This window comes from Actinomadura sp. NTSP31, from assembly GCF_041951385.1.
Taxonomy (GTDB): domain Bacteria; phylum Actinomycetota; class Actinomycetes; order Streptosporangiales; family Streptosporangiaceae; genus Spirillospora; species Spirillospora napierensis.
This window is the reverse complement of record NZ_JBGNUT010000003.1, coordinates 396506-442815: the sequence shown is the minus strand read 5'-3', so window position 1 is coordinate 442815 and position 46310 is coordinate 396506. Positions and strand designations below refer to the sequence as shown.

At 73.1% G+C, this 46310-nt stretch carries 43 protein-coding genes and 1 pseudogene (1 of these 44 cut by a window edge); 12 read left to right on the top strand and 32 right to left on the bottom strand.

Features of this window, described 5'->3' with window-relative positions:
• The first annotated feature begins 233 nt into the window (after positions 1-233).
• Positions 234-485, top strand: coding sequence for a DUF2630 family protein (locus ACA514_RS07230; protein WP_375040226.1), 252 nt, complete (start codon positions 234-236; stop codon positions 483-485).
• Positions 482-1465: an LLM class flavin-dependent oxidoreductase gene (locus ACA514_RS07225; protein WP_375040225.1), complete on the top strand. Its 984-nt coding sequence runs from the start codon at positions 482-484 to the stop codon at positions 1463-1465. Before ACA514_RS07230 ends, ACA514_RS07225 begins: the two co-directional genes overlap by 4 nt.
• Positions 1466-1709: 244 nt before the next feature.
• Here ACA514_RS07225 and argS read toward each other — a convergent pair whose 3' ends face one another.
• From argS to plsX, 3 genes and pseudogenes are all read right to left on the bottom strand, one after another.
• Entirely contained in the window at positions 1710-3455 is a 1746-nt protein-coding gene (gene argS / locus ACA514_RS07220) for an arginine--tRNA ligase (protein ID WP_375040224.1), read from the bottom strand.
• A gap of 64 nt (positions 3456-3519) precedes the next feature.
• Positions 3520-5883, bottom strand: a complete 2364-nt coding sequence (locus ACA514_RS07215) for an HAD-IC family P-type ATPase (protein ID WP_375040223.1) — start codon at positions 5881-5883, stop codon at positions 3520-3522.
• Between the two features lie 202 nt (positions 5884-6085).
• Positions 6086-7162 (bottom strand): annotated as a pseudogene (gene plsX / locus ACA514_RS07210) (phosphate acyltransferase PlsX); the annotation flags it as partial.
• Positions 7163-7415: 253 nt separating this feature from the next.
• Here plsX and ACA514_RS07205 point away from each other — a divergent pair.
• The gene (locus tag ACA514_RS07205; protein WP_375040222.1) at positions 7416-7814 is read left to right on the top strand and encodes a hypothetical protein; all 399 of its coding nucleotides are present in this window, start codon (positions 7416-7418) and stop codon (positions 7812-7814) included.
• A 16-nt stretch (positions 7815-7830) separates the two neighbouring features.
• On the opposite strand, the gene ACA514_RS07200 is transcribed toward ACA514_RS07205, so the two are convergent.
• From ACA514_RS07200 to ACA514_RS07190, 3 genes are read right to left on the bottom strand one after another with little or no spacing between them, the layout of a single operon-like run.
• Complete coding sequence (locus tag ACA514_RS07200; protein WP_375040221.1) at positions 7831-8184, bottom strand: hypothetical protein; 354 nt, start codon at positions 8182-8184, stop codon at positions 7831-7833.
• Positions 8181-9086 carry an alpha/beta fold hydrolase gene (locus tag ACA514_RS07195; RefSeq protein ID WP_375040220.1) on the bottom strand — a complete coding sequence of 302 codons (906 nt, stop codon included), beginning with the start codon at positions 9084-9086 and terminating at the stop codon, positions 8181-8183. Before ACA514_RS07195 ends, ACA514_RS07200 begins: the two co-directional genes overlap by 4 nt.
• Positions 9083-9889 carry a DUF998 domain-containing protein gene (locus ACA514_RS07190; RefSeq protein ID WP_375040219.1) on the bottom strand — a complete coding sequence of 269 codons (807 nt, stop codon included), beginning with the start codon at positions 9887-9889 and terminating at the stop codon, positions 9083-9085. Before ACA514_RS07190 ends, ACA514_RS07195 begins: the two co-directional genes overlap by 4 nt.
• Before the next feature lie 354 nt (positions 9890-10243).
• Between ACA514_RS07190 and ACA514_RS07185 the strand changes: the two genes are divergently transcribed.
• Positions 10244-11560 (top strand): KamA family radical SAM protein, encoded by a 1317-nt coding sequence (locus ACA514_RS07185; protein ID WP_375040218.1) that lies wholly within the window; start codon positions 10244-10246, stop codon positions 11558-11560.
• Positions 11561-11678: 118 nt separating this feature from the next.
• Here the strand turns inward: ACA514_RS07185 and ACA514_RS07180 are convergent, their stop codons facing one another.
• Positions 11679-12896, bottom strand: a complete 1218-nt coding sequence (locus ACA514_RS07180) for an MFS transporter (protein WP_375040217.1) — start codon at positions 12894-12896, stop codon at positions 11679-11681.
• Between the two features lie 57 nt (positions 12897-12953).
• On the opposite strand from ACA514_RS07180, the gene ACA514_RS07175 reads away from it, so the two are divergent.
• Positions 12954-13928: an ArsR/SmtB family transcription factor gene (locus ACA514_RS07175; RefSeq protein ID WP_375040216.1), complete on the top strand. Its 975-nt coding sequence runs from the start codon at positions 12954-12956 to the stop codon at positions 13926-13928.
• 15 nt (positions 13929-13943) lie between these two features.
• On the opposite strand, the gene ACA514_RS07170 is transcribed toward ACA514_RS07175, so the two are convergent.
• Entirely contained in the window at positions 13944-15140 is a 1197-nt protein-coding gene (locus tag ACA514_RS07170) for an MFS transporter (protein WP_375040215.1), read from the bottom strand.
• Positions 15141-15198: 58 nt separating this feature from the next.
• On the opposite strand from ACA514_RS07170, the gene ACA514_RS07165 reads away from it, so the two are divergent.
• Positions 15199-16173, top strand: a complete 975-nt coding sequence (locus tag ACA514_RS07165; protein WP_375040214.1) for an ArsR/SmtB family transcription factor — start codon at positions 15199-15201, stop codon at positions 16171-16173.
• A gap of 34 nt (positions 16174-16207) precedes the next feature.
• On the opposite strand, the gene ACA514_RS07160 is transcribed toward ACA514_RS07165, so the two are convergent.
• The 7 genes from ACA514_RS07160 to ACA514_RS07130 form a co-directional block, all read right to left on the bottom strand.
• A complete protein-coding gene (locus ACA514_RS07160) occupies positions 16208-16729 on the bottom strand; it encodes a YbhB/YbcL family Raf kinase inhibitor-like protein (protein ID WP_375040213.1) in 522 nt (173 codons plus the stop codon).
• 54 nt (positions 16730-16783) lie between these two features.
• Positions 16784-17668 (bottom strand): carbohydrate ABC transporter permease, encoded by an 885-nt coding sequence (locus ACA514_RS07155; protein WP_375040212.1) that lies wholly within the window; start codon positions 17666-17668, stop codon positions 16784-16786.
• Complete coding sequence (locus tag ACA514_RS07150) at positions 17665-18594, bottom strand: carbohydrate ABC transporter permease (protein WP_375040211.1); 930 nt, start codon at positions 18592-18594, stop codon at positions 17665-17667. The genes ACA514_RS07155 and ACA514_RS07150 overlap by 4 nt, the downstream gene beginning before the upstream one ends.
• Positions 18591-19667 (bottom strand): ABC transporter ATP-binding protein, encoded by a 1077-nt coding sequence (locus ACA514_RS07145; protein ID WP_375040210.1) that lies wholly within the window; start codon positions 19665-19667, stop codon positions 18591-18593. The genes ACA514_RS07150 and ACA514_RS07145 overlap by 4 nt, the downstream gene beginning before the upstream one ends.
• Before the next feature lie 6 nt (positions 19668-19673).
• Positions 19674-21134, bottom strand: a complete 1461-nt coding sequence (locus tag ACA514_RS07140) for an ABC transporter substrate-binding protein (RefSeq protein WP_375040209.1) — start codon at positions 21132-21134, stop codon at positions 19674-19676.
• 131 nt (positions 21135-21265) lie between these two features.
• Positions 21266-22063, bottom strand: a complete 798-nt coding sequence (locus ACA514_RS07135) for an ABC transporter ATP-binding protein (RefSeq protein WP_375040208.1) — start codon at positions 22061-22063, stop codon at positions 21266-21268.
• Complete coding sequence (locus tag ACA514_RS07130) at positions 22056-22958, bottom strand: ABC transporter permease (protein WP_375040207.1); 903 nt, start codon at positions 22956-22958, stop codon at positions 22056-22058. The genes ACA514_RS07135 and ACA514_RS07130 overlap by 8 nt, the downstream gene beginning before the upstream one ends.
• A 209-nt stretch (positions 22959-23167) precedes the next feature.
• On the opposite strand from ACA514_RS07130, the gene ACA514_RS07125 reads away from it, so the two are divergent.
• Positions 23168-24736: a bifunctional phosphatase PAP2/diacylglycerol kinase family protein gene (locus ACA514_RS07125; RefSeq protein ID WP_375040206.1), complete on the top strand. Its 1569-nt coding sequence runs from the start codon at positions 23168-23170 to the stop codon at positions 24734-24736.
• 88 nt (positions 24737-24824) lie between these two features.
• On the opposite strand, the gene ACA514_RS07120 is transcribed toward ACA514_RS07125, so the two are convergent.
• Both ACA514_RS07120 and ACA514_RS07115 read right to left on the bottom strand, forming a co-directional pair.
• Complete coding sequence (locus tag ACA514_RS07120) at positions 24825-25994, bottom strand: cytochrome P450 (protein WP_375040205.1); 1170 nt, start codon at positions 25992-25994, stop codon at positions 24825-24827.
• The gene (locus ACA514_RS07115; protein ID WP_375040204.1) at positions 25991-26434 is read right to left on the bottom strand and encodes a 2,4'-dihydroxyacetophenone dioxygenase family protein; all 444 of its coding nucleotides are present in this window, start codon (positions 26432-26434) and stop codon (positions 25991-25993) included. The genes ACA514_RS07120 and ACA514_RS07115 overlap by 4 nt, the downstream gene beginning before the upstream one ends.
• Before the next feature lie 107 nt (positions 26435-26541).
• Between ACA514_RS07115 and ACA514_RS07110 the strand changes: the two genes are divergently transcribed.
• The 4 genes from ACA514_RS07110 (at position 26542) to ACA514_RS07095 (ending at position 29840) form a co-directional block, all read left to right on the top strand.
• A complete protein-coding gene (locus tag ACA514_RS07110; RefSeq protein ID WP_375040203.1) occupies positions 26542-26766 on the top strand; it encodes a DUF6158 family protein in 225 nt (74 codons plus the stop codon).
• A 224-nt stretch (positions 26767-26990) separates the two neighbouring features.
• Positions 26991-27869, top strand: a complete 879-nt coding sequence (locus ACA514_RS07105) for a VanW family protein (RefSeq protein ID WP_375040202.1) — start codon at positions 26991-26993, stop codon at positions 27867-27869.
• A 44-nt stretch (positions 27870-27913) separates the two neighbouring features.
• Positions 27914-28453 (top strand): YceI family protein, encoded by a 540-nt coding sequence (locus tag ACA514_RS07100; RefSeq protein WP_375040201.1) that lies wholly within the window; start codon positions 27914-27916, stop codon positions 28451-28453.
• 94 nt (positions 28454-28547) lie between these two features.
• A complete protein-coding gene (locus tag ACA514_RS07095; RefSeq protein WP_375040200.1) occupies positions 28548-29840 on the top strand; it encodes a serine hydrolase domain-containing protein in 1293 nt (430 codons plus the stop codon).
• Here ACA514_RS07095 and ACA514_RS07090 read toward each other — a convergent pair.
• From ACA514_RS07090 to ACA514_RS07055, 8 genes are all read right to left on the bottom strand, one after another.
• A complete protein-coding gene (locus ACA514_RS07090) occupies positions 29837-30610 on the bottom strand; it encodes a hypothetical protein (protein WP_375040199.1) in 774 nt (257 codons plus the stop codon). The two genes, ACA514_RS07095 and ACA514_RS07090, sit on opposite strands and share 4 nt — an antisense overlap.
• Positions 30607-31731, bottom strand: a complete 1125-nt coding sequence (locus ACA514_RS07085) for a glycosyltransferase family 4 protein (protein ID WP_375040198.1) — start codon at positions 31729-31731, stop codon at positions 30607-30609. The genes ACA514_RS07090 and ACA514_RS07085 overlap by 4 nt, the downstream gene beginning before the upstream one ends.
• Complete coding sequence (locus ACA514_RS07080; protein ID WP_375040197.1) at positions 31731-32087, bottom strand: hypothetical protein; 357 nt, start codon at positions 32085-32087, stop codon at positions 31731-31733. Before ACA514_RS07080 ends, ACA514_RS07085 begins: the two co-directional genes overlap by 1 nt.
• On the bottom strand, positions 32084-32812 hold the full coding sequence (locus ACA514_RS07075; protein ID WP_375040196.1) for a hypothetical protein: 729 nt from the start codon (positions 32810-32812) through the stop codon (positions 32084-32086). Before ACA514_RS07075 ends, ACA514_RS07080 begins: the two co-directional genes overlap by 4 nt.
• 13 nt (positions 32813-32825) lie before the next feature.
• Positions 32826-33989, bottom strand: coding sequence for a glycosyltransferase family 4 protein (locus ACA514_RS07070; RefSeq protein WP_375040195.1), 1164 nt, complete (start codon positions 33987-33989; stop codon positions 32826-32828).
• Positions 33986-34951: an NAD-dependent epimerase/dehydratase family protein gene (locus ACA514_RS07065; RefSeq protein ID WP_375040194.1), complete on the bottom strand. Its 966-nt coding sequence runs from the start codon at positions 34949-34951 to the stop codon at positions 33986-33988. Before ACA514_RS07065 ends, ACA514_RS07070 begins: the two co-directional genes overlap by 4 nt.
• A gap of 84 nt (positions 34952-35035) precedes the next feature.
• A complete protein-coding gene (locus tag ACA514_RS07060) occupies positions 35036-36679 on the bottom strand; it encodes an ABC-F family ATP-binding cassette domain-containing protein (protein WP_375040193.1) in 1644 nt (547 codons plus the stop codon).
• Positions 36680-36767: 88 nt separating this feature from the next.
• Positions 36768-38465 carry a proline--tRNA ligase gene (locus ACA514_RS07055; protein WP_375040192.1) on the bottom strand — a complete coding sequence of 566 codons (1698 nt, stop codon included), beginning with the start codon at positions 38463-38465 and terminating at the stop codon, positions 36768-36770.
• A gap of 59 nt (positions 38466-38524) precedes the next feature.
• Between ACA514_RS07055 and proS the strand changes: the two genes are divergently transcribed.
• Complete coding sequence (gene proS, locus ACA514_RS07050; RefSeq protein WP_375040191.1) at positions 38525-39973, top strand: proline--tRNA ligase; 1449 nt, start codon at positions 38525-38527, stop codon at positions 39971-39973.
• Between the two features lie 22 nt (positions 39974-39995).
• On the opposite strand, the gene ACA514_RS07045 is transcribed toward proS, so the two are convergent.
• From ACA514_RS07045 to ACA514_RS07015, 7 genes are all read right to left on the bottom strand, one after another.
• The gene (locus tag ACA514_RS07045; RefSeq protein ID WP_375040190.1) at positions 39996-40502 is read right to left on the bottom strand and encodes a DUF6328 family protein; all 507 of its coding nucleotides are present in this window, start codon (positions 40500-40502) and stop codon (positions 39996-39998) included.
• A 62-nt stretch (positions 40503-40564) separates the two neighbouring features.
• Positions 40565-42673, bottom strand: a complete 2109-nt coding sequence (locus ACA514_RS07040; protein ID WP_375040189.1) for a SpoIIE family protein phosphatase — start codon at positions 42671-42673, stop codon at positions 40565-40567.
• A gap of 131 nt (positions 42674-42804) precedes the next feature.
• Positions 42805-43698 carry an ANTAR domain-containing protein gene (locus tag ACA514_RS07035; protein WP_375040188.1) on the bottom strand — a complete coding sequence of 298 codons (894 nt, stop codon included), beginning with the start codon at positions 43696-43698 and terminating at the stop codon, positions 42805-42807.
• A 103-nt stretch (positions 43699-43801) separates the two neighbouring features.
• A complete protein-coding gene (locus ACA514_RS07030; RefSeq protein ID WP_344265329.1) occupies positions 43802-44227 on the bottom strand; it encodes a CBS domain-containing protein in 426 nt (141 codons plus the stop codon).
• Positions 44228-44409: 182 nt separating this feature from the next.
• Positions 44410-44790, bottom strand: coding sequence for an SSI family serine proteinase inhibitor (locus tag ACA514_RS07025; RefSeq protein ID WP_375040187.1), 381 nt, complete (start codon positions 44788-44790; stop codon positions 44410-44412).
• A 148-nt stretch (positions 44791-44938) separates the two neighbouring features.
• Positions 44939-45598, bottom strand: coding sequence for a sigma-70 family RNA polymerase sigma factor (locus ACA514_RS07020; protein WP_375040186.1), 660 nt, complete (start codon positions 45596-45598; stop codon positions 44939-44941).
• A gap of 498 nt (positions 45599-46096) precedes the next feature.
• Positions 46097-46310, bottom strand: partial view of a TetR/AcrR family transcriptional regulator gene (locus ACA514_RS07015; protein WP_375040185.1) — the 3' portion only. Its footprint extends 548 nt past the window's final position; only the last 214 of its 762 coding nucleotides appear in the window; its start codon lies off the right edge, out of view; it ends in the stop codon at positions 46097-46099.

The following is a 46310-nucleotide window of genomic DNA, read 5'->3' as shown; positions in this document are numbered from 1 at the left end:
AGCCCCGGGGGTCTGGGGGTCCGCCCCCAGAGGGAACACTGACCGCTGTCAGGGCGGTAGCCCCGGGGGTCTGGGGGTCCGCCCCCAGAGGGAACACTGACCGCTGTCAGGGCGGTAGCCCCGGGGGAGGGAGTACCGCTCCGCCCGGCGCCCGGCGCCATGCCCCGCCCGACCGGCGGGGCCGTACCGGGGCACGGGCGCGGGCGGAGCCGGCCGCGTCACGGGAGGGCCCATTGGACGAGAAGGACATTCTGGCGCGCATCGACGGCTTCGTCGGCGAGGAGCAGCGGCTGCGCGACCGCTACCAGCGCGGCGACCTGGACCGCGAGGAGGAGCACCGGCGGCTGGAGGAGCTGGAGGTGGCCCTGGACCAGTGCTGGGACCTGCTGCGGCGGCGCCGCGCCCGGATCGACGCGGGCGCGGACCCCGGCGACGCGGACGCGCACGTCCGCCCGCCGGACGAGGTCGAAGGCTACCTGCAGTGACGCTGCCTCCGACCCCGCCCACCGGGCGGCGGCCCCGGGGGCCCGGGGGCCCGCCCGGGGAGGCCGCGCGGTCCCGGCGGCCGCTGCGGTTCGGCCTGGCGCTGGCGCCCGACGCGTCCGCCCCGCTGGTCCGCACCGCGCAGGACGCGGACCGGTACGGCCTCGACCTGCTCGGCGTCCGCGACCGCCCGTACCTGCGCGACACCGCCGACGCGCTCACGCTGATGGCGACCGCGCTGGCCGTCACGTCCCGGATCCGGGTGCTGCCCGCCGTGGCGTGCCTGCCGCTGCGGCCGCCCGCCCTGCTGGCCAAGGCGCTCGCCACGATGGACGTCCTGAGCGGCGGACGCGTCGAGCTCGGCCTCGGCGCGGGCACGTCCTGGGACGGCGTCGAGGCCTACGGCGGCGCGCGGCTCGGCACCGCCGCCGCGCGCCGCGCCCTGGAGGAGGCGGTGCAGATCATCCGGCTGCACTGGAGCGACCAGAACGGGCTGCGCTTCCAGGGCGAGCACCACCGGTTCGCCGCCGCGCAGGCGGGCCCGGCGCCCGCCCACCAGATCGCGGTCTGGCTCGGCGTGACCGGGCCGCGCGCCCTCGACCTCGCGGGCCGCGTCGCCGACGGCTGGATCGCGCCGTCCTCGCTCGTCCCGCCCAAGCGGCTCGCCGACGGGCAGCGCCGCCTGGACGACGCCGCCGCCCGCGCCGGCCGCGCCCCGTCCGAGCTGCGCCGCGTCTACCTGCTCGAAGGGTCCGTCGACGGGCGCGACTCGCGGGGCTTCCTGCACGGCCCGCCGCAGCAGTGGGTCTACGAGCTGACCGAGCTGGCCGTGGGCCACGGCGTCGACACGTTCCTGTTCGCCGGGGACCCGGAGCAGCTCCCGGTCTTCGCGCTGGAGGTCGTCCCCGCCGTCCGCGAGGCGGTGGCCCGCGAACGCAGGAACCTCACCCCACCCTTCCGAGCCCCGACCCCAACAGGCTGAGCCTGCTCCCGTAACCCGTAACCCGTGACCCGTGGCCCGAACCTCAGCCCCGGTCACGGGCAGGCACGCGGAGCGAGCGCAGCGAGCGGAGCGGGCCTGCCCGCCGACCGACAGGCTGTTTCGCGCGGAGCGCTAGCGGAGCGGGAAACGGCCTGTCGGTCGTTGACGGGGGTTCCAGGGGGTCGCCCCCCTGGGCAACACAGTGACGGGGGTTCCAGGGGGTCGTCCCCCTGGGCGAACACGGCTACATGCGCTCCGGGGTCGGGACGCCGAGGAGGGCGAGGCCGGTGGTGAGGGTGCGGAGGGTGGCGGCGCAGAGCGCGAGGCGCGACGCCTTGGTCTCCTCGTCCGGCGCCTTCAGGACCGGGCAGTTCTCGTAGAAGGTCGTGTAGGCGTCGGCGACCGAGTAGACGTAGGTCGCCAGCTTGTGCGGCTCGGCGGTGTCGCCGGCCTGCTCCAGCGCGGCGCCGAAGCCGAGCAGCTGCAGCGCCAGCGCGCGCTCGGCCGGGTCGGTGAGCGTGATCGGGCCGGTCGCCTCGTCCGGGGACAGGCCGCCCTTGCGGAAGATCGACCGGATTCGGGCCGCCGCGTACTGCAGGTACGGGCCGGTCTTGCCGTTGAAGGAGATCATCCGGTCGAAGTCGAAGACGTACTCGCTGTCGCGCGCCACCGACAGGTCGGCGTACTTGATCGCGCCGATGCCGACGTCCTGGACGATCGCGGCGCGGGTGGCGTCGTCGAACGGCTCGTCGTGCTGGATGTCGTCGAACACCACGCCGGCGCGCTCGACGGCCTCGTCGAGCAGCTCGGCGAGCTTGACGGTGCCGCCCGCGCGGGTCCGCAGGATCTTGCCGTCGGTGCCGAGGACGTTGCCGATCTGCGCGTGCTCGGCCTGGACGCCCTCGGTCAGCCAGCCGGCCGTCCGGGCGACGGCGAACACCATCTGGAAGTGCAGCGACTGCGGCGTGCCCACCACGTAGATCATCCGGTCGACGTGCTCGGTGTCCATCCGGTACCGGATGGTCGCGAGGTCGGTGGTGGAGTAGTTGTAGCCGCCGTCGCTCTTGCGGATGATCACCGGGAGGGGCTCGCCCTCGCGGCCGGTGAAGCCGGGCGGGAACGCGCACAGCGCTCCGTCGCTGACCACCGCGATGCCCTTGTCCTCCAGTTCCTGGACGGTCGGGGCGAGCAGGTCGTTGTAGAAGCTCTCGCCCTTGATGTCGTCGTCGGTGAGGGTGACGCCGAGCCGCCGGTAGACGGAGTTGAAGTAGTCCTTGGACACGTCCACCAGGACGTTCCAGAGCCGCAGCGTCTCCGGGTCGCCCGCCTGGAGCGCGACGACCCGGCTGCGGGACCGGTCGGCGAACTTCTCGTCGCCGTCGAACTTCTGCCGGGCCGCCTGGTAGAAGGCGGTGAGGTCGCTGACGGACGAGTCGCCCCGCGCGGCGGCGTCCTCACCGAGGTCGAGCAGGTGCTCGATGAGCATGCCGAACGGGGTGCCCCAGTCGCCGACGTGGTTGTCGCGGACGACGTGGTGGCCGAGGAAGGCCAGGATGCGGGCGATCGCGTCGCCGACGATCGTGGTTCGCAGGTGCCCGACGTGCATCTCCTTCGCCACGTTCGGCGAGGAGTACTCGACGACGACCTTCTGCGGCGCGTCCGTGGCGGGGACGCCGAGCCGGTCGTCCTCCAGGGCCCGCTGCGCCTGGCCGGCGATCCACGCGTCGCTGAGCGTCAGGTTGATGAAGCCCGGCCCGCTGACCTGCACGTCCGACACGACACCGGCGACGTCGAGGTTCTTGACGATCTCGTCGGCCACGTCTCGCGGCTTGCGGCCCAGCTTCTTGGCCAGCGGCAGCGCCACGTTGGCCTGAAGGTCGGCGAACTGCGACGGCCGGATGACCGGGTCGGCGTCCGCGTACGACGGTCCGAAGGCGGCGCTCAGCGCGTCCTGGACCCGGGCGGCGAGTACGAGTTGCGGATCGGGCATGTTCCAAGGTTATCGGCGCGGGCGCACCGCCCGGCACCGCTTTTCACCCGTGCCGGCCGGCGGGTCAGGCCCGCCCGCGGCGGAGCCTCGCGGTGAGGACGGGGACGTATCGGAGCACGGCTGTCAGCAGCACCGCCGCGGCGGCGGCGATCGCCAGCGCGACGGCGTCGTTGCGGGTCTGGCCGGTCTCCAGGGCGAAGAAGCGCCGCAGCGGCGGGACGCCCAGGACGACGGCGAAAGCCGCGCCCATCGCCGCGACCAGGCCGAGCCGCCACCGGTTCCACGGCCGCGCGATCAGGGCCAGCACCCACAGGGTCAGCACGAACAGCGCGATGGAGGCCGTCGTGCTGTCGTCGGCGAAGTCGCCGGCCGGCCGCTCGGTGGCCAGGTAGTAGCCCGCGAACGTCGCGCCGCCGCAGGCGATCCCGGCCGGTACCGCGAACCGGAGCACCCGCGGCACGAACCCGGGCCGGGCCCGCTCGGCGTTCGGCGCGAGCGCCAGGAAGAACGCCGGGACGCCGATGGTCAGCGAGCTGATCAGCGTCAGGTGCCGGGGCAGGAAGGGGAACCGGACGTTCGCGAGCCCGACCAGCACCACCAGGATGATCGAGTACACGGTCTTGGTGAGGAACAGGTTCGCGACCCGCTCGATGTTGCCGAGGACCCGCCGTCCCTCGCCGACGACGTGCGGCAGCGCGGCGAAGCCGTCGTCCAGCAGCACGACCTGCGCGACGGCCCGCGTCGCGCCGCTGCCCGACCCCATGGCGATGCCGAGGTCGGCGTCCTTGAGCGCGAGGACGTCGTTGACGCCGTCGCCGGTCATCGCGACCGTGTGCCCCCTGGACCGCAGCGCGCGGACCATCGCCTGCTTCTGCTGCGGGCCGACCCGCCCGAACACCGAGTTGGCGTCCAGGGCTTCCGCCATCGCGGCGGGGTCGCCGGGGAGCGTGCGGGCGTCGGCGGGGTGCTCGGCGCCGGCGAGGCCGAGTGCGCGGGCTATCGCGCCGACCGAGACCGGGTCGTCGCCGGAGATCACCTTCACCGCGACGCCCTGCCCGGCGAAGTACCGCAGGGTCGGCGCCGCCTCCGGCCGCAGCCGCTGCCGCAGGACCGCGAGCGCGGCCGGTTCCGCCGCCGCCGCGTCGAGCCGGTCCGGGTCGCCGAACGAGCCGTCCGGCACGCGGGCGAGGACCAGCACCCGCAGCCCGCCCGCACCCAGCTCGCGGGCCCGGCTGCGGGCCGGGTCGTCCGGGCGGAGCAGCACGTCCGCCGCGCCGAGCACCCAGCAGCCGTGCCCGGCGAACTCCGCTCCGCTCCACTTGCGGGCCGAGGAGAACGGGACGGTCCCGGTCGGGGCCCACGGCTCCGCGGGCGCGGGCAGCCCGTCGAGGACGGCGCGCATCGTCGCGTTCGGGTCGGGGTCGGACGCGGCGAGCGACGCGAGCGCCTCCCCGGCCGGCAGGTCGCCGCGCAGGACGATCACGTCGGCGAGGTCCATGCCGGGCTCGGTGAGCGTGCCGGTCTTGTCGACGCACAGCACGTCCACCCGGGCCAGGCCCTCGATCGCGGGCAGCTCCTGGACCAGGCAGCGCCGCCGCCCGAGCCGGACGACCCCGACCGCGAACGCGATGCTGGTCATCAGCACCAGCCCCTCGGGGACCATCGTCACGACGCCCGCGACCGCTCCGACCACCGCGTCCGGGGCGTTCCCGGCGGCGGAGAGCTGGGTGGCGAACAGCAGGACCGCGGCCGGGACGATCAGCCAGGTCACGTACTTCAGGAACGCGTTGATGCCCGCCATCAGGTCCGAGTGCGCCAGCGAGAATTGGCTCGCCTCCTCCACCAGGCGCGCCGCGTAGGCGTCCCGGCCGACCTTCGCGGCGGTGAACGCGCCGCCGCCCGCCACCACGAAGCTCCCCGACCGCACGTGCGCGCCGGGCGGCTTGCGGACCGGGTCGGCCTCCCCGGTGAGCAGCGACTCGTCGACCTCCAGTCCGGTGGACGCCACGACGTCGCCGTCCACGACGATCCGGTCGCCGGGGCCGAGCACGATCAGCTCGTCCAGCACGATCTCCTGCTGCGCGATCTCCCGGACGGTGCCGTCCCGCCGCACCCGCACGGGCGTCTCGCCGATCACCGCGAGCCGGTCCAGGGTCCGCTTGGCGCGCAGTTCCTGGACGGAACCGATCGCCGAGTTCGCCACGATGACCAGGCCGAACAGCCCGTCCTGCCACTCTCCGAAGATCAGCACGAGCACCAGCAGCGAGCCGATCAGCGCGTTGAACCGGGTCAGCACGTTCGCGCGGACGATCTCCGGCACCGAGCGGCTGGAGCGGCGCGGCACGTCGTTGCTGCGGCCCGCCGCGACCCGTTCGCGCACCTCGGCGGCCGTCAGCCCGCGCTCGGCCGCCGCCGGCACCCCGTCCACACGGATGATCTTCCCGGGCCGTCCCGGACTATGTCGGGGCTGGCGGCTCCGTCCGTTCCGGCGCGGCGCGTTCCCCGGTGCGCTGGGCGGCGGGCGGTGCGGGCTCCGGTGCCGGTTCGGCGGGCTTCGGGGCCTCCGCCGGCCTCTCGATGGGCCGGGACCTGTCGGCCTTGTCCGCCTTGTCCTGGGAGTCGCGCTCGCTGTGCGTCCAGCGGCCGAACCGGGACGTCCGCGTCGCCGCGACCTGCTCGCGGATCCGCTCGACGATCCGCCCGGCCGCGAGCCGGTGCGCCAGCTCGCACGCCGAGGCGATCGCGCGGGCGTGCGAGGCGCCGTGCGCGATGACGACCGTCCCGTTCAGGCCGAGCAGGACGCCGCCGCCGTAGGTGTCGGGGTCGAGGCGGTCGCGCAGTTCCTGGAGGCGGCGGCGCTGGAGCAGCGCGCCGACCCGGGCGGGGGTGCTGGCGGTCATCGCGGTCCGGATCTCCGCGAAGGCGGTCCGGACCGTGCCCTCCATCGTCTTGAGCGCGACGTTGCCGGTGAAGCCGTCGGTCACCACCACGTTCACCGCGCCGCGCAGCAGGTCGTGGCCCTCGACGTTCCCGGCGAACTCGATGCCGTGGCTGCCGCCGGACAGCAGCTCGTGCGCCCGCTTGGTGACCTTGTTGCCCTTGCCGGGCTCGGACCCGATCGTCAGCAGCCCCACGGTCGGCCGCTCCACGCCCAGCAGGATCTGCGCGTACGCGGTGCCGAGCGCGGCGAACTGGACGAGCCCCTCCGGCTTGACGTCCACGGTGGCGCCGGCGTCCAGCAGGATCGTCGGGCGCGGCGTGGTCGGCAGCGCCACCGCGATGGCGGGCCGCATCACGCCCTGCTGGCCCTTCAGCCGCAGCCGGGACGTCGCGACGACCCCGGCGGTGCTGCCCGCCGACACCAGCGCCGACGCCCGGCCCTGCTTGATCAGGTGGCAGGCGATCGCGATCGACGACTTCGGCTTGCGCCAGCTCGCGAGCGCGCCCTCGCCCATGTCGAGGGCCTCCTCGGCGTGCACGATCGGGATCTTCCCGGCGAACCCGTGCCGGTCCAGCTCGCGCTGGATCCGCGGCGCCTGCCCGACCAGCACCACCCGGACGCCGTGCTCGCGGACCGCGTCGACCGCGCCCTCGATGATCTCGCCGGGCGCGTGGTCGCCGCCCATCGTGTCGACCGCGATCGGCAGCGGCCGCACCACCGCCGGCCGGCGGGCCGCCGGGCGGGACGGCTCGCCTTGACCGGTCATGGGGTCGCTCCAGGAGGGTGAGGGAGGTGCGGCGCGCGGGAGATGCGCAGCTCATCGCATGGTAAGTCCTCGGTTCGGCTGCCTTGGCGGCGCCGGCCGGGAGGTGGCGAGCCTCACGTGCCCGCCGGCCGGGCGCGGCGGGGGCCGGACGCCCCGCGCGGCCGGGCAACGAATGCGCATGATCAGGGAAAAGTCCGGCACTCCGTGCATGTGATCCAGTACGTACGGTGATGTATGAGCCGTGGAAATGGTGATGAATCGCAAGAAGGCCCTGATCCTGGGCTCCGCCGTCCTGCTCGTCCTGCTGGTCGCGGGCGGCGCCGCGTGGCTGATGGTGACGTCCGGCGGCGAGCTGCAGTACAAGACGCAGGCCGCGCTGCGCAAGGCGCTGCCGACGAAGGCGACCGACGAGCTGAGCACGCGCGGTCTGAAGCTGCAGTCGCCGCTGAAGTGCGCGAACCTGCCCGGCTGGACGCAGAAGAGCATGCGCGTGTCCTGCACCGGCGCGACCGCCGACAACAAGCAGGTCAAGGTGCTCGGCAGCGGCGAGCAGGCGTCCAAGCGGAACTACTTCACGATCCTCGTGGACGGGCGCCCGGTCGTGGAGAACGCGCAGTGCCTCGGCGCCGCCTGCCACAAGGGCGGCGGCTAGGCCGGGACGCCGGGCGTCAGGAGCAGCCGAGGCCGAGGCAGCCCTGGTCCAGGACCTGCCGGCCGGCCACGGTGACGGTGTACTCCTCGACGGGGTGGGCGCTGTCGGCGTCGCGGGCGACGCCGGTCACCACGACCGGCTGCCCCGCCTTCGTCCGCGCCGTGCACGAGACCCGCACGGTGTCGCCCGTCTTCGGCGTCTTGCAGGACGGACGCGCCTTCAGCGGGATGCCGCGCTTCTTCAGCTCGGCGACGACCCCGTCGGTGACGGCGTTGCGGTAGGAGCCCTCGGAGATCCGCTGCATCACCTTGCAGCCGGACATCGCGACGGCCAGCACCGCCGCGAGAAGCACCGCCTGGACGCGCCTCACACCGTCTCCTCGGCCCGCAGCACCTCGGCGACCGCGTCGGCGACGGCGTCCGGGCGGTCGAGCTGGACCATGTGCAGGCAGTCCGGCAGATCGACCTGTCTCCCGTACGGCGTCATGCCCGCCAGCCGCGCGTGCGCTTGCGACCATTCCCGCTTCTTCGCATCGCCCTTGACGTCCCCGAGCGCCGTCAGCACGACCAGCGGCACGGCCGGGAACGGGCGGCGCTCGCGCAGCCGCGCCAGGTCGACGGCCTGCTCCCGGTACGCCAGGTCCTCCGCCACGACGGTGCCGAGGACCGTCCCGCGCCCGTACACCGAGCGGACGACCGCGTCCGGGACGGGCTCGTCGCGCCGGCTGGTGCACTTCAGGACCGTCCGGCGCCCGAACGGCCCGACGATCTTCGCCAGCCGGGTCGCGCCGAGGACCGCGCCGGCCGCCGTCGCCAGCGGCGTCGCCACCGCCGCGAACCGGATGAGCTCGTGCGGGTCGGGTTCGTAGCTGGGGTCCACGAGGACCAGGCCGCGCACCAGCTCGGGGCGGAGCCGGGCGAGCGCCTCGGCGTGGAACCCGGCCATCGAGTGCGCGACCACGATCACCGGCCGTCCGGCCCGCTCCGCGAGCGCCGCGAGGACGCCGGCCTCGCGGCGCAGCGTCGGGGCCGCGACCGCGGCGGGGCTGAGGCCCAGCCCGGGGCGGTCGAAGGCGATCAGCCGGTTCCGGTCGCGCAGCAGGTCGGCGCTCGGCCGCCAGTCGAACCAGGCGCCGCCGAGACCGGAGCTGAGCAGCAGCGGCGGGCCGTCCGCCGGCCCCTCCTCGACCACGTGGACCTGCTCCCGCCCGACGTTGATGATCTCGTCCACGGTGCCGGCGGTGCCGTACACCCGGTCGGTGTTCTCGGTCATAGGGGTGTCTTCTCCCGTAGCGGCGGCGGGGCGGCGCAGGAGCGCCGGGCGTTCCGGCGGTCGGCGTACAGCGCCCAGGCGATCAGCAGCAGCCCGGCGCACAGCACGGTGATCTGCACGCGCTGGATGATGCCGAGCCAGCGGCCCAGGTACATCGCCAGCAGCGTGCTCAGCGCGAACACGGTCTCGGCCGCCGCGACCACCCAGCCCCAGCGGGCCAGCACGGGCCACCACTCGTACCGGCGGGCGGCCATGGACAGCAGGAACAGCGCGATCACCCCGCAGGTGATCACGACGGTGCTGGTGACGGAGTGGAACTCGTGCGCGAACGACACGTGCTCCGAGCGCTCCCGCAGCGCGCACCACGTCTCCAGGTTGGGGGCGCAGTCCAGCGGGAAAGAGGCGTCCCCGATCGCCCAGATCCCGAACAGGCCGAGGAACGCCCAGCCCGCGCTGGCCAGCGGGCGCCGCCGCAGCCGGCGCAGCGTGCCGATCGCCACGAGGATCGACATGACGCCGGTGAGGAAGTCGCCGCCGCTGTAGACCAGGTGGAACGGCTGGTCGAGGGCCGACAGCTCGCTGACGTAGCCGTTGACGACGTCGAGGGCGGGGCTCAGCACGTTCTCCAGGAAGAAGGACGCGTAGCAGACCGCCGCGAGGAAGGCCAGGACGATCACGTAGCGCGGGGCCACGCCCGGGCCGCCGGGGTCGTGGAGGTCCGGTCCGCCGGTGCCGGTGCCGGGCGCGGTTCCGCCCTGGCCACTGGCCGGTTCGGCCGGACCGTCTGCGTCGTGGGAGTGCACACCAGCCCCTTCGCCCGTCCGCGGTGCCGCCCACGCCAGTATTTCCGAAGATCCTGTCAGTGTGTGACCTGGGGCGCGGTTTCCGGAGTATCCGCTGGCCGAAGCCTGGCCGCCGGATGACGGAGAGGTTGACGTCCCGTAGTCGTTGAACAAGGGGCGGAACGTCCACGATGATGCAGGGGCGATTTGTCGGGATCGGCGTTGACCAGCTTTTTCCCTACCCTGTAGGGGGTATCAATTCGGTATGAACCGGTCCCAAACGGTTGAATGGGGGTGTCCAGCGCCCTTCTGATCACCGTCCGTGACGACGTGCCCGGGGTGCGCTTCCCCGCTGACATCAAGGAGTACCAACACGTGACACTGGTGAACGACGCGGCTCCCGCAGTGCGATCCACCGGTCGCAATTTCCGCGCCTTCACGGCGAAGCACCTGGACGAGCTCACCGCTCGCGCCGGTCTGTCGCCCGAGCAGCGGCTCGCGACCCGGGCGGTCGCCACGGTCCTGCCCTTCCGGACCAACGCCTACGTCATCGAGGAGCTCATCGACTGGTCGGCCGCGCCGGACGACCCGATCTACCGGCTGGTGTTCCCGCAGCCCGACATGCTCCCCGCCGGCGACGTCGCGCACCTGTCGGACCTGCTGCGCCGCGAGGCCCCCAAGGCCGAGGTCGAGGCCGCCGCGCACGCGGTGCGGATGAGCCTGAACCCGCACCCCGCCGGCCAGATGGAGCTCAACATCCCGAGCTTCGGCGACGGCAAGGTCCCCGGGATGCAGCACAAGTACGACGAGACGGTGCTGTACTTCCCCAAGCAGGGGCAGACCTGCCACGCGTACTGCACCTACTGCTTCCGCTGGGCCCAGTTCGTCGGCGAGCCCGACCTGAAGATGGCCGGCGACGAGCCCGCCGCCCTGCGCGACTACCTGATCGCCCACCCCGAGGTGACCAGCGTGCTGTTCACCGGCGGCGACGCCATGATCATGGGCGAGCCCGTGCTGCGCCGCTACGTGGAGCCGCTGCTGGAGCTGGAGCAGCTGGAGTCCATCCGGATCGGCACCAAGTCGCTGGCCTACTGGCCGCAGAAGTTCGTCACCGACCCCGACGCCGACGCCATGCTCCGGCTGTTCGAGCAGGTCGTCGAGTCCGGCAAGAACCTCGCCTTCATGGCGCACTTCACGCACCCGCGCGAGCTCGAACCGCTCATGGTCACCGAGGCGTGCCGCCGCATCCGCGACACCGGCGCGGTCATCCGCACCCAGGCGCCCCTCATCCGGACGATCAACGACGACGCCGCCACCTGGGAGACCATGTGGCGGACCCAGACGCGGCTGGGGCTCGTCCCGTACTACATGTTCGTCGAGCGCGACACCGGCCCGCAGGACTACTTCGCCGTCCCGCTGGCGCGCGCCTACGAGATCTTCCGGGACGCCTACAAGAACGTCTCCGGGCTCTCCCGGACCGTCCGGGGCCCGTCCATGTCCGCCACCCCCGGCAAGGTCTGCGTGGACGGCGTCGTCGACCTGCTCGGCGAGAAGGTGTTCGCCCTGCACTTCATCCAGTGCCGCGACGCGGACCTGGTGGGCAAGCCCTTCTTCGCGCAGTACGACCCCGACGCCGTCTGGCTGGACGACCTCAAGCCCGCCTTCGCGGACCGCTTCCCCTGGGAGAAGTAGGTACATTCCGGGCGCCGTCTGAGTACGGGTACTCAGGCGGCGCCACGGGGCCGCGGTGAGGATGACGGCATGTCCTCCTCCTCAGCCCGCGCCGGCCGCCCGCCGCCGCCGCAAGCCGTCACCGTAGACGCCGGACCAGCACCAGACAGGTCACGAGCGACGCGGCGCCGCACGACGCGATGACGTACGCCGGCGCGAGCACCCCGCCGAGAGCACCCGCGCCGGCCATGGCGGCGGCCTGCCCCGTCACGATTCCCATGGTGGCCAGCCCGACCGCCTGCCCCTGGACGCGCTCCGGCACCGCGTCCGCCACACGCGCCTGGATGTTCAGGTCGTAGCCCATCCCGAACGTCCCTGCCGCCAGTAGCGCGCACGCCGCCGCGAGGCCCGGCCCGGACGCGAACGCCAGCAGCGGCGCACCGGTCAGCAAGGCCAGCGGCAGCGTCAGCCGTTCCCGGACGGCCGGCCGGATCCATCGTCCGAGCACGAGATTCCCTGAGAACATCCCGGTCGCGCCCGAGGCCAGCAGCAGCCCGGCCGCACCCGGCCGGCCGAGCCCGCTCCCGTAGGGGACCGCCATGGCCTCGCTGCCGACCGCCAGGGACACGGGCAGCCACCACGCCAGCAGCAATCCGCGCACCCTCCGGTCCGCGAGCAGCCTGCGGTTGACCCGCCACGTGTCCCGCACCGCACCCGAGGGCCGCGAAGAGCCCCCGTTCGCGTGCGGCTCCGGCGCCCGGAGGCCGCGCCAGGCGAGCGCGGCCGCCGTTCCCCCGCTCACCGCCGCGAGCAGCAGCGTCCCGGACGGTGCCAGCACCGCCGGCAGCAGCCCGCCCAGCGCCTGCCCGGCGATCTGCCCGACCGCCATCGTCATCGTGAACACCGACCGGCCCAGCACGTACCGGCCTCCGGACAGCAGGCTCGGCAGCCGTCCTCCCAGGCTCGCGCTGCCGACCGGTGCGAACACCCCGATCCCCGCGACCAGCGCGAGCATTCCCGGGACCGGCAGGCCGCCCAGGGCCAGGACGCCGTCGACCGCGCAGCGCGCCAGGAAATAGCCGGTGAGGAGGCGGCGCGGCGGCACCCGGTCGGCGAGCGACAGCAGGAACATGCCCCCCGCCACGTAGGGCAGCATGCCCGCGGAGAAGGCCAGGGCCGCGAGCAAGGTGGAGCCCGTGCGCTCGAACACCAGCACCGACAGCGCGATCATCCGGATCGACTCCCCGGTCACCAGCAGCGCCTGCACGCCGAAGAGGGTGCGGAACTCGGGGACGCCGAAGACGTCGCGGTAGCGCGCGGGCGCCGGCGGCGCCGTGGGGGCGGCCGAAGTGGTCATGCCGCCACTTTCGGACGGAGCGGGGCGGCCGGATAATGTTTCGGGGAGGGGCGAAACGTGCATCGGATCGTGGTGGGGCCCGGGGACCTGGCGGCCAGCCGGTTCGGGATCGCGCCGCTGTACGAGACGCTCCACGTGATCGGCCTCGCCTCCGGGCGGCTGCCCGCCGGCCCGGTGCGCCCGTGGCTGGAGCGCGTCCGGCCCGCCTACCGGGCGATCGCCGGCGACCCGGCGGTGCGGACGCTGGCGTTCCTCGTCGGCCACACCAGCTACGTCGCGGACTTCATCTCGCCGCCGCCCGCCCGCCCGAACCTGACGGTCGCCGAGCAGCTGTCCATCGCCCGCGCCACGCCGCTGGAGCAGGCGAGGGAGGAGATCGCCCGCAACGTCGAGGGCCTCCCGGAGCCCGAACCGGACATCCGCGGCGTCCTGGAGAGCGCGGAGGTCGTGCGGCGGCTCACCGACGGCGTGGAGGCGGCGTGGACGGCCCTCATCGAACCGGACTGGCCCATCGTGCGCTCGATCCTCGAACAGGACATCGTGCACCGCGCGGGCCGGCTCGCCGCCTACGGCTGGGCGCAGGCGCTGGACGGCCTGTCGCGCAAGGTCCGCTGGCGTGACGGCGTCATCGAGCTCGACCTGCGGAAAGAGGGGACCACCCGGCTCGACGGCGGCGGGCTGATGTTCGTCCCGACCGCGTTCTCCGACGTCGGTGTCGCGCTCGAACGGAACTGGCCGTACACGCTGATGTACCGGGCCAGGGGAGTGGCGGCGCTGTGGGAGGGGCGGGAGTCGCGGGAAGGGGACGCGCTGGCGCGGCTGCTCGGCCGTACGCGCGCCGATCTGCTGCGCGCGCTGGCCGAGCCCGCGACGACGACGTGGCTCAGCGCCCGGTTGCGGCTGAGTCTCGGCGGGGTGGGCGATCACCTGGCGGTGCTGCGCGCGTCCGGCCTGGTCACCCGTGAGCGCAGCGGCCGTTCGGTCCTGTACCGGCGGACGGCCGTGGGGGACGTGCTGGTCGGCGCCTCGTGAGGCCGTCCCGGCGCCTCAGCGCAGGTGCCGTACCAGCACCAGGCATGACAGCAGTGATGCGGCGCCGCAGAGGGCGATGGCCTGCGGCGGCACCAGCAGGTCGCCGAGGGCGCCCGCCGCGGCCATTCCGGCGGCCTGCCCGGTCATCATCCCGGTGTTGGCGAGGCCCAGGGCCTGGCCGTGGATCCGCTCCGGCGTCGCGTCCACGAGCCGGCGCTGGAGCGGCAGGTCGTAGCCGAGGCCGATCGTGCCCGCGAACAGCAGCGCGCACGCCACCGGCAGCGGCGGATGGAGCGCGAACAGCAGCAGCGGCGCGCCCATCAGCAGCGCCAGCGGCAACATGAGCCGGTCCCGCAGGCCCGGGCGGATCCAGCGGCCCATCAGCAGGTTGCCCGTGAACATCCCCAGCGCGCCCGCCGACATCAGCAGGCCCGCCTCACCCGCCCGGCCGAGCCCGCTCGCGTAGGGCACCATCAGGCCCTCCGCGCCGACCGACAGGGACAGCGGCAGCCAGAAGGCCAGCAGCAGGCCCCGCGTCCTGCGGTCGCCGAACAGCAGCCGGTTGACCCGCCAGGTCTCCCGCGCCACGCCGGACGACCCGCGGCCCGGCACCGGCACGTCCGGCAGGCCGAACCGGGCGAGCGCGGCGGCCACGGCGGCGCTCCCGGCGGCCAGCCAGAGCGTCCCGGACGGGGTCAGCACCGCCAGCAGCAGCCCGCCGACCGCCTGCCCGGCGATCTGCGCGCCGGCGGCCGTCATGGTGAACAGCGACCGGCCCAGCACGAACCCGTCGCCGGGAAGCAGTGCGGGCAACCGGCCGTGCACGGTCGCGCTGCTCACGGGTCCGAACAGCCCGAGCACCAGGATCAGCGCGATCATCCCCGGAAGCGGGACGACGTCGAACGCGAGGACGGCCGTGACCGCCAGGGTCAGCAGATGGAATCCGGTGAGCAGCCGCCGCATCGGGAACCGGTCGGCCAGCGAGAGCAGGAACGCGCCGCCCACCACGTAGGGGAGCATCTCCGCGCAGAACACCAGGGCCGCGGTGAGCGAGGACCCGGTCCGCTCGAACGTCTGCACCGACAGCGCGATCATCCGGATCGAGTCCCCGGCCACCCGCAGCGTCTGCAGGGCGAAGAGGGTGCGGAACTCGGCGACGCCGAAGACGTCGCGGTAGCGCGCGGACGCCGCCGGTGCGGTGGTCGTGGTCATGGCGACCACCCTCGGGGTCCGCGCCGCGGGAGGATAATGTTTCGGGGAGGAGCGAAACATGTACCGGATCAAAGTGGGGCCCGGCGACCTCGCGGCGAGCCGGTTCGGCATCGCGCCGCTGTTCGAGACGGTCATCGCGGTCGGGATCGTCACGGAGCGGATCCCCGCCGGCCCGGTGCGGCCGTGGCTGGAGCGGGTCCGGCCCGCCTTCCGGACGATCGCCGATGACCCGGCCGTGCGCGCGCTGGCCTTCCTGATGCACGAGCGCGGCTACGTCGCCGACTTCTTCTCGCCGCCGCCCACCCGCCCGAACCAGACGGTCGCCGAGCAGCTCGCCGTCACCCGCGCCACGCCGCTGGAGCAGGCGCGCGCCGAGATCGCCCGCACCCTCGAAACCCTTCCGGAACCCGAACCGGACGTCCGGGACGTGCTGGAGAGCCCCGACATGGTGCGGCGGTTCGCCGACTGCATGGAGCGCGCGTGGGCGGTGCTGATCGAACCGGAATGGCCGGTGCTGCGCTCGATCCTCGAACAGGACATCCTGTACCGCGCGGGCCGGCTCGCGGCCTACGGCTGGGCGCAGGCGCTGGACGGCCTGTCGCGCAAGGTCCGCTGGCGCGACGGCGTGATCGAGGCCGACCTGCGGGACGACGCGGTGGTGGAGCTCGACGGCGCCGGGCTGATGTTCGTCCCGACGATCTTCTCCGAGATCACCGTCACCCTGGAGCGGAACTGGCCGTACACGCTGATGTACCCGGCCAGGGGAGTGGCGGCGCTGTGGGAGGGGCGGGGGTCGCAGGAGGGTGACGCGCTCGCCCGGCTGCTCGGCCACACCCGCGCCGACCTGCTGCGCGCGCTGGCCGAGCCCGCCACGACGACCTGGCTCAGCGCCCGGCTGAGGGTGAGCCTCGGCGGCGTCGGCGACCACCTGGCGGTGCTGCGCGCGTCGGGCCTCGTCACCCGTGAGCGCAGCGGCCGTTCGGTCCTGTACCGGCGGACGGCCGTGGGGGACGTGCTGGTCGGCGCCTCGTGAGGCCGTCCCGGGGTGGGACGGCCTCAGCGGGGTGTCAGACGCCGTACTCGGGGATGATCGTGGCGCGGGCCAGGGTGTGGGCGGTGATGTTGAAGCCCACGACGGCCGGCGAGGTGTCGGAGTCCAGGCCGAGCGACTCGACGTCCAGGGCGTGCACGGTGAACACGTAGCGGTGCGGGTCGCCGGGAGGCGGCGCCGCGCCGCCGAACGCCTTGGTGCCGTAGTCGTTGCGGGCGTGGACGCCGATCTTGGAGTCGGCGGTGCCCGCGCCGGTGGGCAGCTCGGTGACGTCCGCGGGGATGTCGAACAGCGACCAGTGCCAGAAGCCGCTGCCGGTCGGGGCGTCCGGGTCGTAGCAGGTCACGGCGAAGCTCCTGGTCTCCGCCGGGAATCCGGACCAGCGCAGGTGGGGCGACTGGTTGCCGCCGCTGAACCCCCAGTCGTCGAACACGTGGGCGTCGTCGAGCCGCTCGCCTTCGGTGACGTCGTCGCTGGTCACGCTGAAGGACCCGACCTGCGGCAGGTGCTCGTGCGGAAGCGGTGGCCGGCCGGCCATAGCGACCTCCTCGTCAAGGGATCGGTTGTCACCCCCATCTCTATCAGCCGTCGATCAGGTTTTGACGGCGCCCATCGTGAACCCGGTGACGAACCTGTCCAGGAACAGGTTGAACAGGAACGCGATCGGGACGGCGGTGACCACCGTGGCGGCCTGCAGCGACTGCCAGAAGAACACGTCCCCGCGCACCAGCTGGGTCGGCACGCCGGTGCTGACGACCATCTGCGGGCTCGCCGACACGAACGCCAGCGCGTACACGAACTCGCTGGCGGTGAGGGTGAAGCTGAAGACCACCACCGCGACGATCCCGGGGAACACCAGCGGCAGGACGGCCCGGGCGAACGCGCCGAGCCGGCTGTAGCCGTCCACCATCGCCTGCTCCTCGACGTCCTTCGGGACGGCCCGCAGGAACCCGATCAGCAGCCACACCGACACCGGGACGGTGATCGTCGGATAGACGACGATCATCGACCAGAGGGAGTCCTCCAGGTGCAGCCGGACCACGACGCGGGTCAGCGAGAGGAACAGCAGCGACGGCGGCACCAGGTACACCATGAAGATCGCGATGCCCATCGGGGTGCCCCACGGGCGGTCCAGCCGCGCCAGCGAGTACGCGGCGGGCAGCGCGAGCAGCAGCGTGATCGCCACGACCGCGGCGCCGACGAGCAGCGTGTTGGCCACGAACGTCAGGAACGGCGTGTCGTCGAACAGGAACGTCACATGGTCGGGCGTCGCGGGCTTGTTGAAGAAGAACGGGTTGCTCTCGGGGTTGTACAGGTCCTGGTTCTGCTTGAACGCGCTGACCAGGCTCCACAGGAACGGCAGCGCGCACACCAGCGCCGCCAGGATCGCCGACCCGTACACGCCGCCCCGCGCCGCGGCGTGCCGCAGCGCGTACCGCCGCCGCAGCCTCTCGACCTCCCCGGCCCGGTCGGTCATCCCGCCTCCAACCGGCGGACGGCGCGCAGGATCGCGATCGCGCCGGCGAGCAGCAGCGGGAACAGGAACAGCGCGATCGCCGCGCCCTGCCCGACGTCGCCGCCCTCGATCCCCCGGAAGTACGCCCACGACGCCAGCACGTCCGTGGCGTGCGTCGGCCCGCCCCGCGTCAGCACGTACGGGACGGTCATGTCGGTGAACGTCATGATCGCGCCGAACAGCCCGGCGACCGCGATGACCGGCAGCGTCAGCGGGATCGTCACCTCGAACATCCGCCGCCAGAACCCGGCGCCGTCGACCCGGGCCGCCTCGTCGATGTCGCGCGGGATCGCCACCAGCCCCGCCATCATGATCACCGCGGCCAGCGGTGTCAGCCGCCACGTCTGCACCGCGATCACCGAGCCCATCGCCGTCCACGGGCGGCCGAGCCACACCACGTTCCCGCTGATCAGCCCCGTGTGCCGGAGCACCCAGTCGACCGGCGAGTAGATCGAGTCGAGGAACCACAGCCACGAGATCGTGGACAGCGCGACCGGCGTCGTCCACGGCAGCAGCACCAGCAGCCGGACGAGCCACTTGCCGTGGAAGTCGGCGACCAGGATGTTCGCCAGGATCTTCCCGAAGACCACGATCAGCGCCATGCTGATCCCGGTGAACACCAGCGTGTTCACCAGCGCCCGCCAGAACACCCCGTCGTGGAAGACCTCGGTGAAGTTGCGGAACCCGACGAAGTCGAAGGACGGGTCGCCGGTCGTCACGTCGGAGAACGCGAACGCGATGGCCAGCAGGAACGGCAGGCCGACCAGCGCGATGATGTAGATCACCGACGGCAGCAGCATCGCCCACGCCAGGAAGCCCTCCCGGTCGGCGAGCCCCGCGCCGCGCCGCGCCCTCCGCCGCGCCCGCACGGCGGACGCGGCGGTCACCGCGCGCCCCCGATCGTCATCGGCTCCGCCCGCGCGCCCTCCGCCGCGTCGAAGAACCGCAGCCGCTCCGGCTCCACCGCGAAGTCGTGCGTCTCGCCCGCCGCGATCGGCGTCATCACCGTGGCGGGCAGCCGGGCGATCACCCGGGTGTCCTCGCCGATGCCCGTCACCGTCCCGTACACGTGCCGGTCGCCCGACAGGTACTCCATCCGCTCCACCCGCAGCGGCAGCGGCACCCGCCGGTCCGCCGGGACGACCTCCGCCGGCAGCAGGTGCTCCGGCCGGAACCCCACCAGCCGGTCGCCGCGCTTCACCAGGTTCATCGGCGGCGACCCGATGAAGGTCGCCACGAACGTGTCGGACGGGTCGTCGTACACCTCCTGCGGCGTCCCGACCTGCCGGACCCGGCCGTGCTCCAGCACCGCGATCCGGTCCCCGAGCCCCATCGCCTCGGCCTGGTCGTGCGTCACGTAGATCGTCGTCGTGCCGACCCGCTGCTGGAACCGCTTCAGCTCGTCGCGCGCCGTCGCCCGCATCTTCGCGTCCAGGTTCGACAGCGGCTCGTCCAGCAGGAACACCGCCGGGTCGCGGACCAGCGCCCGCGCCAGCGCCACCCGCTGCCGCTCACCGCCCGACAGCTGCCGCGGCTTGCGGCGCAGCAGCGGCTCGATCTCCAGCAGCTCCGCCGCCCACCGCGCCTTCTTCTCCCGCTCCGCCTTGGCCATCCGTTCCGCCCGCAGTGGGAAGACGATGTTGTCCCGCACCGTCTTGTGCGGATACAGGGCGTACGACTGGAACACCATCGCGATCTGCCGGACCCGCGGCGGCAGCCCGTTCACCGGGTGCCCGCCGATCAGCACCTCGCCCTCCGTCGGCTGCTCCAGCCCGGCGATCGTGCGCAGCAGCGTCGTCTTCCCGCAGCCCGACGGCCCGAGCAGCACCAGGTACTCGCCCGGCTCCGCGGCGAGGTCCACCCCGTCCAGCGCGCGCACCACGTCCCCGCGCCCGCGCCGCCGCGCCCGCACCCGCCCGTCGAACGTCTTCACGAGCCCCTTGACCTCGACCGTGTTCATCGGCCGTCAGCCGCCCACGAGGCCGCGGGTGCGCCAGTTCTTGAAGATCGCGTTGATCTGCCGTTCGGCGTCCGCGACGGCCTGCTTCGCGGACGTCTGGCCGCGGGCGGCGCGGCCGAACATCGTCGGCAGCAGGTTGGTGTTGAAGATCTCGCCGATCGCCGGGTTCGACGGGCCGGGGTACCCGATGTTCGCGCTCCACGACGTCGCGTTCTTCAGCAGGCTCAGCTTGTTCGCCGGCTTCGCGCCGTACGGGTCGTTGTCGAGCCACCCGTGCAGTTGCGGGACCAGCGACGGCCAGCCCGGCAGGTCGTACAACTCCGAGTGGTACGTCACCGACGGGAAGTTCGCCGTGTAGTGCAGCAGGAACTCCTTGGCCGCCGCCGCGTTCGGCGAGTACTTCGGGACGATCCACTGCTGGATGACGTGCTGCGCCGCCAGCGCCGCCTTCGGGCCGCGCAGCGCCGGGGTGAAGAAGATGTCGTCGCCGATCGTCCGGTTGGTGCCCATCGCGGTGCGCCACGCGGAGATCGAGTTCAGGATGTAGGACGACCTGCCGGCGATCAGCGCCTGGTTGTTGGACGCGGGCACCCACGAGAACACCTCGCTGGTCTCCGCCTCCTTGAACAGCCGGGCCATGTACTCGACGGCCGCCACCGTGGCGTCGGAGTTGATCGCCACCCGCTCGTTCGCGTCCTGCACCGACCCGCCGAACGACCACAGCAGCGCCCGCGCGGCCATGTTCGAGTCGGTCTCGGGGGACAGCCCGAGCCCGCACGGCACCCCGGTCGTCTTCTTGATCTCGGCGGCGCCGCGGAGCAGGTCGTCCCAGCTCGTCGGGCCGTTCGGCAGGCCGACCTTCTGCCACATCGACTTGCGGTAGTCGCCGGGGTCGGGCGACCAGCCCGGGCAGTAGGCGTAGAAGTGCCGGGTGTTGGGGTTGTAGCTGGACCTGCGGCACAGCTCCAACTGCTGGCCCCAGCGCCGGTTCGCCTCCTGCACCACGTCAGCCATGTCCAGCACGGACGGCTCGTACTGCGAGAACGGCGCGATGTGCTGGATCAGGTCGTGGCCCTTGCCCGCCTGGATCTCCGACGCGGCGCGGCGCGGCACGTCCACGGTGTTGATGTGGTCGACGCGGACGTCGACACCGACCTTCTTGCCCCAGTCCGCGAGGAACGTGTCGAACCACTTGTCGTGCCGCGGGATGAAATGGCTCCACATCAGGATGCTGAGGGAGCCGCCCAGCTTGGACGCGGGGGAGGTGAACACCTCCTTCGGCGCCTTGCCCGGGGTCTTCGCCTCCGGCCCGCTGCTCTCGCTGGCGCACGCGGCGAGGACGCCGTAGGCGCCCGCCGCGAGCGCCGTGGAGGACAGAAAGCCGCGCCTGCTGAGCCCGTGCCCGCTGAGTTCCTGTCCGCCGAGCCCGTGTCGGCTGGGTTCGGGGGTGTCGCGCCGGTCGGCCATCGGGGGTCTCCCTCGCCGCTGGAGGTCTCCCCTTGACGGTAGATCGGCGAGGCCGTCTCATCCAGAGACGATCCGGTAACTCCCTGTAACTCTGGCCGCGCCCGTCACAGCCGCCCCCGCTGTGACAAGCATCACTTCCCGGCGGCCTCGGAGTAGGCCGCGATGACCTCTTCGGGGTCGCCGTCCATCCGCATCCGGCCCTCGTCGATCCAGATGACGCGGTCGCACATGTCCTTGACCGTGTCGAGCTGGTGCGCCACGAGGAAGACCGCGCCGGCCTCCTTGCGGAGCTCCTCGATGCGCTTCTTGCTCTTGCGCTTGAACTTGGCGTCGCCGGTGGCGAGCGCCTCGTCGATCAGCAGCACGTCGTGGGTCTTCGCCGCGGCGATCGCGAACCGGAGCCGCGCACCCATGCCGGACGAGTACGTCCGCATCGGGTACTGGATGAACCCCTCCTTGAGCCCCGCGAAGTCGACGATCTTCTGGTACTGGGCCTTGGTCTGCGCGGGCGTCATCCCCATGGCCAGGCAGCCGAGGACGATGTTGCGCTCGCCGGTCAGGTCCTTCATCAGCGCCGCGTTCACGCCGAGCAGGGACGGCTGGCCGTCGGTGTAGACCGCGCCGCTGTGCGGCGGCAGCAGCCCCGCGATCGCCTTCAGCAGCGTCGACTTGCCCGAGCCGTTGGTGCCGATGATCCCGACCGCCTCGCCGCGGTACGCGACGAACGACAGCCCCTTGATCGCGTGCACCTCCTTCATGGAGGGCCGGGCCTTGCGGCGCAGGACGCGGGAGAACGCGCTGGCGGCGTTGCCCTTCCCGCCCGCGCCGTACACGCGGTAGATGATGTGCAGGTCGTCGACGACGACGATCGGCTCGCGCGTGGGATCGACGTCGATGGCCGTCCCGCCGCGCACCTTGGTGTCAGCCACGGCCGTAACGCTCCTCGGCACTGTAGAAGATCAGGAACCCGCCGACGAGGGCGATCGCCGACCACGCCAGCGCGTAGAACCACAGCTGGGTCGTGGAGTGCATGTGCAGCGTGGTGTGCACGTAGTCGCGGTACTCGCCGAGCATCGTGTGCCGGCTCAGCTCGACGTAGACGTAGGCCGGGTTGGCCTTGAGGATCTCGCCGAGCCACGGGTTGTCCTTCAGGACGTGGCTGCGCTGCAGCAGCTGCGGCAGGCTGAAGATCACGCCGGACAGGTAGAGCCACGTCCGCATGACGAACGGCAGCAGCTGGGTGACGTCCCGGTTGAACGCGCCGAGCCGGGCCATCACCATGCTCATCCCGACGTTGAACATCAGCTGCAGGAGCAGCACCGGGACGAAGAGGAGCATGTGGAAGCTGATCGGCTCGCCGAAGCCGAACACGATCGCCAGCAGCACCACCAGCGACAGCAGCAGCTGCTGGAGCTCCACGGTCGCGATGGCGAGCGGCAGCGTCGCGCGCGGGAAGTGCAGCGCCCGGATCAGTGACAGGTTGTCACCGACCGACTTCGATCCCGACGTGATGGAGCGCTGGGTAAACCCGAACATGAACACGCCCGTCACAAGGAACGGGATGAAGTCCGGAACACCGCGCTTGGTGCCGAGGAGGACGCCGAAGATCAGGTAGTAGACCGAGACGTTCAGGATCGGGGTCAGCAGCTGCCAGACCTGACCCAGTCGCGAGTCGGTGTACATCGAGATGTTCTTGGCCGACGCGAAGGCCCAGATGAAGTTGCGCCTGGCCCACACACTCTTGATGTAGCTGCGCAGCGGGGGGCGCGCCGCGCTCTGCCTCAGTCCGTACCTTACGGCGTAGGCGGCCAGCGTCTCGTTCACGTGAGGAGACTCCGCGATCGTGCCGACCGACTCGCCACCCGGAGAACCGAGCCGTTGCGGGTGACTCATGCCGGGAAGCCTATTGCAGTCGATGATGTGTAGGTGACGTTCGCCCGCATGTGACCCCCGAACTGAGATCATTACGGAATCTTGTCGACGCCCCTGGGGATACCCGGGGCATGCGGTCCAACCATTCTCGGTCATCGGCGATGCTGCGCTCGCCCCGGTCCCCGCGTTCCGCCGCCGCCCCCCGCCGGGGCCCGCACCGGCGCCTGCTGAGCCGGCTCGGCCGGGCCGACCGGTGGGCGTTCGACCGGGTCGCGGCGGCCCGGCTGCCCGGCCTGGAGTACGTCCTGCCCCGGCTGTCGCGGTCGGCCGACCACGGCGTCCTGTGGTTCACCACGGCGGCGGTGCTCGGCCTCACCCGGCGGCCCCGGCTGCGGCGCGGCGCGCTGCGCGGCTCGATCGCGATCGCGGTGGCGAGCCCGGTCGTCAACGTCCTCGGCAAGCAGGCGTTCCGGCGGGCGCGTCCCGTCGTGGACCTGGTGCCGCCGATCCGGATCCGGTGGAAGCTGCCGACCTCGCACGCCTTCCCGTCCGGGCACTCCGCGTCGGCCGCCGCGTTCGCGGCGGGCGTGGCGCTGGAGGCCCCCGCGGCGGTGGCGGCGCCGGTCGCCGCGACCGCCGCCGGCGTCGCGTTCGCCCGCGTCTACACCGGTGCCCACTACCCCGGGGACGTGCTCGCCGGCCTCGGCATCGGCGCGCTGGCCGGGCTCGGCACGCGGCTGGTGTGGCCCGCGCGCCCTCCGGTGGCCCGGGTGACCCGGGCCGAGGGCGAGGACGTCCAGGTCACCGATGACGGGCGCGGTGTCGTCGCGGTCGTCAACCCCGGATCGGGGAGCGGCGGCGAGGCCACCCGCGGCATCATGCCGAGCGGCGCGGAGATGGCGATGGGGCTGCTGCAGCGCGAGCTTCCGGCGGCGGAGGTCATCGTGCTGGAGGAGGGCCAGGACCTGGAGAAGGTGCTCGCGGAGGCCGCCGCGCGGGCGGACGTGCTGGCCGTCGTCGGCGGCGACGGCACCGTCAACGCCGCCGCGCGCGCCGCGCTGGACCACGACGTGCCGCTGCTGGTGGTGCCCGGCGGCACGTTCGACCATTTCGCCCGCGCGCTCGGTGTCGAGTCGCCCGCGCAGGCGGTCGCCGCCTACCGGGCCGGGCGGCTCGGCCGCGTGGACGTCGCGTACGCCGTGCCCGCGTCGGCCGGCTCCGGGCGGCGCGACGAGCGGTTGTTCCTGAACACCGCGAGCTTCGGCGCCTACACCGAGCTGGTCGACCGGCGCGTGCGGCTGGAGAAGCGGCTCGGCAAGTGGCCCGCGCTGGCGGTCGCCGCCGTCCGCACGCTGCGGCACTCCGAGCCCGTCGAGGCCGTCGTGGACGGGCACCGGCGGCACGTGTGGCTGGCGTTCGTCGGCAACGGCGAGTTCGGCTCGCACGGCGCCGCGCCCACCTGGCGGGAGCGCCTCGACGACGGGTGCCTCGACGTCCGCATGGTCGCCACGGGCCGGCGCATTCCCCGGATCCGCGCGGTCGCCGCCATCCTGGTCGGGCACCTGCACATCACCCCCGGCTACCGGGCGTGGCGCGCCGGCGGGCTGGAGGTGCTGGCCTCCGGCGGTGAGCTGCGGCTCGCGCGCGACGGCGAAGTGACGGGGGTGCCGCCGTCCCTACGGTTCGGCAAGCACGCCAAGGCCCTCGCCGTCTTCCGCCCGGAGGCGTGACCGGCGCCAGGTGTTCGGCGAGGATTCAGGACGCCGTAACCTGCGCCGGGCGCCGCCGGCCGGGTTCGGCGCCCGGTTCATCCTGGTTTTAAGTGAAGGCGAGCCCGAGGCTGCGGAGCCCGACGACCACGGGGGAGCCGTTGTAGACCGGCTCGTCCGTGACCGTGACGGCCGTGTAGCGGGCGCGGAGCTCTTCCAGGACGAGCCGCATCTCCATCCGCGCGAGGGCGGCGCCGAGGCAGAAGTGCGGGCCGTACCCGAACGCCAGTCCGGGCACGTCGGGCCGTCTCATGATGTCGAAACGGTCGGCATCCGGCCCGAACGCATCCGGATCGCGGTTCGCGGCGCCGTACAGGAGCATGATGTGGTCGCCGGCCGCCACCTCTCGCCCCGCGAGGACGACCGGGCGTGTCGCGGTCCGCAGGAAGTAGACGACCGGGGACGTCCAGCGGAGGATCTCCTCGATCGCCGACGGCATCGATTCCGGCCGCTTCATCGCCTCCCACTGGTCCGGGTTCTCCGCGAACGCCAGCAGCCCGCCCGAGATCGCGTGCCGGGTCGTCTCGTTGCCCGCGACGAGCAGCTGGATCAGGAACATCACCATCTCGATGTCGGTGAGCCGGTCGCCGTCCACCTCGGCCTGCGCGAGCTGCGAGATCACGTCGTCGCGCGGCGCGGCCCGCCGCTCGTTGGAGACCTCGACCAGGTAGGTGCCGGCCTCCATCCGCAGCGCGGTGCGCTCCTCGTCGGACAGCTCCGGCGCCGCGCCCGGGATGATCGACTCCGACCAGCGGAAGAACCGCGGCCAGTCGTCCTCCGGGATGCCGAGCAGCAGGCAGATCACCTGCAGCGGCAGCGGGACGGCCAGCTCGGCGACCGCGTCGAACGGGCGGCCCGCCTCGACCGGCTCCAGCAGCGCCCGGATCCGCTCCCGGACCGCGCCCTCCAGCCGCCGCATCGCCGACGGCCGGAACGCGGGCGCGACCAGCCCCCGGTACCGGCCGTGGCCGGGCGGGTCGGTGTGCATGATCGTCGGCGGCGTGTCGAAGGGCACGCCGATCTCGTCGATCAGGATGCCGTCGCCCGACCGGTACGCCGCCGGGTCGCTCGCGACCGCGTGCACCGCCGCGTGCGACCCGGCGACCCACAGCGGCAGCGCCGGATGCCGGACGAGCCCGCCCTCCGCCCGGACCGCGTCGTACAGCCCGTACGGATGGCCTTGCGCGTAGAACCCGTCCGGGAAGCCGTCCGGGATCACGAGAGGATGCCCTGCGGTCTCGCGATCCCCGCGTCGTCGCACAGCGCGTAGTAGGCGTTGAGGGTCGACTCCCCGTCGGTGACCCCGGTGATGTTGCCCTCGGCGTCGTACTCGATGAAGGCGCCTTCGAGGATGAACAGGATGTCGCTGTCCTCCTCGATGGTGAGCGTGTGGACGGAGCCGGGCGGCTCGAAGATGAACGTCCCGGCGTGGTAGTCGATGCCGTACTCCTTGTACCGCCACCGTCCGGAGAAGGTGTAGGCGTGCACGCCGCCGGTGTGCTTGTGCGTGGGCAGTTGGTAACCCGCCTCGAAGCGGTTGCGCACCACCCATGTGTCGGGGGAGACCCTCAGAACCTGGAGGCCCACGGGGCCGATGGTGACCCAGGGGATGTCGTCGGAATGGACGTGACCGACCAGGGGACCGTTCGACTCAACCATGAAGCAAACGCTAGGTAGGTAATCCGGGGCGCGCAAGGCCCGGATTCGCCGCCCGGTGATCGGGTAGGAGACCGGACGCCCGCGAACCACTGGAGGAGGTACCGCACATGGCGATGGGAGTCAGCCCCGCCGATCTCACCGACGACGACCTGCTCCGTGAGCTGGGACACCTGTACGAGACCCGCATGGAGGCGCTCCGGCACGCCCCCGACCAGGCCTACGCCGAGCACACCCAGCGGATGGCCCAGATGGAGGCCGAGTACCTGCGAAGGCGCCCGGCCCGCGAGATCGACCCGCAGCGCATGCGCGAGGGCGCCCGCGCCCGTTCGTAAGGAAAGGCGCCCCGCCACGGACGCCGAACACCCGGCCGGTTCCGCGCCATCGGCCGGGTGCTCGGCATGCCCGCCGCCGGCGCTTCCCGGCTCAGCGTCGTCCTTCGGGCTCGTGTTCGTGTTCTTCCGGCAAAGGCGGGGGTGTCGGCCGCGAGAGGGGAGGAGGGTGCGGTGCCAGGATCCTGACGGGCGAGGATGCCCGGGATCCTCGGGGGGTGTGATCTGTGGGGCGGACTCGGCGTGGGCGGTGGTACGGACGGGCCGGCGCGGCCGAGCCGGGGCTGGGGGAGTGCGTCCGGCGCTGGTGGCCGTTCGCGGTCGGCGCGCTGGCCGCGACAGGGCTGCTCCTCGGCGCGTACCTGTGGGCCCCCCGCAAGTCGGGCGCGGCGGTCGCCTCCCCTGGTGCGGCCCTCCGCGATTCCGCGCGGCCGGACGCCGGCGTCCCGTCCGCGGGCCCGATGGCGTCCTACACGACCCGGTTCCAGCCGGGGCAGCCGCGCGTCCGCAACATCGAGCTGGCCGCGCAGGCCCTCGACGGGCAGGTCGTGCGGCCGGGCGCGACGTTCTCCTTCAACAAGGTCGTCGGGCCGCGGACGCGGCGCCTCGGCTACGTCCCGGCGCCCGCGATCATGGGGTCGCGGCTGGTGAAGGACGTGGGCGGCGGCATCTGCCAGGTCTCCACGACCCTCTTCAACGCGGTGTTCCGGGCGGGCCTCGATATCCGGAAGGCGCGCGCGCACACCATGTGGATGCCGGAGTACCCGGAGGGGCGCGAGGCGGCGGTGGCGTATCCGAACCTCGACTTCACCTGGAAGAACGACACGCGGGCACCGGTGCGCATCCAGGTCGGCTACACCGGGGACTCGCTGACGGTGAGCCTGTGGGGGCACCGCAGGTACGAGGTCCGGTCGCGGACGTCGAAGCGGTACGGGTTCTCGCCGTACGAGACGGGCGTGGGGCACGGGCAACGGTGCGTGCCGATGGCAGGGCGGAAGGGCTTCAAGATCGACGTGTGGCGGACGCTGCTCGCCGCCGGCCGCCAGGTGCGCCGGGAGAAGTTCCACACCGAGTACCGCCCGCAGCCCGAGGTGACCTGCCTGTAGCCCCTCGGCGGGTTCGCGCGGCGCTCACGTGGCACTGTGAAGGCATGACCGTTCGAGAGGGAACCTACGCGCTGGGCCCCGGTGACGGGCGGCTGCTGCTCCGGACGAGCCGCAGCGGCCTCGGCCGGCGCGCCGGCCACGACCTGACCATCGAGGCGACCCGCTGGACGGCGGAGGCGACGGTCCGCGAGCCGCTGGAGGAGTCGTCCGCCAAGGTGGTCGTCGTGGTCGACGGCCTGGAGGTGCGGGAGGGCACCGGCGGCGTGAAGCCGCTGTCGGACCGGGACCGCCAGGACATCGCGGAGAACCTCTGCAAGGTCCTGGACGCCCGCCGCCACCCGGAGATCACCTTCACCTCGACCGGGATCTCCGCGTCCGCCGGGGAGGTCGAGGGCGACCTGACCATCATGGGGACGACGAAGCCGATCCGGGTCCGGGCCGAGATCGAGGACGACCGGGTGCGCGGCGGCGCCACCGTGCAACAGACCCGATGGGGCGTCAAGCCGTACACGGCGTTCTTCGGCGCGCTCCGGCTCGCCGACGACGTCGAGGTGGAGTTCGATCTGCGGATCTCCGAGGATTGAACGATCAACCGTCCTGACCGGCCCCTTCCCGGATGATCATGCATTAGGGTGCAAGATCGCGCATTCCAGGCATCTGATCTTCTGGGGGGACGGCATGACGGCGGTGAGCCGCAGGGACTTCGGCAAGGCGGCCGGGCTGGCGGGACTCGGCGCGGCGGCGCCCGCGCTGCTGGCGGGCTGCTCGTCCGGCGGCTCGGCGCACGCCGCGCAGGCGGCCGCGCAGGCCGCGGCGACGCGGTCGTGGCGGGTGACCGGATCGGCGCTCGCCGGGCTCGGGGGCTTCGACGCGACGATGAAGAGCTTCATGCAGGCGCGGAACGTCCCGTGCGGCCAGCTCGCCGTCGTCCGCAAGGGCAAGCTCCTGCTGTCGCGCGGCTACACGTGGAGTTCCGACACCGGCTTCACCACGCAGCCGACGTCGCCGTTCCGCGTCGCGAGCCTGAGCAAGCCGGTCACGGCGACGGCGGTGCTGCGGCTCGTCCAGGACGGGAAGCTGAAGCTCACCGACCGCGTCGCGACGCTGCTCGGGCTGTCGACGGCCGCGGACCCGCGGCTGAAGGACGTCACCGTGCTGCGGCTGCTCCAGCACCTCGGCGGCTGGGACCGCGACATCACGCCGGACCCGATGTTCCAGGACGCGGCGATCGCGAAGGCGCTCGGCATCCCGCTGCCGGTCAAGCAGGCGAACATCATGAAGTACGTGTCGGGACGCAAGCTCGACCACGCGCCGGGGACGAAGTACGCCTACTCCAACTACGGCTTCATGCTGCTCGGCCGCATCATCGAGAAGGTCACCGGGCAGAGCTACGCGTCCTACGTGCAGAAGGCCGTGCTGACGCCGCGCGCCATCAAGCGGATGAAGCTGGGCCGCTCGCTCACGCAGGCGAGCGGCGAGGTCCACTACTTCTCCGGCGCCACGGGCACGACCGTGTTCGACAACACCGGCAAGACGGTGCCGTTCCCGTACGGCGCGTTCAACCTGGAGAACATGGACGCGCACGGCGGCTGGCTCGGCACCGCGATGGACCTGACCCGGTTCGCCGGCATCTACGACGGCGGGACGAGCGTGCTGAGCGCCGCGTCGATCAAGCAGGCGTTCGCGAAGCCCGCGACCGGGGTCAACGCCAGCGGCTGGTACTACGGCTGCGGCTGGATGGTGCGGCCCGTCACCGGCGGCACCGGCATGAACACCTGGCACGACGGCAGCCTCGCCGGGACGAGCACCCTGCTCGTCCGCCGCAACGACGGGCTGGCCTGGGCCGCGCTGTTCGACCAGCGGCAGGAGGGGAGCGCGCCGAGCTATTCCGACATCGACCCGGCGCTGCACAAGGCCGCGAACGCGGTGACGACCTGGCCGACCGGCGACCTCACCTCGAAGTACTTCTAGGGCTTCCGCGCGCGGGCGGCGCGGGCGAACTGGTCGTCGAGGCTGCGGGGGAACGGCAGGATCCGGTGCCGGTCGCGCCAGGGGGCGAACTGCCGGACGGCGTTGAACCCGGCCGCGGTGACGATCCGCTCGACGCCCGGACCGGGCGGGCAGGCCGGGTAGGCGTCCAGGTGGGCGACGCCGGGCGGCAGCCCGTCCGGGCGGTGCGGCGAGACGAGCGTCAGCGGAGGGTTCGCGCCCTCCATGGCGGCCATGTCCTGCGCGTAGGCGAGGAGTTCGAGCGTCTCGGCGTCGGGACCGCTGTGGACGACCGCCCAGCCGTGCACGTCCAGCGGTTCGGACGGCGGGTCGGCGAGCGCCAGCGGCGCCACTTCGTCGGAGACGGCGCGGAGGTGGGCTTCGTGCGCGGGTTCGAGGGGTTCGAGGACGAACGTCCGGTCGAAGTGCGGCGGATGCTCGGGCAGGAGCGGCCGGTAGGCGTCCCAGCGCAGCAGCCGCGCCAAGTGCGTGACCCGGATACCGGACGGTATCCGGGTGAGCTCGCCCTTGAGGCCGGCGGGGAAGGCGTCCACGACCAGCTCGTCCGGCGCGAGCGCGGCCAGGCCGGTGGACGCGTCCAGGACCGTCCAGCCGGACGAGACGCGCGGGTCGGCGGCGAACGGCGAGTCCGACAGGACGACGACCTCGTCGTCCACCGCCATGGTGTGCAGGAACGAGCGGAGCCGGGTCAGGTGCCCGAGCCCGCCGCCGCGCGCGTAGCAGGCGATCAACGCACCTCGCCGAGGACGGCGAGGTATCCGGCGGTCTCGGCGGCCGGGGTGAAGTCGCGGGCGATCCGCTCGGCGCCCGCCGCGCCGAGCGCCGCCAGCTCCTTGTCGCCCGCCCGCGCCGCCCGGTCGATCGCGGTGCGGCAGGCGTGCGCGTCGCCGGCCGGGAAGGTGAAGCCGATCGCGTCGTCCGCGACGTCCGCGAGGCCGCCCGCGTCCGAGCAGAGGAGCGGGACGCCGAGCGCCGCCGCCTCCAGAGCCACGTTCGGCATCCCGTCGTAGAACGACGGCAGCGCGGCCAGGTCGCAGCTCGCGTACACGGCGGGCAGGTCGTAGCGTTCGAGGAACGGCAGGAACGAGTGGGGCACGGAGTCCTTGCGCTCGGCGAGCCAGGCCGTCACGGTCTCCTCGACCTCGCCGACGAGCACCAGGTGGAACCGGTCGCCGTGCCCGGAGGCGACGAGCGCGTCCAGGAAGAACCCGACGCCCTTCTTGTTCTTCAGCTGGCCGATGAGCCCGACCGTCCGGCGGCCCGGCTCGACGTTCTCCGCCCGCCAGGCGCGCCCGCGCTCGTGTTCGGACGGCAGGATCCGCCACTGCGCGGTGTCGACGCTGTTCGCCACGAACGTCACCGCCGCGTCCGGGGCCAGCGCCTTCACCAGCGGCGTGTGGTCGCGCGCGACCACGCAGACCCGCGCCGACGCGCGCAGCGCGTCCGCCAGGACGCCGCGCCGCCGCATCGAGAAGACGCCGACGTCGATGTCGTTGCCGCGCAGCAGCGTGACCAGTGGCGCGTCCACCAGCCGCGCGAGGACGGGCGCGGCGAGCATCGAGTAGGTGCCGCCGAACGCGACGACGTGCGTGTACGCGCCGGTGAGGTCCTCGGCGGTCAGCGTCGTCCACAGCCGGCGCAGCGCGTGCTCGGGATCGTCGCCGAGCGGCGCGGCCAGCAGCCGCCCGCCGTGCTCGCGCGCCACCGCCCAGGGCCGCTCGCGCCGCGTCAGGTGCGCGACGTCCACCTCGATCCCGGCGCCCCGCAGCCCCCGGACGATCCGGTCGCACGAGTTGGCCATCCCGCCCTGACTCGGCGGATAGTGCTCCGTCACCCACAGGACACGCGTCATCAGCTGTCCACGAACCCGGTGTCGCCGTCCGGCCCGAAGTCGCCCTCACCGTAGGAGTAGTCGTCGCCGGGGTTGAAGGCGCCACGGTCGTAGGAGTCGAACGACGAGTACCACTGGTTGTCGTAGTACGTCTGCGAACTGCTCTCGTAGTACCTGCGCCGGTAACCGCTCGCGAAGGACGGGTCGTACGGATCGGGCGGCGGCCCGCCCGCCTGCGCGACGCAGCTCGGGCAGTACCCGCCCTGCACCCCGTGCTCGGCGCAGACCGGACGCCCGCATCCCGGGCACGCCGCCACGGCGGCCCGCCCGCAGCGGCCGAGCAGGAAGAACCCGGTGGTCACGGTGCAGCGCGTCACTGCGCCCTCCTAACAGGCGTTCCCGGCGGGGTCCAGCGGAACGGCTCGGTCGACACGTGCAGGATCCGCTCGCGCAGCTCGTCGTCCTGCAGCGGCCCGAGCAGCTTGGCGTTCGCGCGGATCACGAACCGGTGGCCGTCCTTCACCCGCACCTGGATCCACCGCGGCGGCGGCGTGCCGGGCGGCTGCGGGGCCGCGCCCTTGCCGAGGCGCCGCGTCACGCTGACCAGCTGCACCGTCTTCGTCTTGTGCTTGTACTTGATCTTGCCGCGCGGGTTGCGCTTCTTGTATTTGCGGTGCCGGATCCGGTCCGTCACCGACAGCTCCACGACGCTGCCGTCCCGCAGTTCGGCGCGCATCCGCAGCCAGGGATCGAAGACGAACCACTCCTTCATCGACAGGATCGGCCGGGACACCTGCACCGGCCGCTCCGGCCCGCGCTTCTCCGGGACCTTGCCGCCCCGCATGTCCAGCGCGACCGACAGCAGGCCCTCCGGCGGCATGTCCGCCGCCAGGACCCGCAGCATCGGCACCAGGACCCGCGACGTGCGCGGGCTCATCCGCCACCTGCGCCGCTTCACCGCGTCCGCGTGCCGCGCGAGGCTCTGGACGACCGGCTCCCACTGGTCGCGCGGCAGCGACACCGAGAAGCCCTGCTCCAGGACCAGCGCCCTGTGCAGCGGGTGGAATCCCTCGATGGCCGCGCGTTGCTTGCGCCAGAACATGACGACACCCCACCTATCGGTCTGACGGCGCGATCGTACGGTAGACCTCGGCCAGCCGGGCGCGTGACCGCGTCCAGGTGAGGGCCTCCGCCACCCTGGCCCGGGCCCGCGCGCCCATCGCGGCCGCCTCGCCCGGGTACTCCAGCATGATCCGGACGGCCCGCGCCAGCTCCGCCGGACGGTCCGCCGGGACGAGCCGCCCGTGCTCCCCGTCCGCCATCAGCTCGCGGACCGCCGGGAGGTCCGAGGCGACGACCGGCACCCCGGCCGCCATCGACTCGATCACCTTCAGCGGCGCGCACCCCTGGTCGAGGTTGCGGGCGCAGCCCGTCAGCGGCGCCACCGACACCTCGGCGTGCGCCAGCCACGCGGCGACCTCGGGGTGCGGCAGCGCGAACCGCCAGTCGAGCCGGTCGGCCACGCCGAGGCGCTCCGCCAGCCGCCGCACGGGCTTCGCGCGCCGCTCCGGGACGGACGAGCAGACCACCAGCCGCAGGCCGTCGAGGTCGCCGAGCCGCGCGAACGCGCGGAGCAGCACGTCGAGGCCCTGCCACGGCTGGAGCGCCCCGACGTAGACGATGTACCGGGCGGGTGCGCCGGCCGGTCGCGCCGTCTCGCCCGGGAGGTCGGCGCCGTTCGGGACGAGGTGCACCTTCCGCTCCGGCGCCCCGAGCCTCCGGACGGCCTCGCCGATCACGCGCGACGGCACCACGACCGCGTCGCTGCGCTCCAGGCAGAAGCGCTCCAGCTCGCGGATCTTGCCGAGCGTCGCCGGCGACGCCCACGGCCAGGTGTGGCCCATCTCGATGGAAGGCAGCCCGTTCACCTCGAAGACCACCGGATATCTCCGGTCGTCGAGGGTGAGCGCGGGCAGCGCGCTCCACGGATCGCGGACGTGCACGATCTCCAGGCCGTCCGCGTGCTCCTTCAGGACCGCCGCCGCCCACGCCGAATACGCCTCGGCGCGGTCGATCAGGTTCGGGATCCGCTCCCCGAACCGGACGATCTCGCGGTTCCCCTCCCGCTGGCGGCCGGGCAGGTCGCCGCCGCCGATGGCGCCGAGCAGGCCGCCGCCGAACCGCTCGAACAGCTCGTCCGCCATCTGCGCGATGTGCACCGCCGACCCCTTGCCGGAGGGGAAGCGGTCGAACGCGAAGTAGGCCGCGCGGTGCCTCATCCGACGGCCACCTCCTGCGCGCGCAGCGACCGGTGCCAGGCGATCTGGTCCGCGAGGCCGTCCGCCAGCGACGTCGTCGCCGACCAGCCGAGCAGCCGCCCCGCGCGCCCGCAGTCCGCCCAGGTCAGCGCCGCGTCGCCCGCCACCGGGGCCTCCCGCCGGATCTCCGGGCGGACGCCCAGCACGTCCGCCAGCACCCCGATCGCCGCCCGCACCGCCACCGGTTCGCCATGGCCGACGTTGACGGCGACGCCCGGCGGCAGATCCTCGGCGGCCGCCGCCAGCGTCGCCGCCACCACGTCCCGCACATGCGTGAACGACCGCGACGCGCGGCCGTCCCCGAAGACCGGCAGCGGACGCCCGTCCAGCGCCGCCTCCACGAAACGGTGGAACGCCATGTCGGGCCGTTGCCGGGGGCCGTAGACCGAGAAGTACCTGAGCACCGCCGTGCGGAGACCGTTCTCCGCGGCGAGGCCCGCGATCCGCTCGACCTCCACCTTGCTGGCCGCGTAGGGGCTCGCCGGGGCGAGCGGATCGTCCTCCCGGTTCGGCCGGTGCCCCGCCGACCCGTACACCGACGAGCTCGACGCGACCACCACCCGCGGGCGCAGCCGCGCCGGGCGCCGCGCGCACGCCTCCAGCAGCCGGGCCGTCGCCAGCACGTTGTCGCGCTCCGCCGCCGCGCGCCCGCCGCCCCACGAGCTGCGCACGCCCGGCCGCCCCGCGAGATGGACGACGACGTCGGCGGCGGCGACCGCGTCGAGATCGTCCACCGCCAGGTCCCTTTCCAGCGCCGTGACGCCGGGCCGCGCCGCCACCTCGTCCCACGCGCGCCGCGTCAGCTCCGGTGTCGGCGACCGTCCGGGCGCGTCGACGGCGAGGACCTCGTGCCCGGCGCCCGACAGCGCGTCGGCCACATGGCCCCCGATGAATCCCGCCGCCCCCGTCACCACCACCCGCACCCGGGCACCCTATCCATCCCCCCGCGTTCTTGGACAGATCCCCAGAAGCACACTGACCAGCCAAGATCGATCAAGGGCGCCCGGTCAGCGCGGCCGGGCGACCCTCGCCTCGTTCCAGACCGGTTCCGGGGCCTCGTAGACCGAACCGTCCGCGCCGAACACCAGGAAACGGTCGAAGGAACGGGCGAACCAGCGGTCGTGCGTCACCGCGAGAACCGTCCCCTCGAACGACTCCAGGCCCTCCTGGAGCGCCTCCGCGCTGGCCAGGTCGAGGTTGTCGGTCGGCTCGTCCAGCAGCAGGAGCGTCGCGCCGCCGAGTTCCAGCAGCAGGATCTGCAACCGTGCCTGCTGGCCGCCCGACAGCGTCTCGAACGGCTGCTCGGCGCAGAACTGGAGCTCGTACCGCGCGAGCGCGTTCATCGCGGCGTTGCGCAGCCGGGCGTGCTCGGTCATCACGATCTCGCACGGCGTGCGCCCCGCCAGGTCCGGTCGCGCGTGCGTCTGCGCGAACAGCCCCGGCAGCACCCGCGCGCCGAGCCGGGCGACCCCGGTGTGCTCCACCGGACGCACCGGGGTCGCGCCCCGCGGCAGCACCTCCGCCACCGCGGCGAGCAGCCGCAGGAAATGCGACTTCCCCGAGCCGTTCGAGCCGAGCACCGCGACCCGCTCGCCGAACCAGACCTCCGCGCCGAACGGCCGCATCAGCCCGGTCAGCTCCAGGTCCTCGCAGATCACCGCCCGCTTGCCGGTGCGGCCGCCGCGCAGGCGCATCTTCAGGCTCTGGTCGCGGGGCGGCTCCTCCGGCGGCCCCGCCTCCTCGAACTTGCGCAGCCGGGTCTGCGCCGCCCGGTATCGCGACGCGAAACCGTCGTTGACCGTGGCCTTCGTCTTCAGCGAGTTGACGAGTTCCTTGAGCTTCGCGTGCTCCTCGTCCCAGCGCCGCCGCAGCTCCTCCAGCCGCTCGTTGCGGTCCCTGCGGGCCGCCGCGTACGTCGCGAACCGGCCGCCGTGGATCCACACCCGGCCCGCCTCGACCGTCACGATCCGGTCGGCGCAGCGGTCGAGCAGCTCGCGGTCGTGCGAGACGACCAGCACCGTCTTGGCCGTCTCCCGCAGCCGCTCCTCGAGCCACTGCTTGCCCGGCACGTCCAGATAGTTGTCCGGCTCGTCCAGCAGCAGGACCTCGTCGGGGCCGCGCAGCAGCGCTTCGAGCGCGAGGCGTTTCTGCTCGCCGCCCGACAGCGTCCGCGTCTCACGCCACCGGCAGCCGTCGTAGGGGACGCCGAGGGCCGCCACGCAGCAAGCGTCCCAGAGCACCTCGATCTCGTAGCCGCCCGCGTCGCCCCAGCCCGCGAGAGCGGTCGCGTACCTCAGCTGGGTCGGCTCGTCGTCGCGGTCCATCATTGCCAGCTCGGCGGCCTCCACCGTCGCGGCCGCCTCCCGCACGCGCGGCGGCGCCACCGACAGCAGCAGGTCGTGCACGGACGACTCGTCCCGCACGTTGCCGATGAACTGCCGCATCACGCCGAGCCCGCCGCTGTGCGCGACCGTCCCGTCCTGCGGCGTCAGGTCCCCGGCGATCAGCCGGAGCAGCGTCGTCTTGCCGGCCCCGTTCGGCCCGACGAGCGCCGCCGTGACCCCGTCCCCGACCCGGAACGACACGTCGTCCAGCAGCACCCGCCCGTCGGGCAGCGCATGACTGACATGCCCGACCTCCACGTGACCCACGATGACCCCTCGCCCTTGAGAACCCCCGCCGAGTCTCCGGAAGGCGCCGCGCCCCCGTCAAACCGATTTCCGGCCCCCGGGCCCTACGTCAGAAGGACTCCAGGAGCGTTCGGACGCGGGCGGCGGCCGCGTCCAGCGGGACCTTCTCGGTGTCGCCGGTCGCCCGGACGGTCACCTCCGCCGCGCCCTCGGCGAGGCCGCGGCGGCCGACCGTGATCCGGTACGGGATGCCGGTCAGCTCCACGTCGCGGAACTTCACGCCGGCCCGCTCGGCCCGATCGTCGATCACGACGTCCACGCCGGCGTCCCGGAGGGCGGCGTAGATCGCCTCGGCCGCCGCCGCCACGTCCGCGTCGTCGGACTGCGCGATCACGACCGCGACCTGGAACGGCGCCACGGCGACCGGCCAGACGATCCCGCGCTCGTCGTGGTGGGTCTCCACGATCGCGGCCATGGCCCGCTCTATGCCGATGCCGTAGCTGCCCATCACGACCGGCACCCGCTTGCCGCCGGGATCGAGGACCTCGACGCCGAGCGCCCGGGCGTACCGGTCGCCGAGCTTGAAGATGTGCCCGATCTCGATCGCCCGGACGATCTCCAGCGGCTCCCCGCAGCGCGGGCACGGCTCGCCGGCGCCGACCTCGCGCAGGTCCGCCCAGGTCCCGACGGTGATGTCGCGGGCGACGTCGACGCCGCGCAGGTGCATGTCGTCGATGTTCGCGCCGGTGAACATGTCGCTCCGGCCGCGCAGCGCCTCGTCCGCGATCACCGGGAGCGTCACGCCGACCGCGCCGAGGCTGCCGGGCAGGGCGCCGAGGGCCTGCTGGATCTCGGTGGGCTCGGCGGCGCGGATCTCGGCGGCGCCGGTCGCGTCCACGAGCTTCTGCTCGTTGAGCGCGTGGTCGCCGCGCAGCAGCACGAGCGTGAGCGTGCCGTCCAGGACGTAGACGAGCGTCTTGATCTGCCGGTCGCCCGGCGCGTCATAGGCGCGGAGGTCGTCGATCGTGCGGACGCCGGGCGTGGCGAAGCGCTCGGGCGCGGGCAGCCCCGGGCCGTCGGACGCGGGCGGCAGCGCGGACGTGGCGCGCTCGATGTTCGCCGCGTACCCGCAGGCGGGGGAGTGGGCGACCAGGTCCTCGCCGACGTCGGCGGGGCACATGAACTCCGTGGACCCGGCGCCCCCCATGGTCCCGCTGGACGCCTCGCACGCCAGCGCCGGCAGCCCCAGCCGCGCGAAGATCCGCGTGTAGGCGCCGTGGTAGGCGTCGAACGAGACGTCCAGGCCGGCGCGGTCGATGTCGAAGCTGTAGGCGTCCTTCATGGTGAACTCGCGTGTCCGCATGAGGCCGCCCTTGGGACGCGGCTCGTCCCGGAACTTCGTCTGGAACTGGTACCACTGCTGCGGCAGCTGCTTGTAGGAGTTCAGCTCGCGGGCGACGGTCGCGAAGATCTCCTCGTGGGTCATGCCGAGCGCGTGGTCGGCGCCGCGCCGGTCCTTCAGCCGGAACATCTCCTGCCCCATCAGCTCCCAGCGGCCCGACCGCCGCCACGGTTCCGCCGGGTGCAGCGCGGGCAGCAGCATCTGCTGCGCGCCGATCGCGTCCATCTCCTGCCGGACGATCTCGATGATCTTCGCCCGGACGCGGACGGCGAGCGGCAGCAGGCTGTAGTGACCGGCCGTCAGCTGCCGGACGTAGCCCGCGCGCAGCAGTAGCCGGTGGCTCGGCGCGTCCGCCTCGGCGGGGTCGTCGCGGAGCGTGGGCGCGAACATCTGGGACCAGCGCATTCACGCGAGGGTAGCGAAGCGGCCCTAGCCCATGCCGCCGGTCAGTACCCTTGTTCGCTGTGAGTCGAGAAGGTGTGACGCCGCAGAGCGAGGATTTCTCCGCCTGGTACAACGAGCTGGTCGTGCAGGCCCAGCTCGTGGACCGCGGTCCCGTTCGCGGCACGATGGTCATCCGCCCGTACGGTTACCGGGTGTGGGAGCTGCTCCAGGCCGACCTGGACCGGCGCATCAAGGACGCGGGGCACGACAACGCCTGCTTCCCGATGCTGATCCCGGAGTCCTACTTCAAGCGCGAGGCCGAACACGTCGAGGGCTTCTCCCCGGAGCTGGCGGTCGTGACGCACGCGGGCGGGAAGGACCTGGAGGAACCGCTGGTCATGCGGCCGACCTCCGAGACCGTCATCGGCGAGTACATGGCCAAGTGGATCGACTCGCACCGCGACCTGCCGCTGCTGCTGAACCAGTGGGCGAACGTGGTCCGCTGGGAGATGCGGCCGCGGATGTTCCTGCGCACCACCGAGTTCCTCTGGCAGGAGGGGCACACCGCGCACATCGACGAGGACGACGCGATGCGCGAGACGATGTGGGCGCTGGACGCCTACGCCGCCGTGGCGCGCGAGCTCGCCGCGATGCCGGTGATCGCCGGGGAGAAGACGCCCGGCGAGCGGTTCGCCGGCGCCGTCCGCACGTACACGATCGAGGGCATGATGCGGGACGGCCGGGCCCTGCAGGCCGGCACCTCGCACTACCTCGGCACGAACTTCGCCAAGGCGTTCGAGATCCAGTACCAGGACGAGGCGGGCAAGCTGACCCTGGCGCACACCACGTCCTGGGGCATGAGCACCCGCATGATCGGCGGCATGATCATGACGCACGGGGACGACAAGGGCCTCGTGCTGCCGCCGCGCCTCGCCCCCTACCAGGTGGTGATCGTCCCGATCGGGCGCAAGGAGCAGGGCGAGCAGGCCGCCGCGGAGGCGCGCCGGCTCGGCCAGGCGATCAAGTCGATGGGCATCCGCGTGCACGTCGACGACAACCGCCCGCAGCTGTCGCCCGGGTTCAAGTTCAACGAGTGGGAGATGCGCGGCGTCCCGGTCCGCATCGAGCTCGGCAAGCGCGACATCGAGGCCGGCGTCGCGACCGTCGTCCGGCGCCTCCCGGTCGTCGAGGGCCAGGGCAAGGAGCAGATCCCGCTGGAGAAGGTGCCGGAGGTGCTGCCCGGGATCCTCGCCGAGTTCCAGTCGTTCCTGCTGGCCCGGGCCGAGGCGTTCCGCGAGGAGCACACCGCCGGCGTGGACGCCTGGGACGCGTTCACCGCGCAGGTCGCCTCCGGCTGGGCCCGCGCGTTCCACTGCGGCCGCACCGCCTGCGAGGACGAGATCAAGGCCGAGACCGCGGCGACGCCCCGCGTCATCCCGGCGGAGGCGCCCGAGGAGAGCGGCGTGTGCGTCAAGTGCGGGGAGCCCTCCGCCTACGGCAAGCGCGTGATCTTCGGCAAGGCGTACTGAGCCCTTCCGGGCGGCCGCGCGGTCAGGACTCCCCGTCCCGCTCCGCGCGGCCGCCCGCCGACAGCCGGGTCAGGTAGGGCTGGACGAACCACGCCCACCCGCACAGCGCCAGGACGGCCAGCGCCGTGCCGACCGCCGCGGTGTCCACCGCGAGCGTCTGCACGATCAGCGTGGTGGACGCGGTGATCGACACCGCCAGCGCGAACGCGCCGAGGATCCCGAACCGGTTCGCGCGCCTGATCAGCAGCGGCTTCTTGTTGAGCTGGAACAGGATCCGGTGCTGGAACACCGGCGCGATGAAGCAGACCGAGGCGAGCGCGGCCCCGAACAGCGCCACGTAGAACAGCGCCTTCCCGGCCTCGTCCACCTGCGTCCATCCCTTGGAGAACGGGACGGTCAGCAGGAACGCGAACAGCACCTGCACGCCCGTGGTGGCCACCCGGAAGCCCTGGAGCAGTTCCATCAGTTGCCGGTCGAGGCGCTCGTGCTCGGTCTCGTTGCGCGGTTTGGACGAGGGGTCGACGCTCATGAACGCCTCTTACCCGGCAAAACGACCATCACCACCGGGTCCGGGCTCCGGACCGCCCGGGCTCAGTCGAGGGTGGGGGCCTCCACCCGGAGCGCGAGCATCGACACGTCGTCGCGCAGGTCGCCGTCGCAGAACTCCAGCAGCGCCTGCTCCACCGCGCCGAGCATCTCCTCCGCGCTGCCGCCCGCGCGCGCCGCCAGCGCCTCCAGCAGCCGCTCCTGCCCGAACTCCTGGCGCGCGTGGTCGCACGCCTCCAGCACCCCGTCCGAGTGCAGGATCAGCGTGTCGCCGACGCCGAGGTCGATGGTGTCCGCGCCGGCCTCGAAGTCCTCGAACAGGCCGAGCGGCACGCCGCCGCGCGACGCCGACCTGATCACCCCGTCCGCGCGGACGATGATCGCCGGCGGGTGACCGGCCGTGCCCAGCGACACCGTGACCCGGTCGGGGGCCATCTCCACCCCCGCCATGATCGCGGTGACGAACCGGTCCTCGTCCAGCAGCGCGTCGTTCGCCATGCCGAGGATCTCGCCCGGCCGCGCCTTCCACCGCGCCGCCAGCCGCATGCAGTGCCGGGCCGTCGCGGTCACGGCCGCCGCGTCCTCGCCCTTGCCGCACACGTCGCCGAGGACCAGGCCCCAGCCGTCCCCGACCCGGAACACGTCGTAGAAGTCGCCGCCGACCTCCGCGCCGTGCGTCGCCGTCAGGTAGCGCGCCGCCACCGTCGCCCCCGGGATGGCGGGCAGCGCCCGCGGCAGCAGGCTCGCCTGCAGCGAGTCGGCGACCTCGGCGCGGCGCCGGTAGAGCCGCGCCGCCCGGATCACCAGCGCCAGGTAGCGGCCGAGCCGCTGCACGACCCCGAGGTCCATCAGGTCGAACGGCCCGTACTCGCCGCCGGAGGCGAGCGTGATCGAGCCGAGGCACCGCTCGCCGTCCTCCACCGGGACGCTCAGCAGCGACGTCGCGCCGATCTTGGCGCAGATCGGGATGCCGTCGGCGGCCTTTCCCAGTTCCTCCAGGTCCTCCACGTGCGGCCGCAGCGCGCTCTGCCGGGTGGCGAACACGTCGTACGGGAGCGTTCCGGCGGCCGGCCGCAGCTCCTGCAGCGTCCGCGCCGCCTCGACGGAGTACTCGTCGTCCGGGCCCATCACGACCTGGCGGTGCAGGACGGGCGCCGCCCCCGCCGCCGCGGCGTCGCCCTGCGGCGCGCCGCCGTTCGCGACGGTCAGGTCGATGAACGCCCAGTCGGCCAGCTCGGCGGCCAGCAGCCGCGCGCACCGCCGGACCGCGACCGTCTCGTTGAAGACCGGCTCGTCCAGCAGCAGCTCGCTGGCGGTGGCCAGCACGTCCATCCGGTGCACGATCGTGGCCACGGCCTCGTCGTCGATGCGGGCCTGCGGCTGCGTCGGCCCGGCCTGCGCCGCCCCGGCCTGCGCCGCTCCGGCCCGCGGCGGCGCCGCCGGCTCGGGCACGCGGGGCGTCCCCTCGTCCGGCCGCCGCGCGGGCCGCCCGCCGCGGTCCCGCTTCGCCGCCGCGGCCCGTCCCGACCCGCCCGCGTCGCGCGTGCCCGCGCCGGCGCCGTCGGAGGACGGCCCGTCGGCCGGCGGTTTGGCGGCGCCGGCCGCGACCACCACCATCGGGTCCGGCTCCCCGCGGATCCACACCCGGGCCAGCGTCACGACCGCGTCCACCGGACGCTCCCGGCCCAGGAACCGCACGGGCACCCGCCGCCGCCGTCCCGTCCGCACCACCGCGGCCAGCTGCGAGCGGACGGCCGCGCGGGTCGCCAGATCGCAGAACGCGGTGAACTGCTTGCCCGAGACGTATCCGGCCGAGGTGCCGAGCAGCTCCGCCGCCTGCCGGTTCGCCCGCCGGACGCTGGTGTTGCGGTCCAGCAGGAACAGCGGCACGGGCGCGTCCTGGAAGACCGTCCGCAGCACCCGCCGCTCGTTCTCGGCCGCGTTCGACCCGGCCTGCTCGGAGCCCTGCTCGGCGCCGAGGGTGCGCAGCGCCGTCAGCGCCAGCTCCAGTTCCTCCAGGGCGGCGTCCAGGGTGGCGCGCAGGTCGGTGTCGGGCATGCCCGCCGCCTGGCGCAGCGCACCGATGCGCCCCTCGAGGTCCGAGATCTCCCGCACCAGGGACTCGGGTTCGAGCTGATCGGGCTGATCGTGCAACGGGTCTCCCTCTGTCTCCGCGAGGCACGGTTGAAGATGATCGGTTTCGTGGCTCTGCTCGTTACGACCGCGGTCTCGACGACTGCATCTCGCAGCCTATGCCGGTCACCTCCGTGCGCCTAGCGCGGGATCTAGCGAAGCCCCTGGTCACCGACGATTCGCTGCGCCAGTGCGGTCAGTTTCACATGCCGGGTCTGGGAGATGCGGCGCATCTCCGCGAACGCCTCGTCGGCGCCGCAGCCGAGGGCGTGCATCAGGATGCCCTTCGCCTGGTCGACGACGGCGCGCGCCTCCACCGCCTCCTGCAGCTGGACGGCGGTCCGGTGCACGTCGTCGTACTGCTGGGCGTTCGACATCGTCGCGGTTCCCTGCGCCATCAGCAGCGAGACCAGCGCGAGCCGGCCGTGCCCCAGCGCCTTGGGCGTCACCCCGTACAGCGTCAGCGTGACGAGCACCGGCGGGTTCAGGTGCGGGGAGGTGGTGAAGCACCGCACCCCGCGGCGCAGCATGTCCGACACCGCCTCCGGCCAGCGGGTCTCGGCCAGGATGTCGTCGCAGTTCAGCGCGCGGCGGTCCATGACCACGTCGAAGATCGGGCCGCGGCCCCGCGACAGCTGCCGGTCGGTGACCTCGGCGATGTCGGGATGGCTGGCGGCGGCGGCCAGCGGCTCGGGCCGCTCCGCGTCCGGCGACGGGAGCTCGTCCGGCACCGCGTCACCGGGCTCGTCCGGATCGAGGCCGTCGGTGAGCCGCCGGGGCGTGCCCTGCTGCCGCGGGACGCGCGGAACGCCCGACGGTCGCGGCGCCGGATCTGTCGCCGCGCCCAGCGCCGCGACAGAGTCGGCCAGGGGCGCCGGCGGCAGCGCCCAGCGGACGCACGCGGCGCCCGCGCAGCCGGGCACGGCGCGCGACGCCAGCTCGGTCACCCGGTGCAGGGTGCCGACGTCCGAGGACTCGCCGACGACCCCCAGCCGGGCGATCTCCACGGCGAGCTGGTCGGTGAGCACCGTTTCGGTTGGAGCCACGCTTATGACGTTATCCTGCGCCACGTCGTGCCGGGCACCGCCGCCCGACACAAGGCCCTTCCGCCCGCCCCGGCCCTGCCGGCCCTGCCGGCCCGCGCCGGGGTCAGTTGTTCGGCGGGGCCTTGCTGATCTCGGGGAGCGGGCTGTCCTTCTGCCCGTTCGCCACCGCGAGGTCGCCGATCGACACGATGCCCACCGGCCGCCGGCCGCCGTCCACCACCGGAAGCCGCCGGATGGCCCGCTCGACCATCAGCCGCGCCACCGTCTCGGTGTCGTCCTCCGGGTGCACGGTGCAGAGTTCGGCGGTGCAGACGTCGCCCAGCGGCGTCAGCGACGTGTCGCGGCTCTCCGCGACCGCCCGCACCACGATGTCGCGGTCGGTGACCATCCCGCACAGCTGACCGGCGTAGGTGACCAGGACGTCGCCGATCCCCTCGTCCCGCATCACCCGGGCCGCCTCGTACAGCGTCGCGTCCAGCGGCAACACCTGTGGAGCCGGGGTCATGATGTCGCTGACCCTTCGTGGCATCGCGCGCACATCCTCTCGAATAACCGGCGGCTCGCGTGGCCCGTGTGCGCGCCCTACCCACGGTCGGCGCGCCTATGCGGACGGTCTTGATGACCTGGCGCGGAGTCCACCGGAACGCGAACGGCGCACGTGAAGGGCGCACGAGAACGGCGCACGTCAGAGGCGCACGCGGACGGCGCACGTCAGAACGCGAACACGGTGCCGGTGCGGGAGTGCATCACGCAGTCGTTGGCGAAGTGGGCGTGGAACGAGACCGGGTTGCCGTGCCAGCTTCCCTCCGCCGCCGCGACCACCGGCGCGTAGACCTGGGTGCACATCCGGCCGTCCGGGGCGTGCGCGAACTTCCCGCCCGCCCCCTCCAGTTCGGAGCAGGCGCGGGCCGGATCGGGATGCCGCCCGCCGGGCGGATCGCACGAAAGCGTCACCGCGTGCGTTCCCGACGCGTTGCGGCCCGGGTGCGTCAGCGTCAGCCGGAGGGACGTCTTTCCGTCCGGGTCGTGCGCGTGGACGGTGGGCGAAAGCGCGATCACGGCGCCCGCGATGACGGCGGTGATGTTCGACATGGCTACTCCCGACGATCGGAGGGACCGTCGCTCAATGTATCCATGTGACTACGAAACGTGCAGGCGAATGGCCGATCCCGCGGTCACGGGGTAACCGCGGGATCGGGTCGGAGGGGCGTGAAGGGCGTGAGGGGCGCGGAGCCGGGGGTCAGGCCGCGAGGATGTGGGCGGCCCGCCTGTGGTCCGCGAGGGCCTCGCGGAGCTGCTTGCGCCCGCGGTGCAGGCGGGACATCACCGTGCCGATGGGGGTCCCCATCATGTCGGCGATCTCCTTGTAGGCGTAGCCCTCGACATCGGCGAGGTAGACCGCGTCCCGGAAGTCCTTCGGCAGGGCGCGCAGCGCGTCGACCACCCCCGCGTCGGGGATGCGGTCGAGCGCCTCGGACTCGGCGGACCGGAACCCGGACGAGGACGCCTCGGTCTGCGCGAGCTGCCACTCCTCCAGCTCCTCCGAGCCGGCGCGCTGGGGCTCGCGCTGCTTCTTGCGGTAGGTGTTGATGAAGTTGTTGGTGAGGATCCGGTGCAGCCACGCCTTGAGGTTCGTGCCCTCCTGGAACTGGTGGAAGTTCACGTAGGCCTTGGCCAGGGTCTCCTGGACGAGGTCCTCGGCGTCGGCGCTGTTGCGCGTCATCCGCACGGCGCTGGCGTACAGCGGGTCGGCCAGCGGCAGGACGTCGCGCTCGTAGCGCTCGGTGCGCCCCTCCTGCACGTCGCCGCCGAGGCGGAGGTCGTCGCCGGTGATGCGCGCGGTGTCGTTGACGCGCGCGGTGGCGGTGGTGTCGCGGACGGGCATGGTGACAGCGGTCATCATCGCTCCCCGTGGTCGTGACCCCGTGAAGGGCCGGTTGCCTGCGCGTGCTCGGCGGCACGCGCGTACCGGGCGGAATGACCGCCCCCCGTTCAGGTGGTACGCGCCACTTCTCCCGACGGGTTCGGGCCGGTGTTGGCACGGTCCAGCGAGATGGGCCTCGCGGATTCGCGCCGATCTCCCGGGGGGAGATCGTCCGGCGTGGTCGGGGGTCCGGCGCCGCGTCGGCGCGGGCCGGGAGGCGGGTGCGCGGGCCGGTCGTGCCAGGGCGACCCCGGTGTCCGGGACGTCGCGGGTCGTGGTCGGTCGGGCGCATCCACGCTCTGGTGGCTTCCCGATAGGTAAGACGCCGGGAGGGGGCCGAAAGGTTGCGTGGCGTCCGTCACATACCGTGGCGTGTCGGCGGAACCGCGGCTGAAGGGGCGCTATAAAGCCCTGTTCGGCGGGCCTTCTCTAGGACGGCGATGCGCCTCGCGGCTCGCGCGGCGGTGGCCGGGGTCAGGACGGCAGATGCCCCGCCAGCACCGTCCGGACGAGCTGGGCTGCGAACTCCTCCGGGCCGGCGGGGAGCCGGGCACCGGCCTCGACCGCCTCCGGGCCCGCGAGCCGGATCAGGAACGCGTGCTGCTGGCAGCCGCCGAGCACTGCGGCGGCGATGGACGGCAGCGGCGCCCCTTCCGCCAGCCGTCCGGCCCGCTGCTCCGCCTCCAGG

Excerpts from the sequence above, each read along its gene's own strand:
- ACA514_RS07075 (WP_375040196.1), bottom strand. The coding sequence starts at position 32,812 with ATGTTCTGGCGCAAGCAACGCGCGGCCATCGAGGGATTCCACCCGCTG.
- argS (WP_375040224.1), bottom strand. The coding sequence starts at position 3,455 with ATGCCCGATCCGCAACTCGTACTCGCCGCCCGGGTCCAGGACGCGCTG.
- ACA514_RS07145 (WP_375040210.1), bottom strand. The coding sequence starts at position 19,667 with ATGAACACGGTCGAGGTCAAGGGGCTCGTGAAGACGTTCGACGGGCGG.
- ACA514_RS07170 (WP_375040215.1), bottom strand. The coding sequence starts at position 15,140 with ATGACCACGACCACCGCACCGGCGGCGTCCGCGCGCTACCGCGACGTC.
- ACA514_RS07205 (WP_375040222.1), top strand. The coding sequence starts at position 7,416 with ATGAATCGCAAGAAGGCCCTGATCCTGGGCTCCGCCGTCCTGCTCGTC.
- ACA514_RS07180 (WP_375040217.1), bottom strand. The coding sequence starts at position 12,896 with ATGACCACTTCGGCCGCCCCCACGGCGCCGCCGGCGCCCGCGCGCTAC.
- ACA514_RS07195 (WP_375040220.1), bottom strand. The coding sequence starts at position 9,086 with ATGACCGAGAACACCGACCGGGTGTACGGCACCGCCGGCACCGTGGAC.
- ACA514_RS07125 (WP_375040206.1), top strand. The coding sequence starts at position 23,168 with ATGCTGCGCTCGCCCCGGTCCCCGCGTTCCGCCGCCGCCCCCCGCCGG.
- ACA514_RS07155 (WP_375040212.1), bottom strand. The coding sequence starts at position 17,668 with ATGACCGACCGGGCCGGGGAGGTCGAGAGGCTGCGGCGGCGGTACGCG.
- ACA514_RS07140 (WP_375040209.1), bottom strand. The coding sequence starts at position 21,134 with ATGGCCGACCGGCGCGACACCCCCGAACCCAGCCGACACGGGCTCGGC.
- ACA514_RS07020 (WP_375040186.1), bottom strand. The coding sequence starts at position 45,598 with ATGACCGCTGTCACCATGCCCGTCCGCGACACCACCGCCACCGCGCGC.
- ACA514_RS07115 (WP_375040204.1), bottom strand. The coding sequence starts at position 26,434 with ATGGTTGAGTCGAACGGTCCCCTGGTCGGTCACGTCCATTCCGACGAC.
- ACA514_RS07085 (WP_375040198.1), bottom strand. The coding sequence starts at position 31,731 with ATGACGCGTGTCCTGTGGGTGACGGAGCACTATCCGCCGAGTCAGGGC.
- ACA514_RS07165 (WP_375040214.1), top strand. The coding sequence starts at position 15,199 with ATGTACCGGATCAAAGTGGGGCCCGGCGACCTCGCGGCGAGCCGGTTC.
- ACA514_RS07070 (WP_375040195.1), bottom strand. The coding sequence starts at position 33,989 with ATGAGGCACCGCGCGGCCTACTTCGCGTTCGACCGCTTCCCCTCCGGC.
- ACA514_RS07100 (WP_375040201.1), top strand. The coding sequence starts at position 27,914 with ATGACCGTTCGAGAGGGAACCTACGCGCTGGGCCCCGGTGACGGGCGG.
- ACA514_RS07110 (WP_375040203.1), top strand. The coding sequence starts at position 26,542 with ATGGCGATGGGAGTCAGCCCCGCCGATCTCACCGACGACGACCTGCTC.
- ACA514_RS07030 (WP_344265329.1), bottom strand. The coding sequence starts at position 44,227 with ATGCCACGAAGGGTCAGCGACATCATGACCCCGGCTCCACAGGTGTTG.
- ACA514_RS07025 (WP_375040187.1), bottom strand. The coding sequence starts at position 44,790 with ATGTCGAACATCACCGCCGTCATCGCGGGCGCCGTGATCGCGCTTTCG.
- ACA514_RS07045 (WP_375040190.1), bottom strand. The coding sequence starts at position 40,502 with ATGAGCGTCGACCCCTCGTCCAAACCGCGCAACGAGACCGAGCACGAG.
- ACA514_RS07095 (WP_375040200.1), top strand. The coding sequence starts at position 28,548 with ATGACGGCGGTGAGCCGCAGGGACTTCGGCAAGGCGGCCGGGCTGGCG.
- ACA514_RS07055 (WP_375040192.1), bottom strand. The coding sequence starts at position 38,465 with ATGCGCTGGTCCCAGATGTTCGCGCCCACGCTCCGCGACGACCCCGCC.
- ACA514_RS07160 (WP_375040213.1), bottom strand. The coding sequence starts at position 16,729 with ATGGCCGGCCGGCCACCGCTTCCGCACGAGCACCTGCCGCAGGTCGGG.